Origin of the sequence: Variovorax sucrosi (genome assembly GCF_051216635.1) — a bacterium.
GTDB lineage: Bacteria > Pseudomonadota > Gammaproteobacteria > Burkholderiales > Burkholderiaceae_C > Variovorax.
This window is the reverse complement of record NZ_JBPJZU010000002.1, coordinates 1-56,890: the sequence shown is the minus strand read 5'-3', so window position 1 is coordinate 56,890 and position 56,890 is coordinate 1. Positions and strand designations below refer to the sequence as shown.

General features: G+C 66.0%; 51 protein-coding genes, 1 tRNA gene and 1 pseudogene (1 of these 53 cut by a window edge). 35 read left to right on the top strand and 18 right to left on the bottom strand.

From position 1 onward, the window contains the following. The 5 genes from ACSFBE_RS03325 to ACSFBE_RS03305 all read right to left on the bottom strand — a co-directional run. Positions 1-362: the 5' end (the start) of a sensor histidine kinase gene (locus ACSFBE_RS03325; protein ID WP_435488955.1), read on the bottom strand. 733 nt of this gene lie to the left of the window's left edge; 362 of the gene's 1,095 nt are visible here — the first part of the coding sequence; its start codon is at positions 360-362; its stop codon lies off the left edge, out of view. Further along, positions 355-1,515 carry a nitric oxide-sensing protein NosP gene (gene nosP / locus ACSFBE_RS03320; RefSeq protein WP_435488954.1) on the bottom strand — a complete coding sequence of 387 codons (1,161 nt, stop codon included), beginning with the start codon at positions 1,513-1,515 and terminating at the stop codon, positions 355-357. Before nosP ends, ACSFBE_RS03325 begins: the two co-directional genes overlap by 8 nt. 202 nt (positions 1,516-1,717) lie before the next feature. Beyond that, a tRNA-Ser gene (locus ACSFBE_RS03315) sits at positions 1,718-1,808 on the bottom strand. A gap of 15 nt (positions 1,809-1,823) precedes the next feature. Next, the gene (locus ACSFBE_RS03310; protein ID WP_435488953.1) at positions 1,824-2,756 is read right to left on the bottom strand and encodes an SPFH domain-containing protein; all 933 of its coding nucleotides are present in this window, start codon (positions 2,754-2,756) and stop codon (positions 1,824-1,826) included. A gap of 33 nt (positions 2,757-2,789) precedes the next feature. After that, positions 2,790-3,215: an NfeD family protein gene (locus tag ACSFBE_RS03305; RefSeq protein WP_435488952.1), complete on the bottom strand. Its 426-nt coding sequence runs from the start codon at positions 3,213-3,215 to the stop codon at positions 2,790-2,792. Between the two features lie 132 nt (positions 3,216-3,347). On the opposite strand from ACSFBE_RS03305, the gene ACSFBE_RS03300 reads away from it, so the two are divergent. Continuing rightward, positions 3,348-5,642: an Orn/Lys/Arg family decarboxylase gene (locus tag ACSFBE_RS03300; protein ID WP_435488951.1), complete on the top strand. Its 2,295-nt coding sequence runs from the start codon at positions 3,348-3,350 to the stop codon at positions 5,640-5,642. Positions 5,643-5,730: 88 nt separating this feature from the next. On the opposite strand, the gene ACSFBE_RS03295 is transcribed toward ACSFBE_RS03300, so the two are convergent. Beyond that, positions 5,731-6,285, bottom strand: coding sequence for a phosphonate degradation HD-domain oxygenase (locus ACSFBE_RS03295; RefSeq protein ID WP_435488950.1), 555 nt, complete (start codon positions 6,283-6,285; stop codon positions 5,731-5,733). 3 nt (positions 6,286-6,288) lie between these two features. Then, positions 6,289-7,020: a phosphonate utilization associated transcriptional regulator gene (locus ACSFBE_RS03290; protein ID WP_435488949.1), complete on the bottom strand. Its 732-nt coding sequence runs from the start codon at positions 7,018-7,020 to the stop codon at positions 6,289-6,291. Between the two features lie 156 nt (positions 7,021-7,176). On the opposite strand from ACSFBE_RS03290, the gene ACSFBE_RS03285 reads away from it, so the two are divergent. Genes ACSFBE_RS03285 through phnX form a run of 6 tightly spaced genes read left to right on the top strand, consistent with a single transcriptional unit; the run spans position 7,177 to position 13,682 of the window. Continuing rightward, on the top strand, positions 7,177-8,211 hold the full coding sequence (locus ACSFBE_RS03285; protein WP_435488948.1) for a putative 2-aminoethylphosphonate ABC transporter substrate-binding protein: 1,035 nt from the start codon (positions 7,177-7,179) through the stop codon (positions 8,209-8,211). A 13-nt stretch (positions 8,212-8,224) separates the two neighbouring features. Then, positions 8,225-9,316 (top strand): putative 2-aminoethylphosphonate ABC transporter ATP-binding protein, encoded by a 1,092-nt coding sequence (locus ACSFBE_RS03280; RefSeq protein WP_435488947.1) that lies wholly within the window; start codon positions 8,225-8,227, stop codon positions 9,314-9,316. Then, positions 9,316-11,031: a putative 2-aminoethylphosphonate ABC transporter permease subunit gene (locus ACSFBE_RS03275; protein ID WP_435488946.1), complete on the top strand. Its 1,716-nt coding sequence runs from the start codon at positions 9,316-9,318 to the stop codon at positions 11,029-11,031. The genes ACSFBE_RS03280 and ACSFBE_RS03275 overlap by 1 nt, the downstream gene beginning before the upstream one ends. Then, positions 11,028-11,720 (top strand): HAD family hydrolase, encoded by a 693-nt coding sequence (locus tag ACSFBE_RS03270; RefSeq protein ID WP_435488945.1) that lies wholly within the window; start codon positions 11,028-11,030, stop codon positions 11,718-11,720. Before ACSFBE_RS03275 ends, ACSFBE_RS03270 begins: the two co-directional genes overlap by 4 nt. Next, positions 11,717-12,847, top strand: a complete 1,131-nt coding sequence (locus ACSFBE_RS03265; RefSeq protein ID WP_435488944.1) for a TIGR03364 family FAD-dependent oxidoreductase — start codon at positions 11,717-11,719, stop codon at positions 12,845-12,847. Before ACSFBE_RS03270 ends, ACSFBE_RS03265 begins: the two co-directional genes overlap by 4 nt. Positions 12,848-12,866: 19 nt before the next feature. After that, positions 12,867-13,682: a phosphonoacetaldehyde hydrolase gene (gene phnX, locus ACSFBE_RS03260; RefSeq protein WP_435488943.1), complete on the top strand. Its 816-nt coding sequence runs from the start codon at positions 12,867-12,869 to the stop codon at positions 13,680-13,682. 6 nt (positions 13,683-13,688) lie between these two features. On the opposite strand, the gene ACSFBE_RS03255 is transcribed toward phnX, so the two are convergent. Next, positions 13,689-14,534 (bottom strand): DNA ligase, encoded by an 846-nt coding sequence (locus ACSFBE_RS03255; protein WP_435488942.1) that lies wholly within the window; start codon positions 14,532-14,534, stop codon positions 13,689-13,691. A gap of 42 nt (positions 14,535-14,576) precedes the next feature. After that, on the bottom strand, positions 14,577-15,368 hold the full coding sequence (gene fabI, locus ACSFBE_RS03250; RefSeq protein WP_435488941.1) for an enoyl-ACP reductase FabI: 792 nt from the start codon (positions 15,366-15,368) through the stop codon (positions 14,577-14,579). A gap of 37 nt (positions 15,369-15,405) precedes the next feature. Here fabI and ACSFBE_RS03245 point away from each other — a divergent pair, with 37 nt between their 5' ends. The 12 genes from ACSFBE_RS03245 to ACSFBE_RS03190 all read left to right on the top strand — a co-directional run bounded on the left by ACSFBE_RS03245 (position 15,406) and on the right by ACSFBE_RS03190 (position 31,501). Further along, positions 15,406-17,202: an extracellular solute-binding protein gene (locus ACSFBE_RS03245; RefSeq protein ID WP_435488940.1), complete on the top strand. Its 1,797-nt coding sequence runs from the start codon at positions 15,406-15,408 to the stop codon at positions 17,200-17,202. A gap of 13 nt (positions 17,203-17,215) precedes the next feature. After that, on the top strand, positions 17,216-18,250 hold the full coding sequence (locus ACSFBE_RS03240; RefSeq protein ID WP_435488939.1) for a microcin C ABC transporter permease YejB: 1,035 nt from the start codon (positions 17,216-17,218) through the stop codon (positions 18,248-18,250). Between the two features lie 4 nt (positions 18,251-18,254). Continuing rightward, positions 18,255-19,289, top strand: coding sequence for an ABC transporter permease (locus ACSFBE_RS03235; RefSeq protein ID WP_435488938.1), 1,035 nt, complete (start codon positions 18,255-18,257; stop codon positions 19,287-19,289). After that, positions 19,286-20,905 carry an ABC transporter ATP-binding protein gene (locus ACSFBE_RS03230; protein ID WP_435488937.1) on the top strand — a complete coding sequence of 540 codons (1,620 nt, stop codon included), beginning with the start codon at positions 19,286-19,288 and terminating at the stop codon, positions 20,903-20,905. The genes ACSFBE_RS03235 and ACSFBE_RS03230 overlap by 4 nt, the downstream gene beginning before the upstream one ends. 20 nt (positions 20,906-20,925) lie before the next feature. Next, positions 20,926-22,128, top strand: coding sequence for a YbfB/YjiJ family MFS transporter (locus tag ACSFBE_RS03225; protein WP_435488936.1), 1,203 nt, complete (start codon positions 20,926-20,928; stop codon positions 22,126-22,128). Positions 22,129-22,328: 200 nt separating this feature from the next. Continuing rightward, positions 22,329-22,973: a ribosome maturation factor RimP gene (gene rimP, locus ACSFBE_RS03220; protein WP_435489454.1), complete on the top strand. Its 645-nt coding sequence runs from the start codon at positions 22,329-22,331 to the stop codon at positions 22,971-22,973. An 18-nt stretch (positions 22,974-22,991) separates the two neighbouring features. Beyond that, complete coding sequence (gene nusA, locus ACSFBE_RS03215) at positions 22,992-24,476, top strand: transcription termination factor NusA (RefSeq protein WP_435488935.1); 1,485 nt, start codon at positions 22,992-22,994, stop codon at positions 24,474-24,476. A 24-nt stretch (positions 24,477-24,500) separates the two neighbouring features. Then, entirely contained in the window at positions 24,501-27,407 is a 2,907-nt protein-coding gene (gene infB, locus ACSFBE_RS03210) for a translation initiation factor IF-2 (protein ID WP_435488934.1), read from the top strand. A 21-nt stretch (positions 27,408-27,428) separates the two neighbouring features. Further along, positions 27,429-27,800: a 30S ribosome-binding factor RbfA gene (rbfA, locus tag ACSFBE_RS03205; protein ID WP_140838664.1), complete on the top strand. Its 372-nt coding sequence runs from the start codon at positions 27,429-27,431 to the stop codon at positions 27,798-27,800. A gap of 2 nt (positions 27,801-27,802) precedes the next feature. Continuing rightward, positions 27,803-28,771: a tRNA pseudouridine(55) synthase TruB gene (truB, locus tag ACSFBE_RS03200; protein WP_435488933.1), complete on the top strand. Its 969-nt coding sequence runs from the start codon at positions 27,803-27,805 to the stop codon at positions 28,769-28,771. After that, positions 28,768-30,594 carry a translational GTPase TypA gene (typA, locus tag ACSFBE_RS03195; RefSeq protein WP_435488932.1) on the top strand — a complete coding sequence of 609 codons (1,827 nt, stop codon included), beginning with the start codon at positions 28,768-28,770 and terminating at the stop codon, positions 30,592-30,594. Before truB ends, typA begins: the two co-directional genes overlap by 4 nt. Positions 30,595-30,622: 28 nt before the next feature. Further along, positions 30,623-31,501, top strand: a complete 879-nt coding sequence (locus tag ACSFBE_RS03190; protein WP_435488931.1) for a DMT family transporter — start codon at positions 30,623-30,625, stop codon at positions 31,499-31,501. Between the two features lie 65 nt (positions 31,502-31,566). Here the strand turns inward: ACSFBE_RS03190 and ACSFBE_RS03185 are convergent, their stop codons facing one another. The 3 genes from ACSFBE_RS03185 to smpB all read right to left on the bottom strand — a co-directional run bounded on the left by ACSFBE_RS03185 (position 31,567) and on the right by smpB (position 33,188). After that, positions 31,567-31,956: a COG4315 family predicted lipoprotein gene (locus ACSFBE_RS03185; RefSeq protein WP_435488930.1), complete on the bottom strand. Its 390-nt coding sequence runs from the start codon at positions 31,954-31,956 to the stop codon at positions 31,567-31,569. A gap of 167 nt (positions 31,957-32,123) precedes the next feature. Continuing rightward, the gene (locus tag ACSFBE_RS03180; RefSeq protein WP_435488929.1) at positions 32,124-32,693 is read right to left on the bottom strand and encodes an LbetaH domain-containing protein; all 570 of its coding nucleotides are present in this window, start codon (positions 32,691-32,693) and stop codon (positions 32,124-32,126) included. Between the two features lie 15 nt (positions 32,694-32,708). Continuing rightward, on the bottom strand, positions 32,709-33,188 hold the full coding sequence (gene smpB / locus ACSFBE_RS03175; protein ID WP_286645938.1) for an SsrA-binding protein SmpB: 480 nt from the start codon (positions 33,186-33,188) through the stop codon (positions 32,709-32,711). A gap of 63 nt (positions 33,189-33,251) precedes the next feature. Between smpB and ACSFBE_RS03170 the strand changes: the two genes are divergently transcribed. Beyond that, complete coding sequence (locus ACSFBE_RS03170) at positions 33,252-33,698, top strand: type II toxin-antitoxin system RatA family toxin (RefSeq protein WP_435488928.1); 447 nt, start codon at positions 33,252-33,254, stop codon at positions 33,696-33,698. Continuing rightward, complete coding sequence (locus ACSFBE_RS03165; protein ID WP_435488927.1) at positions 33,698-34,030, top strand: RnfH family protein; 333 nt, start codon at positions 33,698-33,700, stop codon at positions 34,028-34,030. Before ACSFBE_RS03170 ends, ACSFBE_RS03165 begins: the two co-directional genes overlap by 1 nt. Before the next feature lie 44 nt (positions 34,031-34,074). On the opposite strand, the gene ACSFBE_RS03160 is transcribed toward ACSFBE_RS03165, so the two are convergent. Then, complete coding sequence (locus ACSFBE_RS03160; RefSeq protein WP_435488926.1) at positions 34,075-34,602, bottom strand: DUF4124 domain-containing protein; 528 nt, start codon at positions 34,600-34,602, stop codon at positions 34,075-34,077. Between the two features lie 187 nt (positions 34,603-34,789). Between ACSFBE_RS03160 and guaB the strand changes: the two genes are divergently transcribed. After that, entirely contained in the window at positions 34,790-36,259 is a 1,470-nt protein-coding gene (gene guaB / locus ACSFBE_RS03155; RefSeq protein WP_435488925.1) for an IMP dehydrogenase, read from the top strand. Positions 36,260-36,266: 7 nt separating this feature from the next. Then, positions 36,267-37,877 (top strand): glutamine-hydrolyzing GMP synthase, encoded by a 1,611-nt coding sequence (guaA, locus tag ACSFBE_RS03150; RefSeq protein WP_435488924.1) that lies wholly within the window; start codon positions 36,267-36,269, stop codon positions 37,875-37,877. A 123-nt stretch (positions 37,878-38,000) separates the two neighbouring features. Here guaA and ACSFBE_RS03145 read toward each other — a convergent pair whose 3' ends face one another. After that, a complete protein-coding gene (locus ACSFBE_RS03145; RefSeq protein ID WP_435489453.1) occupies positions 38,001-39,461 on the bottom strand; it encodes an aminotransferase class V-fold PLP-dependent enzyme in 1,461 nt (486 codons plus the stop codon). Positions 39,462-39,500: 39 nt separating this feature from the next. Further along, positions 39,501-39,944, bottom strand: coding sequence for a Rid family detoxifying hydrolase (locus tag ACSFBE_RS03140; protein ID WP_435489452.1), 444 nt, complete (start codon positions 39,942-39,944; stop codon positions 39,501-39,503). 366 nt (positions 39,945-40,310) lie between these two features. Here ACSFBE_RS03140 and ACSFBE_RS03135 point away from each other — a divergent pair, with 366 nt between their 5' ends. The 6 genes from ACSFBE_RS03135 (at position 40,311) to ACSFBE_RS03110 (ending at position 48,443) form a co-directional block, all read left to right on the top strand. Further along, a complete protein-coding gene (locus tag ACSFBE_RS03135; RefSeq protein ID WP_435488923.1) occupies positions 40,311-41,756 on the top strand; it encodes a cache domain-containing protein in 1,446 nt (481 codons plus the stop codon). Further along, entirely contained in the window at positions 41,753-42,409 is a 657-nt protein-coding gene (locus tag ACSFBE_RS03130) for a response regulator (RefSeq protein ID WP_435488922.1), read from the top strand. The genes ACSFBE_RS03135 and ACSFBE_RS03130 overlap by 4 nt, the downstream gene beginning before the upstream one ends. Positions 42,410-43,132: 723 nt before the next feature. After that, positions 43,133-43,633 (top strand): sigma-70 family RNA polymerase sigma factor, encoded by a 501-nt coding sequence (locus ACSFBE_RS03125; RefSeq protein WP_435488921.1) that lies wholly within the window; start codon positions 43,133-43,135, stop codon positions 43,631-43,633. Continuing rightward, positions 43,630-44,619 carry a DUF4880 domain-containing protein gene (locus ACSFBE_RS03120; RefSeq protein ID WP_435488920.1) on the top strand — a complete coding sequence of 330 codons (990 nt, stop codon included), beginning with the start codon at positions 43,630-43,632 and terminating at the stop codon, positions 44,617-44,619. Before ACSFBE_RS03125 ends, ACSFBE_RS03120 begins: the two co-directional genes overlap by 4 nt. A gap of 165 nt (positions 44,620-44,784) precedes the next feature. Then, entirely contained in the window at positions 44,785-47,238 is a 2,454-nt protein-coding gene (locus tag ACSFBE_RS03115; RefSeq protein WP_435488919.1) for a TonB-dependent receptor, read from the top strand. Between the two features lie 8 nt (positions 47,239-47,246). Beyond that, a complete protein-coding gene (locus ACSFBE_RS03110) occupies positions 47,247-48,443 on the top strand; it encodes a PepSY-associated TM helix domain-containing protein (RefSeq protein ID WP_435488918.1) in 1,197 nt (398 codons plus the stop codon). Here ACSFBE_RS03110 and ACSFBE_RS03105 read toward each other — a convergent pair. Then, on the bottom strand, positions 48,433-49,527 hold the full coding sequence (locus ACSFBE_RS03105; protein WP_435488917.1) for a DUF72 domain-containing protein: 1,095 nt from the start codon (positions 49,525-49,527) through the stop codon (positions 48,433-48,435). The two genes, ACSFBE_RS03110 and ACSFBE_RS03105, sit on opposite strands and share 11 nt — an antisense overlap. 83 nt (positions 49,528-49,610) lie before the next feature. Between ACSFBE_RS03105 and ACSFBE_RS03100 the strand changes: the two genes are divergently transcribed. The 4 genes from ACSFBE_RS03100 to ACSFBE_RS03085 are packed head-to-tail and all read left to right on the top strand — an operon-like array spanning position 49,611 to position 52,537. Continuing rightward, positions 49,611-50,249, top strand: coding sequence for an FMN-binding negative transcriptional regulator (locus ACSFBE_RS03100; protein WP_435488916.1), 639 nt, complete (start codon positions 49,611-49,613; stop codon positions 50,247-50,249). Between the two features lies 1 nt (position 50,250). Next, positions 50,251-50,478: a hypothetical protein gene (locus ACSFBE_RS03095; RefSeq protein ID WP_435488915.1), complete on the top strand. Its 228-nt coding sequence runs from the start codon at positions 50,251-50,253 to the stop codon at positions 50,476-50,478. Further along, positions 50,475-51,578, top strand: a complete 1,104-nt coding sequence (gene tadA / locus ACSFBE_RS03090; RefSeq protein ID WP_435488914.1) for a tRNA adenosine(34) deaminase TadA — start codon at positions 50,475-50,477, stop codon at positions 51,576-51,578. Before ACSFBE_RS03095 ends, tadA begins: the two co-directional genes overlap by 4 nt. Beyond that, complete coding sequence (locus ACSFBE_RS03085; protein WP_435488913.1) at positions 51,575-52,537, top strand: LD-carboxypeptidase; 963 nt, start codon at positions 51,575-51,577, stop codon at positions 52,535-52,537. Before tadA ends, ACSFBE_RS03085 begins: the two co-directional genes overlap by 4 nt. Positions 52,538-52,592: 55 nt before the next feature. Here ACSFBE_RS03085 and ACSFBE_RS03080 read toward each other — a convergent pair whose 3' ends face one another. Further along, on the bottom strand, positions 52,593-52,922 hold the full coding sequence (locus ACSFBE_RS03080; RefSeq protein WP_435488912.1) for a hypothetical protein: 330 nt from the start codon (positions 52,920-52,922) through the stop codon (positions 52,593-52,595). 324 nt (positions 52,923-53,246) lie between these two features. Here ACSFBE_RS03080 and ACSFBE_RS03075 point away from each other — a divergent pair, with 324 nt between their 5' ends. Then, positions 53,247-54,194: an adenylate/guanylate cyclase domain-containing protein gene (locus tag ACSFBE_RS03075; RefSeq protein ID WP_435488911.1), complete on the top strand. Its 948-nt coding sequence runs from the start codon at positions 53,247-53,249 to the stop codon at positions 54,192-54,194. Positions 54,195-54,874: 680 nt separating this feature from the next. On the opposite strand, the gene ACSFBE_RS03070 is transcribed toward ACSFBE_RS03075, so the two are convergent. After that, complete coding sequence (locus ACSFBE_RS03070) at positions 54,875-55,054, bottom strand: hypothetical protein (protein ID WP_435488910.1); 180 nt, start codon at positions 55,052-55,054, stop codon at positions 54,875-54,877. Between the two features lie 196 nt (positions 55,055-55,250). Between ACSFBE_RS03070 and ACSFBE_RS03065 the strand changes: the two are divergent. After that, positions 55,251-56,890 (top strand): annotated as a pseudogene (locus ACSFBE_RS03065) (hypothetical protein); the annotation flags it as partial.

Genomic DNA, 56,890 nt, shown 5'->3' with positions numbered 1-56,890 from the left:
AGAATCAGCCCGGCGGACACGTTGACGCTGTTGAGAACGTTGCCCACGTTGTGCAGCACGTTGGTGGCGATCTCGGCCATGCCGGCGGAGCGGGCGGCCGCCACCAGGTCGGACTGCGTCTTGCGCAGCACCCGGTTGACCTGCTCGTTCTCGCGCAGCGCCGCCTCCAGCTCCGCCGTGCGGGTCTGTACCTGCTCCTCCAGCATGATCGTGGTCTGGAAGAGGTTGAAGTCGGAGCCCTGCGCGTTGGCGCTGCGCTCGGCACGGTCCATCAGGGCCCGGATGATCTTGTTGAGGCGGGCGATCTCGTCCTGCGAGGACAGATCCTGTACGCCGGGGTCCTGCAGCGTGATATCAGACATCGTGGGTCTCCGCGGCGTTCGTGCCGAATGCAATGCCGACCAGCGTCTGATTGACGTGCACGCCACGGAACTGCTCGCCGTAGGTGTGGAAGCCGATCGTGTTGTTCTCCTTGAGCACCTCGCCGACGCGGTCCTTCGCATCGCTTTGCACGATCTCCAGCTTGCGCAGGATGCAGTCGTATCCCAGGACGAGTTGCGGTGGGCCGATCTCTGCACGTATCCCGGCAAAGGCCTGCTCCAGGTTCTGCAGCAGGTCCACCCCCTTCGCAACCCGCAGAACCAGCCCATCTTCGATCGCGCAGAAGAAGGTCAGGCTGCCGTCCGGATTCGCTTTCTGGATCGAGCGTACATAGGGGGTCCCGCCGATCGTCAGCACCACCGGCCAGGCCGCGAAGCGCGATGGGTCCAGGTCGGACGCGTCGATGCCGAGCATCCTCGCGTACTCCTGGCTGGCCGGCAGGCCGTTGATTTCCTTGACGACACGGGAAGACGCATCGGCCTCGGTCACCACCAGCCTGCCTTCGGTGGCAACGACGTGTTGCGTCTTGAAGATCCGGAACGGCATGCGGGACACCACCAGCACCAGAACCGCGCAGTCGGCGCAGAACCGGCCGTCCCGGTAGACATGGGTCCGGTCGAACTTCATGCCGTCGCCGGCCGAGCCACCGAGCAGGGGGAGCCTGCCCAGCGCGGTCTGGAATGCGCGCGTCACCGGTTCTTCGCGGAGCGACAGTCCATCGATCAGCAGCAAGGCGAAGCTGTTGTCCGCATCGGTGGCCGGGCCTTCGGCCAGCAGCTTCTGCAAAAGCGTCTGGGCAAAGTTCTGGCCGGCTTCCACGTCGAACGTCTGCAGATGGTCGACGTGGCCCGCTGCGACCCGGAAGTGGCTGGCCGGAAAGCTCGCGCCCGTCAGGCTGTGGTCCCGGAATCCGGCAGGGCCGATTTCCCCAGCCGTGGTGCAGCCTACGACCTGGACGTCACCGAACAGGCGCTTCATCTCGTCGGCAAGCGCGTCCAGGTCGTATTCACTGGAGCAGAAGAAAATCACCAACGCCATGGCCGGCTGCGCCACCTTGGCATGGAATTCCCGTGCGGCCTCGCGCGGATCCGCGGCACAAGAGTGTGCTTTGCGTATGCAATCGGTATCCGCCATGTTGCGACTCCTTGCGTGAGAGCGCATTAGGCACCGGTCGGATCGTTGCAACGAACCGATTCCATGCGGGACATCCCTGCCACGGACCGTGATTTTTCGTGATTCCCGCGAGGGCTTAACTGAAAAGTTCTAGTGCGGAGCGCCGTAGGCGACCGCCAACTAAAAAGCCCCAGTAGCAAGGCAGCTACTGGGGCCATAAGTTTGGCGGAGCAGGCGGGATTCGAACCCGCGGAGGGCTATTAACCCTCACACGCTTTCCAGGCGTGCGACTTAAACCGCTCATCCACCGCTCCGGACAGCCAGCGATTCTAACCTGCAGATGGGCCTGTTTTCCCGGCCTGGACCATCCGCATCGCCGATGCGATCAGTGCCGCGGTTTCGCTCATGTTGCTGGGCACGATCAGCGTCGTGGTGGCGTCCGCCGCCACCTTGCCGTAGGCATCGACGGCGCGCTCGGCCACCTTCAGCTGCACCGCCTGCTCGCCCCCGGGCTGGCGGATGGCGGCGGCCACGCGCTCGATGGCGTCGGCAGTCGCCGTTGCCACCGCCGTGATGGCGGCCGCTTCACCCTGCGCGTTGTTGATCTGCGCCTGCTTCTCGCCCTCGGAACGGGCAATGAAGGCCTCGCGTTCACCGGTGGCGATGTTGATCTGCTCCTGCCGACGGCCTTCCGAGGCCGCGATAAGCGCGCGCTTGCCGCGCTCGGCGGTGATCTGCGCCTGCATGGCCAGCAGAATTTCCTTCGGCGGCGTCAGGTCCTTGATCTCGTAGCGCAGCACCTTCACGCCCCAGTTCAGTGCCGCTTCGTCGATGGCGGCCACCACCTGGGCGTTGATCACGTCGCGCTCCTCGAAGGTCTTGTCGAGTTCGAGCTTGCCGATCACGCTGCGCAGCGAGGTCTGTGCCAGCTGGGTGACCGCCACGATGTAGTTCGACGAGCCGTAGCTCGCGCGCATCGGGTCGGTCACCTGGAAGTAGAGGATGCCGTCGACCTGCAACTGCGTGTTGTCGCGGGTGATGCAGATCTGGCTGGGCACGTCGAGCGGGATTTCCTTCAGGCTGTGCTTGTAGGCCACCTTGTCGATGAAGGGGATGAGGAAGTTCGGGCCGGGTGTCATCGTGCTGTGGTACTTGCCCAGGCGTTCGCGCACCCAGGCGTTCTGCTGCGGCACGAACTTGACCGACTGGCTGATGAAGATGACGGCGATGACGAGGATGACGAGGGGGACGGTGTATTCCATGAGACGCTTCCTTGGTGCTGGCTAGTTTCCGGTTCAGATCTTGTCGACGACGAGGCGGCTGCCCACCACCTCGGCCACCCGGTGGTCGCCGGCGGTGGGCAGATTGCCCGGTCGCGGTACCACGGTCCATTGGGCGCCGCGGTAGCGCACCTGCGCGGTGCCGTCCTCGTTCCAGTGGTCGATGTGGATGCGTTCGCCGATGTCGAGGTTGACGTCCTGGTTGGCGGCGCTGGGTGCGGCCGGTGGTTGCCGGCGACGCACCAGGTACCAGGCTCCGACCGCCCCGACGCCGACCACCGCGGCGACCAGCAGCTGGGTCGTCAGCCCGAAGCCTGCGTGGGCCGAGAGCGCGGCGGCCGCGAAGCCGGTTCCGAGCAGCAACAGGTAGACCGTGCCGGTGAGCAGTTCCAGCACGATGGCGCCGCTCGCGATGAGCCACCACAGGGTGGAGTCGGCCATGTCATCTCCTCGTTGTTGAAGGCCGCTCATTCTCGGGCAAACGGCCGACCGCCTTGTCACTCGAATTCCGTACACTTCGCCCCTCTTTGCGCTTTTGCCTCTTCGTCTCTTCGCGTCTTCGGAGCTCCCCGCATGAAATTTCGCTTTCCCATCGTCATCATCGACGAGGACTTCCGCGCCGAGAACACCTCGGGGCTCGGCATTCGCGCGCTGGCGCAGGCCTTCGAGAGCGAGGGCTTCGAGGTGCTGGGCGTCACCAGCTACGGCGACCTGTCGCAATTCGCCCAGCAGCAGAGCCGGGCCAGCGCCTTCATCCTGTCGATCGACGACGAGGAATTCACGCCCGGCCCCGACCTCGACCCGGCCGTGCTGAACCTGCGCAGCTTCATCGAGCAGGTGCGCCGCAAGAACGCCGAAGTACCGATCTACATCTACGGCGAGACCAAGACGTCCCGCCACATCCCGAACGACATCCTGCGCGAACTGCACGGCTTCATCCACATGTTCGAGGACACGCCGGAGTTCGTGGCGCGCCACATCATCCGCGAAGCCAAGAGCTACCTCGAGGGCGTGCAGCCGCCGTTCTTCAAGGCGCTGATCGACTACGCGGAAGACGGTTCGTACTCGTGGCACTGCCCGGGGCATTCGGGCGGCGTGGCCTTCCTGAAGAGCCCGGTCGGCCAGATGTTCCACCAGTTCTTCGGCGAGAACATGCTGCGCGCCGACGTCTGCAACGCGGTCGAGGAACTCGGCCAGCTGCTCGATCACACCGGCCCGGTGGCGGCCAGCGAGCGCAATGCGGCGCGCATCTTCAACGCCGACCATTGCTTCTTCGTGACCAACGGCACCAGCACGAGCAACAAGATGGTGTGGCACCACACGGTGGCGCCCGACGACGTGGTGGTGGTCGACCGCAACTGCCACAAGTCGATCCTGCACGCGATCATCATGACCGGCGCGATCCCGGTCTTCATGAAGCCCACGCGCAACCACTTCGGCATCATCGGCCCGATCCCCAAGAGCGAGTTCGAGCAGAGTGCGATCAAGGCCAAGATCAAGGCGAACCCGCTGCTGGCCGGCGTCGACCACGACAAGATCAAGCCGCGTGTGATGACGCTCACGCAGTCGACCTACGACGGCGTGATCTACAACACCGAGACCATCAAGAACATGCTCGACGGCTACGTCGACACGCTGCACTTCGACGAGGCCTGGTTGCCGCACGCGGCCTTTCATCCGTTCTACGGCGCCTACCACGCCATGGGCAAGCGCCGGGTGCGGCCGAAGGAATCGCTGGTGTTCGCCACCCAGTCGACTCACAAGCTGCTGGCCGGCATCAGCCAGGCCAGCCACGTGCTGGTGCAGGACTCGCAGAACCGCGCGCTCGACCGCGACCTGTTCAACGAGGCCTACCTGATGCACTCGTCGACCAGCCCGCAGTACGCGATCATCGCGAGCTGCGACGTGGCCGCCGCGATGATGGAGCCGCCCGGCGGCACCGCGCTGGTGGAGGAAAGCATCCTGGAAGCGCTCGACTTCCGCCGCGCCATGCGCAAGGTCGAAGCCGAATTCGGCAAGGACGAGTGGTGGTTCAAGGTCTGGGGCCCCGAGAAGCTCGTCGAAGAAGGCATTGGCCGCGCCGACGACTGGATCATGAAGGGCGAGGGCAGCACCGACAGCAAGGCCAAGAGCGCCAAGCGCAACTGGCACGGCTTCGGCAAGCTGGCCGACGGCTTCAACATGCTCGACCCCATCAAGTCGACCATCGTCACGCCGGGGCTGGACCTGCAGGGCAAGTTCGCCGAGACCGGCATCCCCGCCAGCGTCGTGACCAAGTTCCTCGCCGAGCACGGCGTGATCGTGGAGAAGACCGGGCTCTACAGCTTCTTCATCATGTTCACCATCGGCATCACCAAGGGCCGCTGGAACACGCTGCTGACGGCGCTGCAGCAGTTCAAGGACGACTACGCCCGCAACCAGCCGATGTGGCGCATCCTGCCCGAGTTCTGCCAGAGCCACCCCGGCTACGAGCGCCTGGGCCTGCGCGACCTGTGCCACCGGGTGCATGAGCTGTATGCGCGCTACGACATCGCACGCCTCACCACCGAGATCTATCTGAGCGACCTGACGCCGGCCATGAAGCCGAGCGACGCCTTCGCCCACATCGCCCACCGCAAGACCGAGCGCGTGGAGATCGACCACCTCGAAGGCCGCATCACCACCAGCCTGATCACGCCGTACCCGCCCGGCATCCCTCTGCTGATTCCGGGTGAGGTCTTCAACAAGAAGATCGTCGACTACCTGAAGTTCGCGCGGGAGTTCAATGCCGAATGCCCGGGCTTCGAGACCGACATCCACGGCCTCGTGGCACGGGTCGACGAGAACGGCAAGAAGCGCTACTACGCCGACTGCGTGCGCGCGACCTGAGGACGCATTCGCCGAAGCGCAGCGCAGTGACGCCGGCCACCACTGCGGTGCCGGCGGCGCGCTGCCAGCCGGACCGGGCCGCTGAGGCTCACGCCGGGGCCAGCACGCAGCGTTGCGCACGCGCCAGGTAGTGCGCGAGCGGCGGCGTCGGGCAGGCCGGTACCTTGGCCAGGTCGTCCCACAGCCGCAACGCGACCGCATCGGTCGCGTGCTCCTGCGCGATGAAGGTCGCCGCCTGCTCGGCCGAGAAGATGCCGCCCTGGAGTTCGAGGCTGCGCCTGGAGTCGGCCGACAGTTGCTGCCAGTAGTCGGCGCGCGTCGCGCACAGGTAGCGCTTGGCGTCGACGTGCCACTTGATCGCCGCCAGCACGCGCTCGCCGAACACGCCGCGCAGGAAGGGCAGGGCGAAATACTGGTGCACGTCGTCCACCCCGCGCAGGGTGGGCGTTTCGCCCTGGTCGTTGAGCAGATGGCCCAGGTCGTGCAGCAGCGCGGCCGTGACCAACTCGTCGTCGGCACCCGACTGCTCGGCAAGCAGCGCCGTCTGCAGGGCGTGTTCGAGCTGGGTCACGGGCTCGCCGCTGTATTGCGCGGCGCCGTGGCGTGCAAAGAGCGCTTCGATGTCGGACAGGCTCAGCGCCATGGTTCAGGCTGTCACGGCAACTGCGGCCTTGACGGCCGCGGTGCGGGCAGCGGCCTGCTTCTGCTCGTAGTTGCGCAGCGTGCGCTCGCGGCTGTTCATCACATGCTGGTACATGGCTTGCCCGGCCGCATCCGGGTCGCCGGCCGCGATGGCCTTGACGATCTGCCGATGTTCGCGTGAATAGGCGGTCATCGATTCGGTTGTGAGGTTCTGCCGGCGGAACAGCGACAGTTCGTTGACCAGCCGCCGGTAGGTCGCGAGCAGCTTGCTGTTGCCCGCGAGCTCCAGCAGCCGGTCGTGGAACTTGAGGTTGAAGCGGTGGTAGTCGTGCGCGTTGTCGCTCTTGACGGCCTGTTCCATCGCATCCACCAGTTGCCGCAGCTCACGCACCTCGGTGGGCGTGATGCCCAGGGCCAGCTTGCGGCCGACGTAGAGGTCCATCACGGCGCGCACCTCGAAGATCTCCAGCGCTTCCTCGACCGGCACGTCGCGCACGAACACGCCGCGGTTTTTTTCGGTGCGCACCAGGCCGGCTTCTTCGAGCATGCGGAAGGCCTCGCGCACCGGCCCGCGCGACACGCCGATCTGCTCGGCCAGCGTGGCCTCGGTGAGCTTGGCACCGGAGGGGAGCGTGCCGTCCAGGATCATGTGCTCGATCTCGCGCTGCACCAGATTGGCCAGGGAGTTGGATTGGAGCTGGGCGATGGCAGGGTTGCTGGAGATCCTCGGGGCCATGTTTCCATCCTACTCGTCCATCGTAGGTTGTCTACAATTTACAAAAGACAATAGACAAATGAGTCGAGATGGCCCCGATTTTGCTTGGCGCCTGTGTCACGAACATGTCGTTTCGTGCCGGCACAGTCCCTTTCTTTTTCGACAAGGACCCTCTCGATGTCTCTCGCCAAGTCCCTCCTCGCCGGCCTGATCGGCATGGCATTCGCCGGCGCCGCATTGGCGCAGAAGACGCAGCTGATCGTCTACACCGCGCTGGAGACCGACCAGCTGAAGGCCTACCAGGAGGCCTTCAACAAGGTCGAGCCGAACATCGACATCAAGTGGGTGCGCGACTCCACCGGTGTGGTGACGGCCAAGCTGCTGGCCGAGAAGGCCAACCCGCAGGCCGACGTGATCATGGGCGTGGCCGCCACCAGCCTGGCCCTGTTCGAGCGCAACGGCATGCTCGAGCCCTACGCGCCGCTGAACCTCGACGCGATCATGCCGGCCTACCGCGACAAGAAGTCGCCGCCGGCCTGGTTCGGCATGGATGTGTTCGGCGCGGTGGTGTGCTTCAACACCGTCGAAGCCAAGAAGAAGAACATCCCGATCCCGACCACCTGGAAGGATCTGACCAAGCCCGAGTTCAAGGGCCAGGTCGTGATGCCCAACCCCGCGTCCTCGGGCACCGGCTACCTCGACGTGGTGTCGTGGCTGCAGATGTGGGGCGACGATGGCGGCAAGGGCGGCGGCTGGAAGTACATGGACGCGCTGCACGAGAACATCGGCCAGTACACGCACTCGGGCTCCAAGCCCTGCAACATGGCCGCGGCTGGCGAATACGTGGCCGGCGTGTCCTTCGAATACCGCGGCCACGCCAACAAGGCCAAGGGCGCGCCGATCGAACTGGTGTTCCCGAAGGAAGGCCTGGGCTGGGACCTGGAAGGCTTCGCCATCTACAAGGGCACCAAGAAACTCGACGCTGCCAAGAAGCTGGCCGACTGGGCCTCGTCGAAGGACGCCATGATTTTGTACGGCAAGAACTTCGCGATCACCGCGCAGCCGGGCGTCGCGCCCAAGCTGGCCAACATCCCGGCCGACTACGAGTCGCGGTTGATCAAGCTCGACTTCGACAAGGCCGCCGCCGGCCGCGAACGCACGCTGGCCGAATGGTCGAAGCGCTACGACGCCAAGAGCGAACCGAAGAAGTGAGCCGGGGCCGCGCGTGACCGAGGCCTACCTCGAACTGCAGGGCATCCACAAGCGCTTCGGCGCCTTCACCGCGCTCGACGACATCCACCTGTCGATCGGTCGCGGGGAATTCGTCTGCTTCCTGGGGCCCTCGGGCTGCGGCAAGACCACGCTGCTGCGCATCATCGCGGGCCTGGAGACGCAGACGGCCGGGCGCATCGTGCAGGCCGGCCGCGACATCTCGGTGCTGCCGCCGGGCGGGCGCGACTACGGGATCATGTTCCAGTCGTATGCGCTGTTCCCGAACCTCACGGTCGCGCAGAACGTGGCCTATGGGCTGGTCAACCGCAAGCAGTCGCGCGCGCAGATCGCGCCGCGCGTCGACGAGCTGCTGAAGCTGGTCGGCCTGCCGGGCAGCGGTAGCAAGTACCCGGCGCAACTGTCGGGCGGCCAGCAGCAGCGCATCGCGCTGGCGCGGGCGCTTGCGACCTCGCCCGGGCTGCTGCTGCTCGACGAACCGCTGTCGGCGCTCGACGCCATCGTGCGCGTGCATCTGCGCAACGAGATCCGCTCGCTGCAACGCGAGCTTGGCGTGACGACCGTCATGGTCACGCATGACCAGGAAGAGGCGCTGTCGGTGGCCGACCGCATCGTGGTGATGAACCATGGCGTCATCGAACAGGTCGGCACGCCCATGCAGGTCTACCGTGAGCCGGCGTCGCCCTTCGTGGCCGACTTCGTCGGCAAGGTGAACCGCCTTCGCGGTGTGGCCGAGGGCGATCATTGGTTCCGCTGCGGCGAGAAGCGCCTGCAGTGCCTGCCCGCTGCCGGGGCGGATTTCCGGCCCGGCCACGAGGTCGCGCTGTACCTGCGTCCGGAGGACCGTGTCGTCGGGCCCGGCGTGCGTGACGACGACCCGCTGCGCTGCACCGGCGTCGTGCGCCACATCGAGTTCCTGGGCGGCAATTGCCTGGCCGAGGTGGAGGTCGACGGCATGCCCGGCCAGCCGCTTCAACTGCAGTATTCGCTCAACCAGATGGACGAGTTTGCGGTGCATGAGGGTGCGAACGTACGCTTCGCGCTGCGTGCCGACCGGCTGCGCGTGTTTCCGCTGTCGGCGGCCTGATGGCGCCGCTGTCTGCCGTCGTCCAGCCGCCACTGCGGCAGCAGGTCCACTGGACCGACCGACTCGCGAATCTGGGGTTGCTCGGCACGGTCGCGCTGCTGTGCATCGGGCTGCTCGCGCCGCTGCTGCTGATCCTGTCGAAGGCACTCGACGCACCCGAAGGGGCTGCTTCCGGTGCCAGTGCCTTTGCGGCCTACCTGGCGTCACCGGCCCTGTTGCAGAGCCTGTGGCACAGCGTCTGGGTGTCGCTGCTGGTGACGGCCATCGTGCTGCCACTGGCCTTCACCTTCGCGTATGCGCTGACACGCAGCTGCATGCCCTTGAAGCCGCTGTTTCGCACCATCACGCTGCTGCCGCTGCTGGCGCCGTCGCTGCTGTCGGCGATCTCGTTGATCTACTGGTTCGGCAACCAGGGCATCGCCAAGGATTTGTGGCTCGCGCTGGGCTTCAGCGGCATCTACGGCGCGTCGGGCATCGTGCTGGCGGAATGCTTTGCCGCCTTTCCGCACGTGCTGATGATCCTCGTCACCGCGCTCACGCTGGCCGATGCGCGGCTGTACGAGGCGGCCGATGCGCTGGGCACCGGCACCGTGCGCAAGTTCTTCACCATCACGCTGCCAGGCGCCAAGTACGGGCTGATCTCGGCGGGAATGGTGTGCTTCACCCTCGTCATCACCGACTTTGGCATCCCCAAGGTGGTGGGCGGCAATTTCAACGTGCTGGCGACCGATGTGTTCAAGCTCGTGATCGGGCAGCAGGACTTCCAGCGCGGCGCGGTGGTCGCGTTGCTCCTGCTCATGCCGGCGGCCATCACCTTCGGCATCGACTACCTGGTGCAGCGCAAGCAGACCTCGACGCTCACTGCCCGGGCCGTGGCCCTGGTGCCCAAGCGTTCGCGCGGGTTCGACCGTGTCATGACGCTCTACTGCGTGGTGATCGCCGGCCTGATGCTCGCGATGTTCGGCATGGCGGTCTTCGCGTCCTTCGCCACCCTGTGGCCCTACAACCTGCAGCCGAGCCTGACGCACTACATCTCCGGGCTGGTCGATGCGGAGCTGGGCGACGCGATGATCAACAGCCTGAAGCTGGCGGGCTGTACCGCGGTGATCGGCACGACGGTGGTGTTCGTCGGTGCCTACCTGCTGGAGAAGACCCGCGGACTCGATTGGGCACGGTCGCTGGTGCGCCTGCTGGCGATGCTGCCGATGGCCGTGCCCGGCCTGGTGCTCGGCCTGGGCTACATCTTCTTCTTCAATGCCCCGGCGAACCCGTTGAATGTGCTGTACCAGTCGCTGCCCTTGCTGGTGCTGTGCACCATCGTCCACTTCTACACCACCGGACACCTGACGATGGTCACCGCCCTGAAGTCGATCGATGCCGAATTCGAGTCGGTTTCGGCCTCGCTCAAGGTGCCGTTCTACAAGACCTTCTGGCGCGTCACACTGCCGATCTGCCTGCCGACCCTGCTGGACGTGTCGCGCTACTTCTTCATCAACGCGATGACCACCATCTCGGCGGTCGTCTTCCTCTATTCGCCCGACACCAAGCTGGCATCCGTCGCCATCCTCAACCTCGACGAGGCGGGTGACACCGGCCCGGCCGCCGCCATGGCGGTGCTGATCGCCGCGACTTCGGCGGTGGTCACCTTGCTCTACATGGCGCTCGGCAAATGGGTGGATCGTCGCACCCAGTCCTGGCGGGCTCCCGGGCGATGAGCGCGCTGGTCCTGTTCGACCTGGACAATACCTTGCTCGACGGTGACAGCGAGGTGCTGTGGGCCGATTTTCTGATCGCGCAGGGCCTGCTCGATGCGAGCTTCGCAGCACGGAACGCCGAGATGGACCGCCGCTATCGCGCAGGCGAAGCCGCACCGGCGGACTTCTGCGAGTTCTTCGCGTCCACGCTCCAGGGCCGCACGCCAGCGCAATGGCACCCGGTGCGCGAGGCCTTCATGGCGCAGGTGGTCCGGCCGCGCATTCCACCGGCGGCGCGTGAACTCCTGCGACAGCATGTCTTGCACGGCGACCTGATGGTGCTCACCAGCGCCACCAGCCGCTTCCTGGTCGAGCGAACGGCGGCCGAGCTGGGCTTCGAGCACGTGATCGCCACCGAACTCGCACAAGAGACCGACGGACGTTTCAGCGGTCGCACGCGCGGCACGCTCAACATGCGCGAGGGCAAGGTCACGCGTCTGCGCGCGTGGCTGGCCGAGCGCGGCGTCACGTCCGACGGGCTGCTGCGGACCGCTTTCTTCTACAGCGATTCGATCAACGACCTGCCGCTGCTGCTGGCCGTGGGCCAGCCGGTCGCCGTCGATCCCGATCCCCAACTGACCGCCGAAGCACAGGCGCGGCACTGGCCGGTGCTGCGCCTCGCGCGGCCTTCCTTCCCTTCCGAACCATGACTGCAGCAGCCAACTCGCATTTCGATCTCATCGTGATCGGTGCCGGCATCGTCGGCCTGGCCCACGCCTACGTGGCGGCACGCCGCGGCCTGCGCGTGTGCGTGGTGGAGCGCGACGCGGCCTGCGTCGGCGCATCCATCCGCAATTTCGGCTTCGTGACCGTCACGGGGCAGGGCGCCGGCGACACCTGGCGCCGCGCCCGGCGTGCCCGCGAGATCTGGGGCGAAGTCGCACCGCAGGCCGGCATCGAGGCGGTACATCAGGGCCTGTACCTCACGGCCTTCCGTCCGCAGGCGCTCAAGGTGCTCGAGGCCTTCATGGCCACCGAGATGGGCGCGCAGTGCGAACTGCTCGATGTGGACGAGGCCGCAAGGCGCGCGCCCGTACTGCAGCTCCACGGCGCTCAGGGCGTGCTCTACAGCCCGCACGAGATGCGCGTCGAGTCGCGCACCGCCATCGGCCTGCTGGCGCGCTGGCTGGCCGAGGCGCACGGCGTGGTGTTCCGATTCGGCGAGGCCGTGCTCGAGGTCGCGACGCCGCGCGTGCGCACCTCGCGCGCCGTGCTGCACGGCGAACGCGTGGCCGTCTGCACGAATACCGACCTGAACGGCCTGTTCGCCGAACGCCTGGTGCCGCATCAGCTGCGCCTGTGCCAGTTGCACATGCTGCGGGTGCAGCCCGAGCCGGGCTTCCAGCTGCCGGGCTCGGTCATGGCCGACCTGAGCCTGGTGCGCTACCACGGCTACAGCCAACTGCCCGAGGCGGCGCCGCTGCTCGAACAGATGCGGCGGGAGGAGGGCGAATCGCTGGCCCACGGCATCCACCTCATCGTTGTGCAGAGCGCCGACGGCTCGCTGGTGGTGGGCGATTCGCACCACTACGGCGCCGTGCTCGAACCCTTCGCCGACCAGCGCGTCGACGACCTGATCCTGCGTCATCTGCGCGAGACGCTCAAGCTGCAGCAGGCCACGGTGACCCAGCGCTGGGTCGGCACCTACCCCTCGTCGGCCAGCACCGACTGCCTGATCGACCGCCCCGACGATGCCACTCGGATGGTGATCGTCACCAGCGGCACCGGCGCCAGCACCGCCTTCGGCATTGCCGAAGAAGTGTTCGCGGATTGGTAAACCCTCTTCTTTTCTTTTTATGACTTCCAACCCGACCACCCTCAGCGCCGTCGTCTTCGACTGGGCTGGCACCATCCTTGACTTCGGCTCCTGCGCGCCGATGGGCGCCTTCGTGCGCCTGTTCGAGAAGTTCGGCGTCAGCCTCACCATCGACGAGGCGCGTGGCCCCATGGGCATGGCCAAGTGGGACCACATCCATGCGCTCGGGCAACTGCCGCGCATCGCCGCGCAGTGGCAGCAGGTGCACGGCAAGCCCTTCACCGATGCCGATGTCGACCATCTCTACGAGGTCTTCACGCCGATGAATGCGGCGGTGGTGGCCGACTTCGCCGACTTCATTCCCGGCGCGGTGCAGATGGTCGACTCGCTGCGCGCGCGTGGCCTCAAGATCGGCTCCACCACCGGCTACAACCGGCCGATCATGGAGGTGCTGACACCCATCGCCGCGGCCGGCGGCTACGTGCCCGACAACCTGGTGTGCGCCGGCGACCTGGCGGCCGGCCGCCCGTCACCGCTCATGATGTACCGCACCTTCGCCGACATCGGCGTGTGGCCGCCGTCCCGCGTGGTGAAGGTCGACGACACCGGTGTCGGCATCGAGGAAGGCCTGAACGCCGGCACCTGGACGGTGGGCCTGGCCATCAGCGGCAACGCGGTCGGCCTGCCGCTGGCGCAATGGGAGGCGCTGGACGCGGCGCAGCAGGAGGCGCTGCGCCAGGCCGCGACCGTCAAGCTCAAGGCCGCCGGTGCGCACTACGTGATCGACAGCGTGGCGGACCTGATGCCCGTGATCGAGGACATCGAGGCGAAGCTGAAGCAGGGCCGGATGCCCTGAGCCCGCTCAGCTGCCGGCGTCGCTGCGCACCCGCATGAAGCGCGCGAATCGTGGCACGCCGCTCGGGTTGGTGCCGTTGTAGCGGTAGGTCACCCAGGTGCCGACCGGTGGCGGGTCGCGGCGCTGTGCATCCGTGAAGCCGCCGCCCAGCTTGAAGCGCCGCCCCTCCGGCGTCTCGACGACCAGGGCGCCAAGATGGCCCGCATGCCGGCCCTGGCCGGCCGTGTGGCCGACAACGCGTGCCTCGGCATCGTCGTAGGGCTTGAACTTCAGCAGGTCGGCGTTGCGCTCACCGCGGTACGGCGCGCCGCCGCGATGGAGCATCAGGCCCTCACCGCCGAGCTTCACCGTCTTGTTCAGCAGCGCTTGCAGCTCGGCATGCGTGGTCGCGCGCTGCTGTGCGACCGGCACCACCCACGGCGCCTGGGTGATGGGCAGCAGCTGGCGCAGCGCGGCCAGCCGCGCGTCGAAGTCGCCGGGCTGGGCGGGCAGGTCGAACACCATGAAGCGCATCTCGCGCCAGGCCGCTTCGTTCGGGGCTTCGCTGCGCACAGTCGATGTGGCCAGCTCGAAGCGACCCCGGCCGGCCCAGAGTTCGCCGTCCATCGGCGTGGCCGACAGCGGCGCGGTGAACCAGGCCGGCGCCACGACGCGGGTGCCGCCACGCGTCCAAAGCACGCGGCCGTCCCAGTAGCCGCGCACGCCGTCGTACTTCTCGCTGACCCAGTAGCCGGCGAGCGGCATGCCGGGCCGGTACACCTCGGCCAGCATCAGCGCCGGGGCGGCGGCCAGGGTGGTCAGCGGCAGGGCGCCCGCCAAGCCAGCCGCCATCAGAAAGCGACGTCGTTTCATTGCGACCCTCCCAGGTCACTCTCCCGTTCGGAGAACCGAAAATCAGACAGCAGGCTCGTCGATGCCGCCCACCACGTTGCTGAAGCCGCCGTCGACGTAGGTGATCTCGGCCGTCACGCCGCCGGCGAGGTCGCTCAGCAGGAAGGCGGCCACGTTGCCGACATCCTCGATCGTGATGTTGCGGCGGATGGGCGATACCTCGGCGACGGTGGCGAGGATCCTGCCGAAGCCCTTGATGCCGCTGGCCGCGAGCGTCTTGACCGGACCGGCGCTGATGCCGTTCACGCGCATCCCCTTGGGGCCGAGCGATTGCGCCAGGTAACGTACCGAGGCTTCTAGGCTGGCCTTGGCCAGGCCCATGGTGTTGTAGTTTGGCAGGGCGCGGATGGCGCCGAGGTAGGTCAGCGTGAGCAGGGCCGACTTGTCATTGAGGTAGGGCAGGGCGGCCTTGGCCATGGCCGGGAAGCTGTAGGCGCTGATGTCGTGCGCGATCTTGAAGCCCTCTCGCGACAGGCCGTCGAGGAAGTCACCTGCAATCGCCTCGCGTGGCGCGAAGCCGATGCTGTGCACGAAGCCATCGAACTTCGGCCAGGTCTGCGAGAGGTCCGCGAAGAGCTTCTCGATCTGCGCGTCGTCGCCCACGTCGCAGTCGAAGATCAGCTTGGAGCCGAAGTCGGCAGCGAATTCGGTGATACGGTCCTTGAAACGCTCGCCGACATAGCTGAAGGCCAGTTCCGCACCCTGTTGATGACAGGCCTTGGCGATGCCGTACGCGATCGATCGGTTGCTCAGCACGCCGGTGATCAGAATTTTTTTGCCCGAAAGAAAGCCCATGGAGTTGCCTCGTGAAAATCTTGGGCAGAATTCTCGCATGCGAGGTTGGCTGCTCCTGATGATGTTGCTCTCGGCGGCCCCCTCGTGGGCTGCCCATGCCTACGCGCAGTTCGGCGACGTCAAGTACCCGCCCGGCTTCACGAACTTCAGCTATGCGAATCCGCAGGCGCCCAAGGGCGGCGAGATCCGCATGGTGCCACCCACGCGGCCGACCAATTTCGACAAGTTCAACCCATTCACGCTCAAGGGCACGGCGCCCTACGGCATCGGCTCGCTCATGATCGAGAGCCTGCTCACGGGCAATTCCGAAGAGCCGACCACGGCCTACGGCTTGCTGGCCGAGGACGTCGCGGTGGCCGAGGACAAGCGCTCGGCGACCTTCCGGCTTGATCCGAAGGCGCGCTTCCACGACGGCGCGCCCGTGCAGGCGGCCGACGTGGTGCACTCCTTTCGCATGCTGATGAGCAAGGAGGCGGCGCCGCAGTTCAAGACCATCTATGCCGAGGTCAAGGACGTGATCGCCGTCGACGCCCGCACCGTGCGTTTCGACTTCGCCAGCCCCAACCCCGAGCTCCCGCTGGTCGTGGGCGGCATGGCCGTTTTCAGCCGCGCCTGGGGCAAGGGCAAGCTCTTCGACCAGATCACGACCGAGGTGCCGATCGGCTCCGGTCCCTACAAGATCGCGAACCCGCGCATGGGCCGCGACATCACGTACACCCGCGACCCCGGCTACTGGGGCGCCGACCTGCCGGTGCGCAAGGGTCTGTTCAACTTCGACCGCGTGACCTTCAAGATCTACCTCGACGACACCTCGAAGTTCGAGGGCCTGAAAGCGGGCGAGTACGACTTCATGCGCGAATTCACCTCGCGCAACTGGGCGCGCCAGTACACCGGCAAGCAGTTCACCTCGGGCGAGCTCGTCAAGCGCGCCTTCGAGAACAAGAACCCAGGCGACTTCCAAGGCTATGTCTTCAATGTGCGCAAGGACAAGTTCAAGGACATCCGGGTGCGCCAGGCCATCGGGCTTGCGATGGACTTCGAGTGGCTCAACAAGCAACTCTTCTACGGCCTCTACAAGCGGGTCGAGGGCTACTATCCCAACAGCGAGTTCCATGCCGAGGGCTTGCCCAAGCCGGAAGAACTGGCATTGCTCGAACCGCTGCGCAGCCAGGTGCGGCCCGAGGTCTTCGGGCCGGCCATGGTGTCGCCCAGCACCGTCCCGCCCGGCAGCCTGCGCGAGAACCTGCGCAAGGCACGCACGTTGCTTGCCGAAGCCGGATGGACCTACCGCGATGGCGCACTGCGCAATGCGAAGAACGAGCCCTTCACCATCGAGTTCCTCAACGACCAGCCCTCGCTGATCCGCGTGGCCACGCCTTTCCAGACCGCACTGCAGAAGCTGGGCATCCAGATGAGCTTTCGCACGGTCGACTTCTCGCTGTCGCAGCAGCGCATGGACAACTTCGATTTCGAGATGACCACGACGCGTTTGCCCGGCAGCACCGCACCGGGCGGCGAACTGCTCGAACTGTTCGGATCGAAGGCCGCGTCGACCAACGGCTCGGCGAACATCTGGGGCATCGCCGACCCGGCGGTGGATGCGTTGCTGCAGAAGGTGGTGGCATCCAAGACGCGACCCGAGCTCGTGAGTGCCATGCGTGCGCTCGACCGGGTGCTGTCGCATGGCTACTACTCGGTGCCGCAGTACTACGGCGACGCCTTCCTGATCGGCTACCGGCCTGCGCCTTTCGTGCTGCCGCCGAGCATTCCGCCGTACTACCAGGCCGATACCTGGGCCATGAGCACCTGGTGGGCTTCGCCCGCGAACAAGTGACCGGGCGCCGCGCATGACCAGCTACATCCTCAAACGCCTGCTGCTCATGGTGCCGACGCTTTTCGGCGTGCTGCTGCTGACTTTCGTCGTGATCCAGTTCGTGCCCGGTGGCCCGGTCGAGCAGATGGTGGCGCAGTTGCAGGGACGCGATTCGGGCGGCGAGCGTGCCGCCAGTTCGGGCGCCGGCTACCGTGGCCGCCAGGGCCTGGACGAGAAACGCATCAAGGAGATCAAGCAGCTCTACGGCTTCGACAAGCCCGCGCACGAGCGCTTCTGGCAGATGCTCAAGAGCTACGCGCGCTTCGACCTGGGCACCAGCTTCTACCAGCGCAAGGACGTGTGGCAACTCGTGAAGGAAAAGCTGCCGGTGTCGATCAGCCTCGGCCTCTGGACCTTTTTCATCAGCTACCTGATCGCCGTGCCGCTGGGCGTGGCGAAGGCGGTGCGGGCGGGTTCGCGCTTCGACTTCGTCACCACGCTGATCGTGCTGATCGGCTATGCCATCCCCGGCTTCGTGCTGGGTGTGGCGCTGCTGGTCATCTTCGGCGGGCAGCTGCAGTGGTTCCCGCTGCGCGGGCTCACGTCGCCCAACTGGGAGTCGATGGGGTGGGGCGCGCGCATCGTCGACTACCTCTGGCACATCACGCTGCCGATCACGGCGATGGTGCTCGGAAGCTTCGCGGTCACCGCCATGCTGACCAAGAATTCCTTCCTGGAAGAGATCCGCAAGCAGTACGTCCTGACCGCCCGCGCCAAGGGGCTGAGCGAACGGCAGGTATTGTGGAAGCATGTGTTTCGCAACGCGCTGATCCCGATCGTCACCGGCTTTCCGGCGGCTTTCATCGGCGCCTTCTTTACCGGCGCGCTGCTGATCGAAACCCTGTTCTCGCTCGACGGCCTCGGCCTGCTGAGCTACGAAAGCGTGATCCGGCGCGACTACCCGGTGGTGCTGGGCACGCTCTATCTCTTCACGCTGATCGGGCTGGTGACCAAGCTGATCTCCGATCTCTGCTATGTCTGGGTGGACCCGAGGGTGAAGTTTGACTAGCGCCGTGCCACCCCTTTCCGACAGCCCGGGCCGTCGCGCCTGGCGCCGCTTCAAGCGCAACCGCCTCGGCTTCTGGAGCCTGGTGGTCTTCAGCGTGCTGGTGGTGGCGAGCCTGTTCGCCGAGGTGCTGTCGACCGACAAGCCACTGGTCGTGCGCTACGAAGGCACGACGTACTTCCCGGTGCTGCGCGACTATTCCGAGAAGACCTTCGGTGGCGACTTCGAGACGCCGGCCGACTACCTCGACCCATTCATCCGCGAGCGCATCACGCAAGGCAGCAACTGGGCGCTCTACGCGCCCAACCCCTACGGCCCGAAGACGCTGAACTACTTCGCGACCTCGCCGAACCCGGCCGCGCCGTCGCGCGAGAACTTCTTCGGCAGCGACGACCGTGGGCGTGACCTGCTGGCGCAGCTGATCTACGGCTTCCGCGTGAGCGTGCTGTTCGCCCTGGCGCTGACCGTCATCGGCGTCGTGCTCGGCGTCATCACCGGCGCCATCCAGGGCTTCTTCGGTGGCAAGACCGACCTGGCCTTCCAGCGCTTCATCGAGATCTGGGGGTCGATGCCCGAGCTGTACTTGCTGATCATCTTCAGCGCCATCTTCGCGCCGAGCGTGGCGCTGCTGCTGGTGCTGCTGAGCCTGTTCGGCTGGATGGGGCTGTCGGACTATGTGCGTGCCGAATTTCTGCGCAACCGCCAGATGGACTACGTGCGGGCCGCGCGCGCGCTGGGCGTGTCGAACCTGCAGATCATGTGGCGCCACATCCTGCCCAACAGCATGACGCCGGTCGTCACCTTCCTGCCGTTCCGCATGAGCGCGGCGATTTTGGCGCTGACCTCGCTCGACTTCCTCGGCCTGGGCGTGCCGCCGGGCACGCCGTCGCTGGGTGAACTGCTGAGCCAGGGCAAGGCCAACATCGACGCCTGGTGGATCTCGCTGTCGACCTTCGGCGTGCTGGTGGTGACGCTGATGCTGCTGACCTTCATGGGCGACGCGCTGCGCGATGCGCTCGACCCCCGAAAGATGGACACGTGACGACACCGCTGCTCGACGTTCAGGGACTGCGCGTTGCCTTCGGCGACAAGGCGGTGGTGCACGGCATCGACTTCCACATCGGCGCCGGCGAGAAGCTCGCGCTGGTCGGCGAGTCGGGCTCGGGGAAGACCGTCACGGCGCTCAGCCTGTTGCGGCTGGTGCAGAACGCCGAGGTGCGCGGTGTTGCGCGCTTCACCGCACCGTCCGATGCGGCGGGCGGCGAGCGCGACCTGCTGGCGCTGTCGGAGCACGCCCTGCGCGGAGTCCGCGGCAAGGAGATCGCGATGATCTTCCAGGAGCCGATGACCGCGCTGAACGCGCTCTACAGCGTGGGCGACCAGATCGCCGAGGTGCTCGAGTTGCACGAGGGCCTGTCGAAGCGAGACGCGCAGGAAGCAGCGGTTCAGCTGCTGGCCGACACCGGCATCCCGGAGCCAGAGCGCCGGTCCCGCGCCTTCCCGCACCAACTGTCCGGCGGCCAGCGACAGCGCGCCATGATCGCCATGGCGCTGGCCTGCAAGCCACGCCTGCTGCTGGCCGACGAGCCGACCACGGCGCTTGACGTCACGGTGCGCGGCCAGATCCTCGACCTGCTGAGCGCGCTGCAGCACAAGCACGGGATGGCGGTGCTGCTGATCACGCACGACCTGAACCTGGTGCGCCGATTCGCCGACCGCGTGGCGGTGATGGAAAGCGGCCACATCGTGGAGCAGGGCGCGGTGGCCGAGGTGTTCGGGGCGCCGCAGCATACCTACACGCGCCGGCTGATTGACAGCCGGCCGACGCGCGATGTCGTGCCGCCGCCGGCCGCCGATGCGCCACCGGTGCTGGCCGCGCAGGGCTTGCGGGTGAGCTACCCCGTACCGCGCCCCGGCATCTCCGGCTGGTTTCGTTCGGGCGCCTTCGTGGCGGTGCAGGGCGCCGACTTCCAGATCGCCCCGGGCGAAACGCTGGGCGTGGTCGGCGAATCGGGCTCGGGCAAGTCGACGCTCGCGCTCGCGACCTTGGGCCTGTTGCGCCACGAGGGCGCGCTGGAGGTCGACGGCCAGCGTTGGGGTGCTGGCGGCATGCAGGACCGGGCACTGCGGCGGACCATGCAGGTGGTCTTCCAGGACCCGTTCTCCTCGCTCTCGCCGCGCATGACGGTGGAACAGATCGTGGGCGAGGGCCTGACGGTGCATTCGCCCGAGCTCGACCGTGCGGCACGCCGGGTGCGTGTGCTGACGGCGCTGGCCGATGTCGGTTTGGGCGAGGCGCAGTTCCCGGGCTTGCTCGACCGCTATCCGCACGAGTTCTCGGGCGGGCAGCGACAGCGGCTGGCGATCGCGCGCGCGCTGATCGTCGACCCGTCGCTGCTGGTGCTCGACGAACCGACCAGTGCGCTCGACGTCACCATCCAGAAACAGGTGCTCGGGCTGCTGCAGCGCCTGCAGCGCGAGCGCGGGCTGAGCTACCTGCTGATCACGCACGACATCGAGGTCATCGCCGCCATGGCGCACCAGGTCATCGTGATGAAGGATGGTGCCATCCTCGAACACGGGCCGGTCGAGCGGGTGCTCGACGCCCCCGAACATCCCTACACCCGCAAGTTGGTGGCGGCTGCCGTGGCCGATTAGAAGAAGAGACACCCGGAAAAATGTCGAGTATCGGAAAAGACCGGCGGGATGCCTGGCGCGCCGCGCTGGCGTGCATGGTCACGTTGGCCGTGGCGATGGGCCTGGGCCGCTTCGCCTTCACGCCCATGCTCCCCCTCATGCTGCACGAGGGCAAGCTCGACCTGCAGGCCGGCGGCGTGCTGGCCTCGCTCAACTACCTCGGCTACTTCATCGGTGCGGTGTCGTGCGCGTCGATCCGGTTGCGTCCGGCCTTCATGGTGCGAAGCGGCCTGCTCGCGACGGCGGCGCTGCTGCTGGGCATGGGGCTGCTGCATGGCTTCACGGTGTGGGGCGCGCTGCGCGGCGCGGCTGGCGTGGTCAGCGCCTGGGTCTTCGTCTTCGCCTCCGGCTGGGGCCTGCGCCGCCTGGCCGAAACCCATTCGCCCGCACTGGGCGGTGTGATCTACACCGGCCCCGGGATCGGAATCGCCGTCACGGGTCTGCTCGGCGGCGTCACGGGGCGCTGGGGCTCCGATGCCGCGTGGATCGGCTACGGCCTGCTGGCGCTGGTGCTCATCGCGCTGATCTGGCGGGTGTTCGACGACGGCGCGGCGGCGGCGACCGGCGCGGGCAGGGCGCCCGAAGCGCCGAGGCCCGAGGCGACGGCCCGCCACCGCAGCGATGCGCGCTGGCTGGTGGGGCTCTATGGCCTGGCCGGCTTCGGCTACATCATCACGGCGACCTTTTTGCCGGTAATCGCGCGGCAGGCACTGCCGGGCTCGCCCTGGCCCGATTTCTTCTGGCCACTGTTCGGCCTGGCGATCGTGCCTGGCGCGCTGATTGGCGCGCGGGCGCCGATCCACTGGGACAACCGGCTGTTGCTCGCCATTGCCTATGCGCTGCAGGCGGCGGGGGTGGTGCTCTCGGTGCTCTGGCCAACCATTTCGGGCTTTGCCGTGGGCAGCCTGCTGCTGGGCATGCCGTTCACCGCGATCACCCTGTTCGCCGTGCGCGAGGCGCGGCGGCTGCGCGGCAACGCGGCGGCGGGGCTGATCGGCTATGCCACCGCCTCGTACGGCGTAGGGCAGATCCTCGGGCCGCTGTTCGCCGCGCCGCTCGCCCAGCGCACCGGTTCCTTCGGGTTGCCGTTGCTGGTGGCCGCCGGCGTGCTGGCCGCGGGGGCGCTTGCCTTCGTCGGCGTTTGGCGCGGCGCCAGGACGAGATCGGCCGCCTCTGGCGGATGAGTGAATTGACTGCTTAAGCCGTCACGCATTTGAGAACCTTTTGGCATATAATTCGAGGCTCACGACCAAACGGGCGGGTACCAACCGCCCGTTTTTTATTGGGCGAAGCATTTCGGGGCATTTCCCCGGACGCAGCGGGCAGGGCGGGCTCGGTGCCGGGCATCGAGCCAAAGAGCAACACCAAGGGCGCATACAGACACGTGGCATTGCAGCAAGTAGTGGAACAAACCGTGGCCGGTCTCGGCTACGACCTGGTCGAGATCGAAAGATCGGCCGGGGGATTGCTGCGCGTCACGATTGATCTGCCCTGGACCGCCCCCGCCTCCGACGCGGTGCCCGGCGCCCCCGAGCCCTTCGTGACGGTCGAGGATTGCGAGAAGGTCACGCGCCAGCTGCAATTTGCGCTGGAAGTCGACGGTGCCGACTACAAGCGGCTGGAGGTGTCGTCCCCCGGGATCGACCGCCCGCTGCGACACGAACAGGATTTCGAGCGTTTCGTCGGCGAGGTGATCGACGTGACGTTGAAGGCGCCGATGGGCGCGGCGGCGGGTGGCCAGGTGGCGGCCAACCGCAAGAAGTTTCGAGGCACGCTGGAGCGGGCCGACGATGGTGGCTGGCAGATCGTCTGGAGCGAAGCGCCGGCACCCAAGCCAGGACAAAAAGTGAGCAAGAAGCGCGCGCCTGCACCGTTGCATGCGCTCGGCTTTGCATTGGACGAGCTGCGCGAAGCGCGGCTCGCGCCGATCGTGGATTTCAAGGGCCGCAGGCCCAAGACCCCGGCGGGGTCGGCGGACCAGGCCCCCGAGGGCCTTTCGGACATTGGCGGCACGGAAGTGTCGGACTGACAAGAGGAGCGTAGTGGCATGAATCGCGAAATGTTGATGTTGGTGGATGCGATCTCGCGCGAGAAGAACGTCGAACGCGACGTGGTCTTCGGCGCGGTCGAATCCGCACTGGCGCAAGCCACCAAGAAGCTCCACCAGGGCGACGTGGACATCCGCGTGGCCGTCGACCGCGACAGCGGCGACTACGAGACCTTCCGCCGCTGGCACGTCGTTCCCGATGAAGCCGGCCTGCAGCTGCCCGACCAGGAAATCCTCCTGTTCGAAGCCAAGGAAGAGATGCCCGACATCGAGGTCGACGAGTACATCGAGGAAACGGTGGACTCGGTCCCGATCGGCCGCATCGGCGCCATGGCGGCCAAGCAGGTGATCCTGCAGAAGATCCGCGACGCCGAGCGCGAAATGCTGCTCAACGACTTCATGTCGCGCGGCGACAAGATCTTCGTGGGCACCGTCAAGCGCCTGGACAAGGGCGACATCATCGTGGAAGCCGGCCGTGTCGAAGGGCGCCTGCGCCGCAGCGAAATGATCGCCAAGGAAAACCTGCGCAACGGCGACCGCGTGCGGGCCATGATCATGGAGGTCGACCTGACACTGCGGGGCGCGCCGATCATCCTGTCGCGCTCGGCCCCTGAATTCATGATCGAGCTCTTCCGCCAGGAAGTGCCAGAAATCGAACAAGGCCTGCTCGAGATCAAGAGCTGCGCCCGTGACCCGGGTTCGCGCGCCAAGATCGCCGTGCTCTCGCACGACAAGCGGGTCGATCCGATCGGCACCTGCGTCGGCGTGCGCGGCACCCGCGTGAACGCCGTGACGAACGAGCTCGCCGGCGAGCGCGTCGACATCGTGCTGTGGTCCGAAGACCCGGCGCAGTTCGTGATCGGTGCACTGGCTCCGGCCAACGTGTCGTCCATCGTGGTGGACGAAGAAAAGCACGCCATGGACGTGGTGGTCGACGAGGAAAACCTCGCCATCGCCATCGGCCGCGGCGGCCAGAATGTGCGCCTGGCGTCCGACCTGACCGGTTGGAAGATCAACATCATGGACGCGAACGAGTCGGCCCAGAAGCAGGCGCTCGAAACCGATTCGAGCCGCAAGCTCTTCATGGAGAAGCTGGATGTGGACGAGGAAATCGCCGACATCCTGATCAACGAAGGTTTCACCAGCCTGGAAGAAGTGGCCTATGTGCCGATCTCCGAGCTGCTTGAAATCGAGAGCTTCGACGAAGACACGATCAACGAGCTGCGCACCCGTGCCAAGGATGCATTGCTCACGATGGAAATTGCCAAGGAAGAGAACGTCGAGAGCGTCTCGCAGAATCTGCGTGACCTCGAGGGCCTCGACCCCGAACTGATTCCAAAGCTGGCCGATGCGGGTGTCCACACCCGTGACGACCTGGCCGACCTCGCGGTCGATGAACTCACCGAGATCACCGGCCAGAGCGCCGATGACGCCAAAACCCTCATCTTGAAAGCCCGTGAACATTGGTTCGCGGGCCAAGAGTGACGGTCATGGGAGCACGAAGCACATATGTCCAGCACCACAGTCGCCGAGTTCGCGAACGAACTCAAGAAGACCCCCGAAACCCTGCTTGATCAGCTCAAGAGCGCTGGCGTGGCGAAAGCCGCGCCCAGCGATGCGCTGACCGAAGCCGACAAGCAGCGCTTGCTCGGCTTCCTCAAGGCCAGCCATGGCACGGCCGAGCCCGAGCGAAAGAAGATCACCCTGGTGAAGAAGTCCACCAGCGAGATCAAGCAAGCCGATGCCACCGGCCGTGCCCGCACGATCCAGGTGGAAGTGCGCAAGAAGCGCACCTTCATCCAGCGTGACGAAGGCCCGGTCAGCGCGCCCGAGACGGCACCGGTCGCCGCACCGGCGACCGAAGCTGCAGTCCCGAAGATCGACGAAGCCGAACTCGGCCGGCGCGAGGAAGAAGCGCGCCGCCAGGCCGAGCTGATCCGCCGCCAGGAAGAAGAGCTGGCCGAGAAGCGTCGCCAGCGCGAGGAAACGGAAGCCCGCGAACGCGAGAAGGCCGAGCGCGCAGAGCAGGCCGAGGCCGCCGAACGCGAAGCCAAGGCCGCTGCGGCTGCCAAGGAAAAGGCCGCTGTGCCGACGGGCAAGGCGCCGGTCGACGCCACGCCAGCGCCGGCCGAAGTTGCCGCGGCGACGGGCAAGGCCGCGGCCGAAGCCGCCGCCATCCAGGCCAAGGAAGATGCCAAGGCCAAAGCGGCTGCCGAATCGAAGGCGCGTGCCGACGAAGAAGCCGCGCGCGCCAAGGATCTGGACGAACGCCGTCGCAAGGCCCTGGCGGAAGCCGAGGCCATCCGCGCCATGATGAACGCACCGGCCCGTGTGCTGGTGCCGCACAAGGCGCCGGAGAAGGAAGTGCCGAAGCCGGCCGTCAAGGGCACGCTGCACAAGCCGGTTGCGCCCGCAGCGCGTCCGGGTGCGCCTGCCGCCCCGGGTGCGGCTGCGCCGGGCGCCAGCAAGGACGTGAAGTCGGCCAAGCTCTCGTCGAGCTGGGCGGGCGATCCGGCCAAGAAGAAGGAAATCAAGACCCGTGGCGACGCCAGTGGCGGTGTGGGTCGCGGCAACTGGCGCGGAGGTCCGCGTGGCCGTCGCGGCAGCAACGACCGTGGCGGCCACGACGAGCACGTGCAGGCTGCGCCAGTCGAGGCGCGCGTGCTTGACGTGCATGTGCCCGAAACCATCACGGTGGCCGAGCTCGCCCACAAGATGGCCGTCAAGGCGCAGGAAGTCATCAAGCAATTGATGAAGGCCGGCATCATGGCGACCATGAACCAGTCGCTCGACCAGGACACCGCCATGGTGATCGTGGAGGACATGGGTCACAACGCGATGGTGGCGGCACTGGACGATCCGGAAGCCTTCACCGACGAGGACGTCGGCGCGCATTCGGGCGAATCGCTGCCGCGCGCACCGGTCGTGACCGTGATGGGCCACGTCGACCACGGCAAGACCTCGCTGCTGGACTACATCCGCCGCGCCAAGGTCGCTGCGGGCGAAGCCGGCGGCATCACGCAGCACATCGGCGCTTATCACGTCGAAACGCCGCGCGGCATGGTGTCCTTCCTCGACACCCCGGGCCACGAGGCGTTCACCGCCATGCGTGCCCGCGGTGCGCAGGCCACCGACATCGTCATCCTTGTGGTGGCGGCCGATGACGGCGTCATGCCGCAGACCAAGGAAGCCATCAAGCACGCGAAAGCGGCGGGTGTGCCGATCGTGGTCGCGATCAACAAGATCGACAAGCCCGATGCCAGCCCGGACCGCGTCAAGCAGGAACTGGTGGCCGAAGAGGTCGTGCCCGAAGAGTACGGCGGCGACGTGCCGTTCGTGCCGGTGTCTGCCAAGACCGGCGAAGGTATCGACGCGCTGCTCGAACAGGTGCTGCTGCAGGCCGAAGTGCTGGAACTCAAGGCGCCGGTCGATGCCGCCGCCAAGGGTCTGGTCATCGAAGCGCAGCTCGACAAGGGCCGCGGCCCCGTCGCGACCGTGCTGATTCAGTCCGGCACGCTCAAGACCGGCGACGTGGTGCTGGCCGGTTCCACCTATGGCCGCGTGCGCGCCATGCTCGACGAGGACGGCAAGCCGATCAAGACGGCCGGCCCGTCGATCCCGGTGGAAATCCAGGGTCTGACCGAAGTGCCGCAGGCGGGTGATGAGTTCATGGTGATGGCCGACGAGCGCCGTGCGCGCGAAATTGCCACCTACCGTGCCGGCAAGTTCCGCAACACCAAGCTCGCGAAGCTCCAGGCGTCGAACCTGCAGAACATGTTCACCGACCTGTCGGCGGGCGAAGTGCAGACGCTGCGCCTGATCATCAAGGCCGACGTGCAGGGTTCGCAGGAAGCACTGGCTCAGTCGCTGCTCAAGCTGGCGACCGAAGAGGTCAAGGTCCAGATCGTGTACGCCGGTGTCGGCGGCATCAGCGAAAACGACATCAACCTCGCCATTGCATCGAAGGCGGTTGTCATCGGCTTCAACGTGCGTGCCGATTCGGGTGCGCGCAAGCTGGCCGAAGGCAATGGCGTGACGCTGAACTACTACAGCATCATCTACGACGCCGTGGATGAGGTGAAGGTGGCGATGTCCGGCATGCTGGCACCCGAGCGTCGTGAAGAGATCATCGGCCAGGCCGAGATCCGAACGGTGTTCGTGGCCTCGAAGATCGGCACGGTCGCAGGTTCGTACATCACCGCAGGTTCGGTCAACCGCAGCGCGCATTTCCGCCTGCTGCGCGACAACGTGGTGGTCTACACGGGCGAGGTCGACTCGATCAAGCGCATGAAGGACGATGTCCGCGAAGTGCGCGAAGGTTTCGAGTGCGGTATCAAGCTCAAGAACTACAACGACATCAAAGAGGGCGATCAGCTCGAGTTCTTTGAAATCAAGGAAATCGCGCGGACGCTGTAAGGCGCCCCAGCGAAACGGACGATGCCCAAGCGCAAAGCAGCAGCCCCCAACCGCGCCTTCAAGGTGGCCGATCAGATCCAGCGCGATCTGACGGAACTGATCGCGCGCGAGTTGAAGGACCCGCGCGTGGGCATGGTCACGATCCAGGCGGTCGAGGTCACGCCCGACTACGCGCACGCGAAGATCTACTTCAGCCTGCTCGTGGGCGACCCGGTCGTCACGACCGAAGCGCTGAACCAGGCTGCGGGGTTCCTGCGCAACGGCTTGTTCAAGCGCCTCCAGATCCATACCGTGCCGACGCTGCATTTCCTGTTCGACCGCACCACCGAGCGTGCGGCCGACATGAATGCGCTCATTGCGCAGGCTGTCGCTTCCCGCTCGAAAGACGAATGACGGTGAATGCGCCACGCACACGGGTGCAGCGGCGCCCCGTGCATGGGGTGTTGTTGCTCGACAAACCACTCGGCCTTTCCAGCAACCAGGCGTTGCAGAAAGCCAAGTGGTTGCTGCGCGCCGAAAAAGCGGGCCACACCGGCACGCTCGATCCGCTTGCGACCGGCGTGCTGCCGCTGTGCTTCGGCGCGGCGACCAAGTTCAGTCAACTGCATCTCGATGCCGACAAAACCTACGTCGCGACGGTTCAGCTCGGCGTGAAGACGTCGACCGGCGACGCCGAGGGCGAAGTGATTTCCGAACGCCCGGTGCAGGTCACGCCCGACGATCTGGCGCGCGTGACGGTGCAGTTCACCGGGCCGATCCGCCAGGTACCGCCGATGCATAGCGCCCTGAAGAAGGACGGCAAGGCACTCTACGAATACGCCCGCGAGGGGATCGAGGTCGAGCGCGCACCGCGCGACGTGTCGATCCACGCGCTGGCGCTGACCGCGCTGTCGCCGGACACCCTCCGTCTCGTCGCCACCGTCAGCAAGGGCACCTACATCCGGACGCTCGGTGAGGACATCGGCGAGGCGCTCGGCTGCGGCGCGCACCTCACGTCGCTGCGGCGCACCGCCACCGGCAACTTCATCGAGACGCAGTGCGTCACGATCGAGGCGCTGGAAGCAATGTCCGAGAACGAACGCCTGGCCCGCCTGCTGCCGGCCGAAGCGCTGGTCGACGGCCACAGCCGCGTCACGCTGGGCACGGAAGATGCGGCGCGTTTCCTGTCGGGCCTGCGCCGCCGCGGCGACTGGGCCGACGCAACCGAAGTGGCTGTCTTCGGCGATGAGCCGGCGGCCTTCCTCGGCACGGCCCATGTCACGGCCAACGAATTGATCCCGGGGCGCTTGCTGAACCCCATCGAAATCCAGCAAATCCTTTTGAACGCACCAGCGAACGCAACTCTCTGCGAGACCACACCATGAGTACCCCCAAGCAAATCCGCAACATCGCCATCATTGCCCACGTGGACCATGGCAAGACCACGATGGTCGACCAGCTGCTGCGCCAGTCCGGCACCTTCGCCGAGCACGAGAAGGTCGTCGACACCGTGATGGACAACAACGCGATCGAAAAAGAACGCGGCATCACCATCCTGGCCAAGAACTGCGCCGTGACCTGGGAAGGCACGCACATCAACATCGTCGACACCCCCGGTCACGCGGACTTCGGCGGTGAAGTGGAACGTGCACTGTCGATGGTGGACGGCGTGGTGCTGCTGATCGATGCACAGGAAGGCCCGATGCCGCAGACGCGCTTCGTGACCAAGAAGGCGCTGGCCCTGGGCCTCAAGCCCATCCTGGTGGTGAACAAGGTCGACAAGCCGGGCGCACGCCCCGATTTCGTGGTCAATGCCGCTTTCGACCTGTTCGACAAGCTCGGCGCGACCGACGAACAACTCGATTTCCCAGTGGTGTATGCCTCGGGCATCAACGGCTGGTCGTCGCTGGAAGAAGGCGCGGCCGGCGAACAGTGGGGCCCCGACATGTCGGCCCTGTTCAACACCATCCTGAAGCACGTGCCGGCCCAGAAGGGCGACCCGGACGCGCCGCTGCAACTGCAGATCTCGGCACTCGACTTCTCGACCTTCGTCGGCCGCATCGGCGTGGGCCGCATCAGCCAGGGCACCATCAAGCCGATGATGGACGTGGTGGTCATGGAAGGCCCCGACGGCAAGGCCATCAAGGGCCGCGTCAACCAGGTGCTGACCTTCCAGGGCCTGGAACGCGTGCAGGCGACCGAAGCCGGCCCGGGTGAAATCGTGCTGATCAACGGCATTGCCGACCTGAACATCGGCGTCACCGTGACCGACCCGGCCAAGCCGTCGCCGCTGCCGATGCTCAAGGTCGACGAGCCGACGCTGACGATGAATTTCTGCGTGAACACGAGCCCGCTGGCTGGCCGCGAAGGCAAGTTCGTCACCAGCCGCCAGATCTGGGACCGTCTGCAGAAGGAACTGCAGCACAACGTGGCGCTGCGCGTGGCCGAGACCGACGAAGAAGGCATCTTCGAAGTCATGGGTCGCGGCGAACTGCACCTGACCATCCTGCTGGAAAACATGCGCCGCGAAGGCTTCGAGATGGCCGTGAGCAAGCCGCGCGTGGTGATGAAGGACGTGAACGGCGAGAAGCACGAACCCATCGAGCTGGTGACCGCCGACATCGAAGAGCAGCACCAGGGCGGCGTGATGCAGGCCCTGGGCGAGCGCAAGGGCGAGCTGGTCAACATGGAACCGGACGGCCGTGGCCGCGTCCGCCTCGAGTACCGCATTCCGGCACGTGGCCTGATCGGCTTCACCAACGAATTCCTGAATCTGACACGCGGCTCCGGCCTCATCAGCAACATCTTCGACAGCTACGAAGCGCACAAGGGCGACATCGGCGGCCGCAAGAACGGCGTGCTGATCTCCATGGACGACGGTGAAATCTTCACCTACGCCCTCGGCAAGCTCGACGACCGCGGCCGCATGTTCGTCAAGGCGAACGATCCGGTGTACGAAGGCATGATCGTCGGCATCCACAGCCGCGACAACGACCTGGTGGTGAATGCCACCCGTACCAAGCAGCTGACGAACTTCCGCGTGTCCGGCAAGGAAGACGCGATCAAGATCACGCCGCCGATCGAACTCACGCTGGAATACGGCGTGGAATTCATCGAGGACGACGAACTGGTCGAGATCACGCCGAAGAGCGTTCGCCTGCGCAAGCGCTTCCTGAAGGAAAGCGAACGCAAGCGCGCTGGTCGCTGATCGGACGCTGATCGTTCGGGGGCCGCCTTTGACCCTGACCCACGGCCGCGCGGTCTGGATGATGGTCGGCGTGACCCTGATGTGGGCTACGGCCGGCGTCGTCACGCGCCATCTCGAAGGTGCGCGCAGCTTCGAAGTGACCTTCTGGCGCAGCGCGTTCACCGCGCTCGCGCTGTTGGCCATCCTGCCGGCCTGGCAGGGGCGCAGCGTCTTCTCGAAGATCCGCCATGGCGGGCGGGCGCTGTGGATCTCCGGCGTGTGCTGGAGCGTGATGTTCACCGCCTTCATGGTGGCACTCACGCTCACCAGCACCGCGAATGTGCTGGTCACACTGGCCGCCGGGCCGTTGCTGACCGCGCTGGCTGCGCGCCTCTTCATCGGCCATCGCCTGCCGCTGCGCACCTGGCTCGCCATCGCGGCGGCCGGCGTGGGGATCGGCTGGATGTACGGCACGCAAATCGGCAACGGCGAATGGCTGGGCACGCTGGTGGCGCTGTGCGTGCCCATTGCCGGTGCCGCCAACTGGACATCGGTGCAGCATGCGAACGCGCAAGGCCAGCGCATCGACCTCGTGCCTGCCGTGCTGATCGGTGCCGTGCTGTCCTCGCTGCTGACTTTGCCGCTGGCCTGGCCGCTGGAGGCCACCGGCCGGGACCTGACGCTGCTGGGCTTCCTCGGCGTGTTCCAACTCGCGATTCCGTGCGTGATGTCGGTGCTGTGCGCCCGCGTGCTCAGCGCGCCCGAGGTGTCGCTGCTGGCCCTGCTGGAAGTCATCTTCGGCATCACGCTGGCCTGGGTCGGCGCAGGCGAGGTGCCGGGAGCCACCGTGCTGACGGGCGGCGCGGTCGTGGTCGGTGCGCTGCTCGTTAACGAGTTGTTGGCGGTGCGGGCGCGGCGCGCGGGCTGAATGTCCGTCGATCACGCATGAAAAAGCCGGCGCGAGCCGGCTTTTTCATTGGCGCTGCGACGCGTTCAGGGGCGCGCGAGCTTCCAGACACCGCCGACGCCGTCGCCGGTGCGGTCGCCGGCCTTCGCGTCCTTGGCCCAGTAGTAGAGCGGTGCGCCCTTGTAGGCCCACTGCTTCTTGCCGTCGTCGCGCACGACGACGCTGTAGTCGCCCACCGGCTTGGCGGCGTCGGGGGCGACCAGCGCAGGCCAGTTGGTGATGCAGGGGCCGTTACAGGCCGACTTGCCGCTGCCGACCGCATCGCGGCTGAAGGTGTAGAGCGTCATCCCGTTCGGTCCGACCAGCACGCCATCGGCGGTGCGCGTCGGGGTGTCGGGGGCGGAGGCCGTTTTGTTCATCATGCCGCAGCCCGAGAGCAGGGCGATGGCGAGGATGGAGGTGCTGAGCAGTCTCATGGAGGTATCTCCTTTGGTTGAAAAATGAGTGTCGAACCGTTGTCGACTCCGATGGCGAGGCGCCGCCTGCTTCGGGTCACACAGCGGACGGTATACCAGGGTGGCAAGATGCAGCAAGACCACCCGGCCGGGCGCTTGGCCGCGGAGCGGGCCCGGAGCGATGAAGCTCAAGCGCGCAGCACCCGTGTCTTGATCCGCTGTGCCGGATTTCCGGCGTAGACGCCCCACGGCTCGAGCGACTTGAAGGTCACGGCGCGGGCGCCGAGCACCGCCCCTTCGCCCACCACCACGCCCGGCCCGACGAAGGCTTCGGCCGCAATCCAGGCCTGGGCGCCGATCGTGATCGGACGGGTGGTTAGCTGGAACACGGGGGAGGTGATGTCGTGGGTGCCGGCGCAGAGGTGGGCGCCTTGCGACACGAGCGCATCCGGCCCCAGGTGGATCGGTGCCATGTTGTAGCAGTTCACATGCTGCGCCAGCACCGCGCGGTCTTCCAGGTGCAGGTGGGGCGGATACCAGACCCGGGCGCTGCCGCGGACGTCGGCGCCGACGCCGAGCTTGGCACCGAACAGCTTCAGCAGGAAGCGCCGCCACGGCCGCAGGGGCGTCGGCGTCCAGGAAGCGAAGAGCAGCCAGGTCAGGCTCCAGGTGCCCCGCAGCAGGCGGTTCGACAGCGAGAAGCTGGGGCCGCCCTCGCGGGGATTGGTGCGGCTGGCGTCGAGTGGTTGGATGGCCATGGCGTGTCGTTCCTGTCAGCGGTTGCGGCTTTTCATCGCGCGTTCGACTTCGCGTTTGCCTTCGCGGTCCTTGATGGTGTCGCGCTTGTCGTGTTCGGCCTTGCCCTTGGCAAGCGCGATCTCGCACTTCACCTTGCCGGCCTTCCAGTGCAGGTTGAGCGGAACCAGCGTGTAGCCCTTCTGCTCGATCTTGCCGGTGAGCCGACGAATCTGCTCCTTGTGCAGCAGCAGCTTCTTGGTGCGGATCGAATCGGGGGTGGTGTGGGTCGAGGCGCTGCGCAGCGGATTGATCTGCAGGCCCACGACGAACATCTCGCCGTCGCGGATCACGACGTAGCCATCGGTGAGTTGAACCTTGCCTTCGCGCAGCGACTTGACCTCCCAGCCTTCGAGCACGAGGCCGGCTTCGAAACGCTCTTCGAAGAAGTAGTTGTAGGAGGCCTTCTTGTTGTCGGCGATGCGGGCAGAGGAGTCTTGTTGTTTCTTGGTGGCCATGGCGGTCTCAGATGGGGGCGCATGGCATCAATACAATCGAAACGCACACACCGTGTCGATTCTATGAAAACCGTCCACAAGTCCGTTCTCATCTGGTACAGCGCTGATGAGATGTACGCCCTTGTCACCGATGTGGCCAAGTATCCCGAATTTCTTCCCTGGTGCGACCGCGCACGCGTGATCGAGGAAGACGAGGTGGGCATGACCGCCGAAGTCGGCCTCGCGTTCGGCGGCCTGCGTCAGCAGTTCACCACCCGCAACACGCATGTGCCGGGGCGCGAGGTGCAGCTCAAGCTCATCGACGGGCCGTTCTCGAACCTCGATGGCGTCTGGAAGTTCAACCCCGTCGGCGAGGCGGGTGAGCGGGCCTGCCGCGTCGAGCTCGACCTGAGCTACGGCTTCAGCAATTTCGCGCTCCAGGCCCTGGTCGGCCCGGTGTTCGACAAGATTGCCTCCAGCCTGGTCGAGGCCTTCGTGAAACGCGCCGAGCAGGTGTACGGAGCCGCCTGATGGTCGCCGTGACGCTGGTCTGCGCCCCCACGCCCCGAGCAGTGTTCGAGCAAACGCTGTCGCTGCCCGACGGTGCCACGCTCGAGGAGGCCGTGCGCGCGAGCCGCATCGGCGAGGGCTGGCCAGCCCTCGCGTGGCGCGACCTGGCGCCGGGCATCTGGGGACGGAGCGCCGGTTGGGATCAGGTGTTGGCGGAAGGGGATCGGGTCGAACTCTGCCGTCCGCTGCTGGTCGACCCGAAAGTCGCCCGTCGAGAGCGTTTCCAGCGGCAGGGCAGCCGCGGTGCCGGCCTGTTCGCTCGCCGCCGGGAGGGCGGCAAGGCCGGTTACTGACGACGGTACGGTGATGGCGCGGCGTCAGCGCGTGCCGCCGCTCTTCACCTGCAATCGCTGTCGATGATGCCTTGCAGGCGCTGCTGCTCGGCGGCGCGCGACTTGTCGTCCATCACCTCGCGCTCACCCTGTGCGTTCAGCCGGGCCACCCGGATGCCGCTGTCGAAAGTGGCCTTGCCCTGGCGGGCACGGGTGCAGTTGTCGGCCTTGGCCTTCGCGACCTTCTGCGCCTCGGCCGCCTGCTTGGCTTTTTCGGCTTCCTCGGCTTTGCGGGTTTTCTCTTCCAGTTCCTTGTCCACGCCGCTCGGCTTGGCGGCGCTCGCTGCACTGGCGGGGCTTCGGGCGGGCTCGGCGGTCGTCACCGACGCATCGGCGGGGGCTGGCACAACGGCGGGGACGCGGGCGCTCGGCGAACCCGGGCGACGCAGGATGCTCTTCTCGGGCACATCGGTCGGCGGCGGCTGGTCGCTGAAGACTTTCTTGCCGTCCCGGTCCAGCCACTGCCATTGCGCATTCGCAGCCAGCGGCAACGCACACACCCAGCAAAGCATCAGCAAACGCGCGAATTTCATCAGGGCAGTTTAGCGCTCCCTTACGTTTTGCAATATGTCTGCCCCTGATCGGGGCGGCAAGCAGTTGGAAAACGGGCACAGTCCTGCCCCCGGTCGGCTCGCCACCCCCACGGCGAAGGGGCAAGGGCGCCTGTCGGCGCAAGGCCCGACCGGGCGTCGTTACAATCCGTCTTTTGGAGCCTTCCCCATGCGCCTTCTCGGCAAAGCGCTCACCTTCGACGATGTGTTGCTGGTGCCAGCGTTCTCCCAGGTCCTGCCCAAGGACACCTCCCTCGCCACCCGACTTTCCCGCAATATCACGCTGAACCTGCCGCTGGTCTCCGCGGCGATGGACACCGTGACCGAAGCCCGCCTCGCCATCGCGATCGCGCAGGAAGGCGGCATGGGCATCGTCCACAAGAACCTCACGGCGCAGCAGCAGGCGGCCGAGGTTTCCAAGGTCAAGCGGTACGAATCCGGTGTGCTGCGCGACCCGGTGGTCATCACCCCGACGCACACGGTGCGCGAAGTGATGGCGATGTCGGAGCAACTGGGCATCTCCGGCTTTCCGGTGGTCGATGCCGGCAAGGTGGTCGGCATCGTGACCGGCCGCGACCTGCGTTTCGAGACTCGCTACAACGCGCCCGTCAGCGAAATCATGACGCCGCGCGACAAGCTCATCACGGTGCCCGACGGCACCACGCTGGCAGACGCCAAGGCACTGCTCAACAAGTACAAGCTCGAGCGACTGCTGGTGATCGACAACGCCTTCGAGCTCAAGGGCCTGATCACGGTGAAGGACATCACCAAGCAGACCACCTTCCCGAATGCTGCGCGCGACCCGAACGGCCGCTTGCGCGTCGGCGCTGCCGTGGGCGTGGGCGAGGGCACCGAAGAGCGTGTCGAAGCGCTCGTGCGCGCCGGCGTCGATGCCATCGTGGTCGACACGGCGCACGGCCACAGCAAGGGCGTGATCGACCGCGTGCGCTGGGTCAAGCAGAACTACCCGCAGGTCGATGTGATCGGCGGCAACATCGCAACCGGCGACGCGGCCCGTGCGCTGGCCGATGTCGGCGCCGACGCGGTCAAGGTCGGCATCGGCCCCGGCTCGATCTGCACCACCCGCATCGTGGCCGGTGTCGGCGTGCCGCAGATCATGGCGGTCGACAGCGTTGCCACCGCGCTGCAGGGCACCGGCGTGCCGCTCATTTCTGACGGCGGCGTGCGCTACTCGGGCGACATCGCCAAGGCCATCGCCGCGGGGGCGAGCACCGTGATGATGGGCAGCATGTTCGCCGGCACCGAAGAGGCGCCCGGCGAGATCGTGCTGTACCAGGGCCGCAGCTACAAGAGCTACCGCGGCATGGGCTCCATCGGCGCGATGCAGCAGGGCAGTGCCGACCGCTACTTCCAGGAATCGAGCACCGGCAACCCGAATACCGACAAATTGGTGCCCGAAGGCATCGAAGGCCGGGTGCCGTACAAGGGCTCGATCGTCTCGATCATCTACCAGATGGCCGGCGGCGTGCGAGCCAGCATGGGCTACTGCGGCTGCGCCACGATTGCCGATATGCAGAACAAGGCCGAGTTCGTCGAAATCACCACTGCCGGCATCCGCGAGAGCCACGTGCACGACGTGCAGATCACGAAGGAAGCGCCCAACTACCGGGCGGAGTGATCGACGCATGCAACACGACAAGATACTGATCCTCGACTTCGGTTCGCAAGTCACTCAGCTCATCGCCCGCCGCGTGCGCGAGGCGAACGTCTACAGCGAAGTGCATCCGTGCGACGTCAGCGACGAATGGGTGCGCGAGTACGCGAAGGACGGCACGCTCAAGGGCGTGATCCTGTCCGGCAGCCATGCGAGCCTGTGGGAAGACGAAAGCCTGCGCGCGCCGCAGGCCGTGTTCGAACTGGGCGTGCCGGTGCTGGGCATCTGCTTTGGCATGTACGCGATCGCCCATGCGCTCGGCGGTACGGTGGAAGGCGGCCACAAGCGCGAATTCGGCTACGCCGAGATTCGTGCCCGCGGCCACACGAAGCTGTTCGACGGGATCCAGGACTACGCCACGCCCGAAGGCCACGGCATGCTGCATGTCTGGATGAGCCATGGCGACAACGTGACCGAAATGCCGCCGGGCTTCAAGCTCATGGCCAGCACCGAGAGTTGCCCGATTGCCGGCATGGCAGACGAAGAACGTGGCTTCTATGCCGTGCAGTTCCATCCCGAAGTCACGCACACCTTGCAGGGACAGGCGATCCTGAACCGTTTCGTGCTGGACATCTGCAAGGCCAAGCCCGACTGGGTCATGCGCGACCACATCGCCGAAGCGGTCGCGAAGATCCGCGAGCAGGTGGGGGACGAGGAAGTCATCCTGGGCCTCTCCGGCGGCGTCGATTCTTCGGTAGCAGCTGCGCTGATCCACCGCGCGATCGGCGACCAGCTGACCTGTGTGTTCGTCGACCACGGCCTGCTGCGCCTGAACGAGGGCGACCTCGTGATGGACATGTTCGTCGGCAAGCTGCACGCCAAGGTGATCCGCGTCGATGCGAGCGACCTTTTCCTGGGCAAGCTCGCGGGCGTGAGCGAGCCCGAGGCCAAGCGCAAGATCATCGGCGGCGAGTTCGTCACCGTGTTCAAGCAGGAGGCCGCCAAGCTCACCAGCGCGGGCGCCAAGGGCGCCAAGTGGCTGGCCCAGGGCACGATCTACCCCGACGTGATCGAGTCCGGCGGCGCCAAGAGCAAGAAGGCCGTCACCATCAAGAGCCACCACAACGTCGGCGGCCTGCCCGAACAGTTGGGCCTGAAGCTGCTCGAGCCGCTGCGCGACCTGTTCAAGGACGAGGTGCGCGAATTGGGCGTGGCGCTCGGCCTGCCGCCCGAGATGGTGTACCGCCATCCGTTCCCCGGCCCGGGCCTGGGCGTGCGCATCCTCGGCGAAGTGAAGAAGGAATACGCCGACCTGCTGCGCCGCGCCGACGCGATCTTCATCGAGGAGCTGCGCAACTTCAAGGATGAGAGCGGCAAGAGCTGGTACGACCTCACCAGCCAGGCCTTCACCGTGTTCCTGCCGGTCAAGAGCGTGGGCGTGATGGGCGACGGCCGCACCTACGACTACGTGGTTGCGCTGCGCGCCGTGCAGACCAGCGACTTCATGACCGCCGACTGGGCCGAGCTGCCCTACGCGCTGCTCAAGAAGGTGTCGGGCCGCATCATCAATGAAGTGCGCGGCATCAATCGCGTGACCTACGACGTGTCGAGCAAACCGCCGGCGACGATCGAGTGGGAGTGAAATCGAGTCCTTCGGGGACTATCGCCAGCTATCGAAAAAGTGACGTAACGTGCATGGCGGGCGGTAAAAAATGAAAACGGCGCCGCGGTGGCGGCGCCGTCGATCATCGCGCGAACGCGGCGGTCAGGCCATCTTGCGCGACAGATCCCACATCGCGTCCACCAGCGCGTCGATGTCGTTCGCGTCGTGCCACACGTGGGTGGACACGCGCATCGCATAGTGCTGGGCTGTGGCCCCGATCACCTCGAAGCCGGAGTTGCGGATGATCAGCCCCTGCGGGTACTCGGCCTGCAGGCGCGAGACGAAGGTGGCCGACTTCGCCGAGTCCATCACGTCGGCCTTGTTCTGGAAGGGGTTCCACGAGGTCAGCGCGCAGCACAGCTTGGGGTCGTCCTTGGGCGAGTACAGCGAGTCGATGCCCCAGCGCTCCACGATCTTTTCCTTCAGGTAAGCCGACAGCGTGAGGTCGTAGGTCTCGATCTTCTTGCGGCCGATGGTGTCCCACAGCTGGCAGGCGTTGACCAGGGCCTGGAACATGGGCGTGTGCACGCTGCCGCAGGCGGTCACGCTGGCCGCGACGTCGAAGGTCTCCGTGCCGGTGGTGGTGCGCTCGCGCGTCGAGTAGCTGCTGGTGTGCACCGGGTACCACTTGGGCAGCGGCAGCGGGTTCGATGCGCGGATCTTGTTGCGCATGATCAGGATGCCGGTGGAGCCCGGGCCGCATTGCCATTTGTGGCCGGCGCCTGACATGAAGTCCATGCCCAGCTCGCCGTAGTTGTAGTCCATCATGCCCGGCAGGTGGGCGCCGTCCACGATGCTGATGAGCTCGTGCTGCTTCACGACGGCCATGATTTCGGCGATCGGCAGCAGCGTGCCGGTCTTGTAGGTCGGCGAGGACCACATCACGGCGCGCACGCGCTTGCCGGCGGCCTTCAGCGAGCGGATGCGCTCGTCGAACAGGTTCTGGTAGGTGGCGGTCGTCTGGTTGTTGCCCACCGGCATGGGGATCATCGAGATCTCGATGCCGTAGCGGTCCTTGGCAATGTTCAGCGGCGTGAGGCCGCCGCCGTGCTCGTGGTTGGTCGTCACCACCACGTCGCCGGCTTGCCAGGGAATGCCCAGGATCGCATGGCACATGCCCGAGGAGGTGTTGGCCGAGAACGCGAGTTCGTCGGCGTCCACGCCGAAGCCCGGGGCTGCCAGCTTACGCAGGTCCAGCAGGTTGCTGTAGCCGTTGCCCGATTCGGCGGCCTTCTTGCGGTTTTCGGTGTCGAACAGGTCCAGCGTCTGCTTGGCCATCGAGCCGGCCGTGCCGATGTTCATGAACGTCTTGGACGGGTTCAGCGTGAACATCTTCTGCACGTTGGTCCAGAAGGCCTCGTCGGCGACCAGCTGCGCGCGCAGCGCCTCCGCCTGCGTGGCCGAGTTGCTGCTGCCGCAGGCCATCAGTATCGGGCCCAGTGCTGCGGCGCCCGCGCCATAGCCCATCATGCGCAGGAAATCGCGGCGCTTGTTCGTCCAGCGCGACGTGTCCATGGGCATGGCGCTGGGCGCCTCCAGCGCCACCGGGGCGCTACGTGTCATCTGCTCGTTCATGGGGCGTTTCCTTGGGGGGTTGGGGGCTCAACGACGACCGACGATCACGCCGATCTCGATCTTCACGTCGCGTGGCAGGCGTGCCACCTCGACCGTGGCGCGGGCCGGCGCGTTGCCAGGCTTGAAGTACTCGCCGTACACCTTGTTCATGGCGGCGAATTCGTTCAGGTCCTTCATGTAGACCGACGACGACAGCACGTCGGCATAGTCCAGGCCCTGCGACTTGAGCATCACGCCGATGTAGCGCAGCACGGTGTGCGTCTGCTCCTCGATGCTGGTGCCCACGACCGCATTTCCGGCCTCGTTCAGCGGGATCACGCCCGAGAAATACAGCGTGTTGCCGTGCGAGATCATTTGCGAGTACGGACCGATGGCCGGCGGCACGCCCGTGGTGGACAACACTGCGCGCGGGGCCGGCACGGCGCAGGCCGTGAGGGCCAGGGCGGCAGCGCAGATTGCCGCGACGGTCATCAGTCGTTGGCAGGTGGAGGTGTGACGCATGGTGCTTTCCTTTCTGAGAGTCGAACAGACGGTGTCGGACGCGTCCACGCTGGGAAACATGATGTCGAGAGGTGGGATTTGCCCGATTTCGCGACCAATTCTAGGAACGGGTTTTCACGAAACCGACATCTCTTTCCCCTACGTAGTGCTACGCAAACCGCTCTACGCGGCCAGGGAATGACGTGTCGCACATGTTTCAGTTTGAAACAATCAGGGTCTGGCCCCTTTATTGCTGAGCGCATTCGATCACTATCCGACCTTCTGAAACTCTGTAGGACGATTGCCTTCCGATGATCGGCTCCGAGAAACCCGCCTGCTTCGTTTTGGAGCGCTGAGGTGCAGCTTCGCCTTAAGCTGGTGCTGCTCTCCACCGTGCCCATCGTCGTGGCGCTCGCGCTAATGGGCGCGACCATGAAGCAGCAGACGCTGAAGCGTGCGCATGAAGAACAGGCCTTGGTGCAGGCCGCGTTCGTGCACAGCAAGGAAGCGGAGCTGCAGCACTACGTCGAACTGGCTCGCAACACCGTCATGCGCATCGCCGAGGCGCCAGGCCCGGTCGGCGCGCGCAAGGCAGAGGCGCTCGCCACGCTGATGCGCATGCAGTACGGCAGCAACGGCTACTTCTTCGCCTACGACCAGCACGGCAAGCTGTTGATGGACCCCAAGAGCCTGCCGATGCAGGGCGTGGATTTCTGCGATCCCGACGACCCGGTGGGTGCCGATTCGGCCCACCGCATCCTGTCCACCGCGCGCCAGGGCGGCGGCGTCGTGCGCTACAGCTGGAACAAGCCCACCTCGCAATCCGTGGTGCCCAAGCTCGGCTATGTGCTGACGATCCCGGGCTGGGACTGGGTCATCGGCACCGGCATCTACCTGGACGACGTACAGGGCGCGCTACAGGCCATCGAGGCCGGCGCCCGCGCCAATATCGAGGCCACGCGCAAGCGGCTCTACGGCATTGCCGCGCTGTGCGTGGTGCTGATCGGCCTGGGCGGCCTGGCGCTGAACCTGAAGGACCATCGCGTGTCCAGCGACAAGCTGCGGCGCCTGGCGCGACGCGTCGTGCACTCGCAGGAGGAAGAGCGCGTGCGCGTGGCGCGGGAGCTGCACGACGGCGTGGTGCAGGTGCTGGCCTCGTCCAAGTTCCTGCTCGAGACCGCGCAGATCCAGCTCGCGGCATCCGGCGCCGGTGTGGCCTCGGCGCCGCGCCAGGTGCTGGCGCAAGGCATTGCCAGGCTGGGCGGCGCGCTCGTGGAGATCCGCCGTGTGTCGCACGGACTGCGACCGGCCCTGCTGGATGATTTGGGCCTGGCCCCGGCGCTGGCGCTGCTGGTCGATCAGATGAACGAACAAGGTGGCGGCGACATTCGTCTGGTGTGCGAGAACGCTCCAGCGGCACTGCCGCTGGAGCACGGCACAGCGCTGTTCCGCATCGCACAGGAGGCGCTGCACAACGTGCGCATCCACGCGACTGCCACGCAGGTCGACCTGGTGCTGCGCGGCACGCGCGGCCGTGTGGAGCTGATCGTGCTGGACAATGGCAGCGGCTTCGATACGCAGCGCGTGTTCGCCGATGGCAGGCGCGGCATCGGGCTGCGCAACATGCGCGAGCGTGCAGCCGGCTTGGGCGGCACGCTGGCCATCGCGTCCAGCCGCGAGGGCACGCGCATCCACGCCAGCCTGCCCTTGCCGGCCACCACCACGGAGCCGGTGGCGACAAGGCCGCGCCACCGCCATCCCGTCATCCCATTGAACCTGCGCCCTACCGATCCAATGCCATGACCACTGTCTGCCCCATCGTCCGTGTCGTGCTGGTCGACGACCACCCGCTGTTGCGCGACGGCGTGCGCATGCGCCTGCACGCCACGCCCCACATCCAGGTGGTCGGCGAAGCCGGCGGCGTGCTGGAGGCCACCGAGCTCACCGAGCAGCTGCAGCCCGACCTGGTGCTGACTGACATCCGCATGCCCCACGCCAGCGGCATTCAGCTTGCCTGCGCGTCCCGCGAGCGCTTTCCCGACGTGCGCGTGCTCGTCCTGTCGATGCACCACGACGCCGAATACGTACGCCGCGCGATTGCGTTCGGCGTCTGCGGCTACGTGCTGAAGGACGGTCCGGGCGACCAGCTGGTGGAAGCCATCGACACGGTCTACGGCGGCGGCCGCTACTTCAGCCCGGGCCTGGTGCTGCCCGACGAGCCCGCGCCGCCACCGGTCACGCGCGCCTGGGGCCATCTCACGCCCAAGGAATCGGCCGTGCTGTCGCTGCTGGCCGATGGCTGCTCCAACAAGGAAATCGCCAGCGCACTGGGCGCCTCGGTGCGCACGGTGGAGACGCACCGCCTGCACCTGCGCCGCAAGCTGCGCATCGGCGGGCAGGCCGCGCTCGTGAAGTACGCGGTGGACTACGCCGACCTGGGCGCGCAGGCCATCTGATTCATGCGGTCTCGGCACGCGGCGGCTGCGGCAGCCGCGCATAGGCGGCCGCCCCCGCCAGCAGCGCCACCGCTATCGCCAGCAGCGCGGCCGCGAACGGCTCCATGCCCCAGGGCCGGCGCGCGCGACGCCACCCAGCCCGTCACCCACTGCATCAGCGCCACGCCCAGGAGTAGAGCTTGGACAGCAGATGGAACAACAACGCCCCACCGGGGCGATTCACACAGAGCTTCATCGCAAGTCGTGCGTGACGGTAAAACCGACGGTATAGAGCTCATTTAATCCGGCAGAACCCTTTGGCCACGCGGGTTAGCAAGGCCTATTGATGTTTGAGTGGGAGTGATGGGGGGTCAGATCTAGATCGGCGCCGATGGTCCGGGCATCTGCTGGTCTTCACAGAACAGCATCCAGCGATGCCTGAAGACGCAAGCCGAAAAGGGTTCGGAATGCTGTTGCAAATGTCGGCGACGGTTGACGATTGATGGTCGGAGTCAGCGCCCCGGAAACGGGGGCCGATATCCCGCGCCAGCAAACGCTGTCGTGCTTTGGCGGTAGAGGTGAGGGCGAATTGAACGCTACCGACCCAAAGTAGCTAGCAGCACGCGGGTTGTCTGGCATCTGAAATCACTGAGCTCCAGTACCCCGCTCCGAAATGGCAATGAATCTCATTTACAATCCTCGGCGTTCGCGGCCATTCTCTTCGTTGCACTCAGATCAACCTCGATGTCGTCTGTTTCCGTCTTTCCAGAGCTGGAATCGATCTTCCGCAACCACCATTCGTGGCTGCTAGGGCGTTTGTCGCGACGAGTGTCCAATCGCGGCGATGCCGAAGATATCGCGTCGGAAACGTTCGTCCAGCTCAGCGAGGACGGTGGGCGAACGCAGATCCATGATGCGCGAGCATTCCTGACGACTATCGCCAAGCGCGTGCTATTTCAGCTGTGGCGACGACAGGATTTAGAGGCCGCTTACCTCGACACACTGCGACACATGCCCCCGGCTATGGCGCTGTCGCCTGAAGAACATGCACAGTTGATGGACGCAATCCAGCAGATCGACCGCGTCCTGTTTGCGCTGCCCATCCCAGTGCGCACGGCCTTCCTCCTCTCACGTCTGGACGGCCTGAGCTATCCGGAGATCGCGCATCAGCTCGGAGTGTCCTTGGCTACGGTCGAGCGCCACATGAGGCGAGCGATGTTGCAGTGCCTGAACTACGCCCCATGACCGCATCGCCCGCGCGCGACCCAGCGTTGCACACAGCCGTGGACTGGCGGGTGCGCCAGGAAACCAACCGCTTCGGAGAGAGAGAGCGGCAGGCCTTGGAGAGCTGGTTGGCCTCCGACCCTGCCCACCGGGCGGCCTGGACTCGGGTCAATTGCGAAGTGCTGGAGGCGCCATTGAATACAGTGCGGGCCTTTCAGGGGCGCGGCGCGGTGTCCCATGCAGAGGCGGCCGTGCTGGCGCTTCAAAAGGTTCAACGCCGACGCGTCATTCGAGGTGCGCTTGCAGTCGCAGGCGTTGGAGCTACAGCGGGCTTCCTGACGGATCGCATCACCCCGATTGGCGAACTGATGGCCGACCTGCACACCAGCACAGCCCAGCGACAGAGTTTCACTCTCGCCGACGGCACCGATGTGCTTCTGGATGCTCGCTCGGCCGCAGATGTGCTTCGCCGCTCAGACGGCATGCAGTTGAGGCTGCGGTCCGGTGCGCTGATCGTGAAACCCGCTGCGTCGAGGCTGTCCGTCCTGAGTGTCGACACCCCGCACTGCCACGTGCTAAGTGAAGGTGCCCGGGTGCACTGCCGCGTACATGCGTCCGCCACCGAAGTGGTTGCGCTCGACGGCTTGGTACAGGTGCAACTCGTGAACGGACGCTCGGTCCGCCTTCGTGCCGATGAAGGGATTTCGGCCTTGAGCGAAGCGCTGGAGCAGCTTCCAGGCCGCGCAGCGGATCGAGCAGCCTGGCGCGACGGGATGCTGGCCGTTCGCGACTGGTCGCTGGGCGAGGTGATCGAGGCGCTGCGCGCCTATCACGCCGGCTTCATTCGAGTTTCCGAGTCGGCTGCGGCACTGCGGGTGTTCGGCATCTTCCGGCTCGACTTGGAGGATGCGCTCGCCGCGCTCGCCTACACACTGCCGGTGCAGATGCGCCGGCTCGGCCCCTGGTTGGTGTCGATCGACGTCGACCCGAACCGTCCGCCGAGATGAACGACAACCGTCGCGGTCGGAGACGCGACGTCAAAAAGATGAGGGGTTTTCCGGTTTCGCTCCACAAGGTCTTCAAGACAGAGCGAAAGGCCCCTTTTCATGATCAATTCTCTTCCGCGACCGCCACGTTCCCGCCATCCACTAGGGGGACTGGCTTGTGCCGCCATGCTGGCTTGCGCCGCGGCGTCCGTGCCCGGCTGGGCCGCCGAGCCGCCAACAGCCGCTGCTGTTCGGCTCGACATTCCTGAAGGCCCTCTCGCCGACACCCTGACCCGCATCGGCCAGGACAGCGGGCGAACCATCACTGGCCCCCCCGCGTTGCTCGGCGGTCGCCGGGCACGCGCCATCCATGGCGCCTTCGCACCCGCGCAGGCGGTGCGCCGCGCCCTGGAGGGATCGGGCCTCGTGGTCGACGAGGCGCCGGGAGGTGCCTTGCGGATCCGCGCGCGGACCGAAGCCGACAGCGAGCCGGCGGCACGATCAAGTGCACCCGTGCCGTCCAGCGCAGACGCCTCAGACTCACCCGAAAGCAGCGCAGCGCTGCGGGAAATCGTCGTGACGGATCAGCGCGTGGGCGGCTCCCTGATGCAGCCGACCCGCCAGGTCACGGTGATAGAGGGTGAGGAACTGGATGATCTGCGCGCCACCTCTCCCAACCTCGGTGCCATGCTGGCCAAGAGCGTGCCCGGCATGTCCGACTCGAGCCGCAACCTGACCGATTTCGGTCAGACCTTGCGTGGACGCAATGTGCTGGTGCTGGTGGACGGCATTCCGCTCAACACGAACCGGGATGCCTCGCGCAACCTGGTGAACGTCGAGCCCAGTCGCATCGAACGGATCGAGGTGCTGCGTGGCAGCAACGCCATCTATGGCAGCGGTGCCACGGGGGGCATCGTGTCTGTCACCACGCGTCCGGTGAGCGGAGAGCCGGTCGTACAGACCACGATCGGTGTCGATGCTTCGTTGTCGCATCTGAGCCGCGACGGCCTGGGCGGACAGATTCAGCAGTACATGTCGGGCCGCGGCGAGGTCATTGACTACGAGGTGGACCTCTCTGCGCGGCGCGTCGGCAGCTCGTACGATGGGCATGGTGACCGTATTGCCCCCGATGCTAGCCAGGGCGACCTGTTCGACTCCAACACCTTCAGCATCGGTGGCAAGCTGGGACTTCGCATCGACGCCGACCAGCGGCTCCAATTTTCGGCCAGCTACCTTCGTGCACACCAGCAATCGAGCTACGCCAGCGATCCGAGCGTGAACCGGGCGCCACTTGGCAGCGTCGCCGCGCGTGCCATCAAGGGCCTGGTGCTCGACGAGCAGAACCAAGTCGAGAACACGATGCTGAGCGCCAGCTACGAGCACAAGAATCTCTATGGCAGCTCTGTATCGGCCATGCTCTACGGGCGTGACAACTTCACCCGTTTCGCGCCTTCCGATTCGCGCAGTAACCCCAACCGCGGCGGCAATGTGGATCAGGTGATGCAGAACAACAAGGTGGTGGGCGGGCGCCTGACCGTTGACACCCCGCTGGGGGGCGGCGGCGATTCGCGCGTCGTATGGGGTACGGACTTCATACGCGAGCGCAGCAACATGCCGATCGACGTGTTCAACCCGACGCTGTATGACGCCAGCGGGGGCTTGGTTTTCCGCAGAATCGGCCAGCAGATCTACATGCCCTGGACCCAAACGCAGAGCGCTGGCGCCTTCGCACAGCTGCAGCACCGCTTGAGCGATCGCTGGTCGGCAGAGGCTGGCCTGCGCTATGAGAAGGCGCAAGCCAGCTTCGACGATTTCCAGCCCTTGTCGCAGTCAAGGCTAGCGCGCCCGGCCATCGTTCGCGGCGGCGAAGTCAGCTACGACGCCTTGCTTTACAACGCCGGCGTTTCCTTCAAGCCAGTCAAGGGCCATGAGTTTTACGGTTCATTCAGCCAGGGCTTTGACCTGCCGGATGTCGGCCTGCAGTTGCGCAATGCGGGCGCGCGCTTCGACATCAACGCGTCCGATCTGGAGCCGGTCAAGACGGACAACTATGAGCTGGGTTGGCGCGGTAGTTTCGGCAACACGGCGACGTCGCTCGCGATCTTTCATTCGCGCTCCGACCTGGGTGCGGTGCAGTCCTTTAACAACGGGCTGCGCCTGCTGCGCACCCGTGAGCGTATCAACGGGCTGGAGGCCACCGTCGACCACTACGGCAGGGAGTGGTCTTCCGGGGGCACGTTCACTTGGATGCAAGGCCGCGAGACCCCACAAGATGCAGTGCATGACCAGATCATGACCGGCTACCGGATCCCCCCGTTGAAAATCACGGGCTACGTGCAGTACAAGCCTAGCGAGCGCTGGAGCATGCGGACCCAGCTCACATGGTTCGGCGCGCGCGACTACCGACTGGCCGACGGCAGGACGCAGTTTGCCCGCGCCGACGTGAGGAGCTACTACACCGTCGACGTGGTGGGCCGCTACAACCTCGACCAGAAGCGCTACATCACCGTCGGCGTCCAGAACTTGTTCAACCGCTACTACCTGCCGCTGTACAGCCAACTCATCCGCAGCGGCAGCAACAACAGCCGCCTGCCCGCGGCTGGTGCCGTGTTGACGGCCACCTACACCCACCGCTGGTAGGCGGGCACATGGGCCGCAAATTCTGGGTGGCGCTGCATCGCTACCTCGGGCTGGGCATGCTGGTGCTGTTGCTGGTGAATGCGCTCAGCGGCAGCGTGCTGGCCTTCCAGCATGAGCTCGATGCCTGGCTCAACCCCGGCTTGTTACGTGTGTCGCACAGGATGTCCGCGCTGTCGCCGGACAAACTGGTGCTTCGCGTCGAGGGGGGCGACCCGCGTCTGCGCGTAAGCCAGCTGCCGCTGGATACTCGGCCGGGCGAAGCGGCCGAGCTACGCGTCGCGGCGCGCGTGGACCCCGCGACGGGTCGTACCCATGTGCTGGACTTCGATCGCCTCTTTGTCGATCCCGCCACTGGAGAAGTGCTGGGGCATCGCCAATGGGGCGCACTGCGAATTGATCGCGTGCACCTGCTGACATTCCTGGATGTGCTTCACCGCAAGTTCCACCTACCAGGCGCCTGGGGCATGTGGCTTACCGGCGGCCTGGCGCTGGCATGGCTGGCCGCGACCCTTCTCGGAAGCTGGCTGACCTTGCCGCGGCTGGCGGTGTGGCGACATGGGTTCTGGTCCAAATGGCGAGCTGCCTGGACCGTCAAGCGCGGTGCCTCGATCTCTCGCCTGGTGTTCGACCTGCACCGCAGTGTGGGCCTCTGGAGTCTGCCGGCCGCAGTGCTGCTTGCGGTGTCGGGTGTGTACTTCAGTCTGGGCGACACCGTATTCAAGCCGGTGGTGAGCTGGTTTTCGCAAGTCAGCGTGCATCCCCTGCAATCGCTCCCACGTCTTTCTTCTTCGCCACGGTTCGCTGCTTTCGGCACCGAGGAAGCGGTACGGCATGCTCGGCACCACCTGATCACTCCGGCGCAAGACTTCCTGCCTTGGTATGCGAGTCATGTTCCATCGCAGGGTGTTTATCGCATCGCATTCAAGGAAGTCGGGATGCGCGAAACTGCTTGGCGCCTGCGCTACGAGCTGGTATTCATCGATGACCAGACCGGCGCGCTGCGGGCGAGCTCGGGCTACGACAGCGGCACACCCGGCGACAAGCTTCTCATCTGGCAGTACCCCCTGCATACGGGGCGCATCCTTGGTTGGCCGGGCCGGGTCGCAGTTTGTGTTGCCGGGTTGGCTGTAGCTTTCATTGCGCTCACCGGGATTTGGATCTGGTGGCAACGTTCGCGCGCGCGGAGGGGAAAATCTACACGGTAGATAACGTGCGGGCGACGGATGCTATTCGATGCTCCAGTGACTCGGCCAGTGCACGAACGCTCAGCGGGGCGGAGCCTTCCGCCTTGTTGCTGATCGTCACGTAGACGTTCTGCCCGGCGCCGGCGGTTCCGGCGATCACGCGGGCGAGCGCCGTCCGCGTCTCGGGGTCGGGATCGATCATCCGGTCGAAGGGCGCGTACAAGGCCTCCGCGTCTTCGTAGCCATAGGCGCCATGGCGGCGGTTGACGTTCCAGCGGCACACCAGCGGTCCCGGCCACAGTGCACGCAGCATCGGCAGTTGCTCCGCGATGGGCGGCAGCTTCGGATGCAGGCCGAGGCAGTAGGTCGCGCCGGCCTCGCGCAGCAGGTGGGCGAGGGCCGGTGTGAGCAGTTCCGGGTCACGCACTTCCACGGCGATGACGCCGTCCGGCGCGTCGGGTCGCAGGCCCGGCAGGGCGTCCAGCATGGCGCCGATGCGTGCGAACAGTGCCCCCGGCTGCGCCAGCCAGGGCAGGGGCAGCGGGCTGAGCTGGAAGACGAGCGCACCCAGCTTGTCGCCCAGCCCCTCGAGCGCCGGCCGCACGAATTCTTGCACCGCGAGTTCAGGGTTCAGGAAGGCCGGATTCGCTTGCCGACCCCGACCTTCTTCGCCGCGCACCATCGCATCGGTGACCAGCGCGGGCGCCTTCACGACGAAGCGGAAATCCGGCGGCACCATGGCAGCGAGCCGTGCATAGTGGCTGGCGCTCAGGGGCCGATAGAACGCACGGTCGACGCAGACCGTGCGCAGCAGCGGATGCTGCGCATAGGCCGCCAGGCCCTCCTTGGCCAGCCGGGCCTCTGCATAGGCGCCGTCCCAGACGATGCCGTCCCAGCCCGGGTACGACCAGGTCGACGTGCCCAGGCGCACGTGGCGCGGCAGGCCCTCGGCCAGCACTTGCAGCGCCGGCTCGGCAGCGCGCGGTGCGATGGCCCCGCTGCGGGCCCGACGCGCCGGCGGCGCCGACGCCGAGCCGATCGCGGGTGGGGTCGTCGGGCCCGCTGCGCCGGGGAGCGTCAGGTGGGGGAAGAGCGGATCCTGCATGTCGAATCGATGAATGCCCGCATTCTCGCCGCGGCCCGGCGGCCGCTCGCGGACAATCCATGCACCGACGACAGGACCACGCCATGTACATGCCTCCACAGTTCGATGCCAAGGACCGCGCGAACGCTCTGCAACTTCTTCGCGAGCACCCCTTCGCGAGCCTGATCTCGAACGATGACGCGGGCCTGCCTTTCGTCACCCACCTGCCGATCGTGGCCGAGGAATCGGAGGAGGGCGGCCTGGTCCTGCTCGGCCACTGCGCCCGGCCCAACCCGCACTGGCGCTATCTGCAGGCCCGGCCGATGGCCGTCGTCACCGTGCTCGGCCCGCATGCCTACATGTCGCCCTCGGTCTACCCGGACCTTGCGCGGGTGCCCACCTGGAGCTACCTGGCGGTGCATTGCACGGTCGAGGCGAGTCTGGTGGAGACGCCCGACGCCAAGGACCGCTTGCTCAAGCGCTTGATCGGCGACCACGAGCCCGCCTATGCCCAGCAGTGGCGGGACCTGGGCGAGGTGTTCCAGCAGAAGATGCTGGCCGGACTGGTCGGCTTTCGGCTGCGGGTCACGGCGCTGCAATGCAAGCTCAAGCTCAACCAGCACCGGCCGGAATCGCACTTGGCGATGCATGCGCAGTACCGCGACGGTTCGCCGGACGAGCGGGCGCTCGCGGCCTGGATGGAGCGCCTCGGCATGGTGCCGGGGGCGGCGGAGGCGCACTGAGATGCGCGTGCTTGGCCTGATCGGCTTGGTGGTGGCGCTGTTGATCGTCGGCCTGCTGGCGAAGAGGCAGATCGGCAGCCTTACCGCACCGACCAGCGCCGTGCCCGCCGTGCCCACCGGTACCGCGCCGTCGACGCCGGCACAGGCGCGACAGCTGCAGGAGGACATCCGCAAGTCGCTCGATGCCGCCATGCGGCAGCCCCGATCGACGCCGGACGACACCCCATGAGCGAGTCCTTGCCGCAGGGCCCGGCCACGGATGCGTACTGGATGGGCCTGGCATTGGCGGAAGCACGCGCCGCGGCCGCGGCCGGAGAAGTGCCGGTGGGCGCCGTGCTGGTCAAGGACGGGCGGTTGGTGGCCACCGGCCGCAATGCCCCGGTGGCCTCGCACGACCCCAGCGCACACGCTGAGCTGTCCGCCCTGCGCGCCGGTGCGGCGGTGCTCGGCAATTACCGCCTGGACGGCTGCGAGTTGTTCGTTACGCTCGAGCCCTGTGCGATGTGCGCCGGTGCCATCCTCCATGCGCGCCTGGCACGCGTGGTGTACGGCGCCGCGGACCCGAAGACCGGCGCGGCCGGTTCGGTGGTCGACCTGTTCGCGGAGCCGCAGCTCAACCACCGCACGGTGGTCGAGCGGGGCGTCCTGGCCGACCAGTGCAGCGAAGTCCTGCAGTCTTTCTTCCAGGCCCGGCGCACCGCCGCGCGCGAATCCGCCCAACCGCTGCGCGACGATGCGCTGCGTACGGCCGAGAGCCGTTTCCTGCACATGGGTGTGGCCGAGCCCTTTGCCCCGCGCTACATCGACGACCTGCCTTCCCAGCACGGATGGCGCCTGCACTACCTCGAGGAAGGCCCGCGTGGGCCGGGGCCGACCGTGCTTTGCCTGCACGGGCCGGGGCAATGGAGCCTCGGCTTCCGGCACTTGCTGGGCCTGAGCAAGGTGCGTTGGCTGGCACCGGATTTGATCGGCTTCGGCCGCAGCGACAAGCCCAAGCGCGACGCGGTGCACCGTTGGGAATGGCACCGCGACGTGCTGCTTGAGTGGCTCGAAGCGCAAACCGGCCCGACGCTGTTGGCACCGGCGGCGGGTGCCGAGTCGCTGGCCGCGCTGCTCATGGCAGCGGCGCCAGCGCGCTTCGTCGGCACCCGCGCCGTGCCCGATGCTGGCGACGGATCGATGGAGGCCGCCTGGCGTGCGCCTTTCCCCGACCGCGGGCACGAAGCTGCGCTGCGCGCTTTCGGCACGGCGCCACCCCGCTCGTCCGGCCCCGATGCCCGGCAGGCCGCCGAATGGCTCGCAGGGGCAATGGGATACTTCCCGCCGTGAGCAAACATATCTACATCTACTCCCCCTCGAGCGCGGTGCGCGACAAGGCCGCTTTCCGACGCGGCGTGAAACGGCTCCGGGCCTTGGGCCACCAGGTCGAGATCGACGAAGCAGCGCTGACCAGCCACCAGCGCTTCGCGGGGGACGACGCCACCCGCCTGGCCGCGATCTCCCGGGCCGCGGCGAGTGGCGCACACATCGCCTTGATCTCGCGCGGCGGCTACGGCCTGACGCGCATCCTCGACGCCATCCCTTACAAGGCGGTGGCCAAAGCCGTCGACCGCGGCACCGCTTTCGTCGGCCTGAGCGACTTCACCGCCTTTCAGAACGCCTTGCTGGCCAAGACCGGTGCGGTGAGCTGGTCGGGCCCCGCCTTGGGTGAAGACTTCGGCGCCGAAGACGGCCCGGACGACATCATGGAAGCCTGCTTCGACGACTTGGCGAGCGGGCAGGGCGAGGGCACCGGATGGCGCATTCCGGCGCGTGACGGCGAGGCGCCCGCACTGCGGCCGGTGCACGGCGCCATGCTCTGGGGCGGCAACCTCTCGGTGCTGGTCAGCCTGCTGGGCACGCCGTACTTTCCGTCGGTGGAGAAAGGCATCCTCTTTCTCGAGGATGTGAACGAGCACCCGTACCGACTTGAACGCATGCTCGACCAGTTGCGGCATGCCGGCGTGCTGGCGCGCCAGCGCGCGGTGGTGCTCGGCCAGTTCACCTCGTTCAAGAAGGTGCCGCACGACAAGGGCTTCGGGCTTCGCACGGTGGTCGACCGGCTGCGCAGCCAACTCAAGGTCCCGGTGCTGACCGGCCTGCCGTTCGGACACGTGCCGACGAAGGTCTTGCTGCCAATCGGCGCCAAAGTGGAGCTGGCCCTCGACGGCCGCGACGTCTTCATGGTGTGGGGCCATCGGCACGGCGATGACCATGATCACGCCCACGCGCACCACCACGCGCGCTAGGCAAAGCGACCGGAACGACGGGAAGGGCCGGGCGATGCGCCTGGCATGGTGGGACTCAGGCGGTGAAGCGGTGATGGACGCGCGGGCCCATCGTTTGCGGCAAGCCGCCCTTGAACAGGCTGTTGATGCGGCGCATCTGGCGGCGTGCGGACGGCTCGCCATCGATCTCGGCAAGCGTGGTCAGCACATCCTGGCGCAGATACCAGAGCGCTTCCATGTCATCAGCGAAACGCACGCGCTGTGCGACGCGGTCCACGCGCTCGCCCGGATGGTCCTCCAACAGGGAGAGCATCGTCGTGCGAATCTGGACCAACTGACGGTCGGGCGACCGGCGGAGGCTGAGTCCTGGAAACGACAAGAGACGAAGAAGACTGCTGGAAAACATGGAGCAAAGGCAGATGCCTGGAGCCATCGATGCGCTCAACGTTATCGACAGGGCATGTCCGCCACAAGCAGAGAAACAATTAAACATCTTTTAAAACAACATACTTCACGCTTTTTCTCAAGCGGCTTCTCAAAATGAGTACCTCCGTTTTATCCTCATGTTGAGATCTGTTGTTGGTTGGCCGCGGACTCGTCGGACCTCGTTGACCTTTGTCAAGCCGCATGACGAGTGTGGCGGGGCCCAGTGAAAGTTGAACTCGGGTCACGATTTGCAACGATTGCTTTGCCATAATCAGTCAGCGATTGCTACGAAAAACTGCACAACATGGGCGCCAATTCAACAGTCGTTTTTGCGGACTTGACAGGGAGCACCCGGGTCTTCGAGGCGATGGGCAACGCCCGCGCGACCGACACCGTCACGCGGCTGACCCAATGGATCGCCGGCGTTTGCGAAGCACACGGTGGCCGCGTGGTGAAGATGTTGGGCGATGGCGTGCTGGCTATTTTTCCGGCCGGCAGCGCCGCGACCGCCGCAGTGCTCGAACTGCAGCGCAACCACCAGAAGCGGCTTCAGGCCTGGCCAGCCGGACTGCGCATGGACCTGCAGATCGGTGTGGCAAGCGGCGATGTGCTTGAGGTCGATGGCGATTGCTACGGCGATGCGGTCAACCTGGCGTCGCGACTGAGCGATCTGGCGGGTCCGGGCCAGATCTGGGTGACCGAATCGGTCATCGAGCAGCTCAAGGAGGGCGAGGTGCGACACCGCAACCTCGGGCCGATCACCATCCGCGGCAAGAACGAAACACCGATCATCCACCGCATCGACTGGCAGGAGGAAATGTCGGATTTCCTCACGATGCCGGCCACCCTTGCGCAGGCCAGCCGAGTGGCCGATTCGACCTTCGGCCAGATCGAGCTGGCGTGGCTCGATGTGCGTTCGCTCTTCAGCGCGTCGGACCTTCCGATTCACCTCGGCCGGGTGGACGAAGCCCAGTTCGTGGTGAACGACCCCCGCGTGTCACGCCTGCACGCACGCATCGAGGCACGCAACGGCAGTTGCGTGCTGGTCGATGTCAGTACCTATGGCACCTGGGTGCGCTTTCACGGCAGTGCCGGCGTCAGCGGGGAGATCGCACTGCGCCGAGATGAATGCGTGCTGCACGGCAGCGGTGAAATCGGTCTGGGTGCGCCACTGAGCGACTTCAGCGCGCCGACCATTTCTTTCAACACCACCGGCGGCGATCTCTTGCTGTCGCGTCGAAACGTCGGCTGAAGCCGATCGATCTCGAGGGTGGGGGGCGGCTGGCAGGGTAGACCGCCGCTGGACCACCGGTTTCCAGCCGCCGGCTATCCGGGCGCGCAGGGTGTCGAAGTACACCGGCCAGTCGAGCCCCCCCGCGCTGTCACGCAGCCGCGCGCATGCACCCAGCATTTCTTTCGAGAGCCTGCCGCCCAACAAACGGGTAGGACGTCCCTTCGACGCGCCGCCTAGCCTTCGCCGTACTTGCGCTGCGCGCCCAGCAGCAAGGTGCGGGGCGTGGCTTCAGGCAGGTGGCGCGCCGCGACGCTGGACGATGACGTGCCGAAACTCCTGATTAAGCAATTAGTTAAATCAGCGAGTAATACAAATCTCCTCTCGATAGTACTAAATAGCCAGCCAAAAAATATTTGCTTTATTTTGTTGCTGAAATATCTGGTTTCATTCAGAATCAGCCTGCCTGTAGGACAAGATCCCATGTGCATGTAGTACAAATCTTTCGCATTCAGCGTGCGTGTAGCTAATTTGGACTCACATCACAGCAATGCCTATTTCACATTCAGTGAAATAAAAAGGGCGCCTTCGGCCGCATAGACGCTGTCCCCGGAAGGTGCTTGCCTCAGGGCCGCCTGACTGCGCTTCACTCGAGGTTTCTCTCCAGCCCAGGCATGACGCCGGGTGTTTTGTAAACGGCTTTAGATCAGCTCGTGGCTGCGCCCTGCGCGCAATTTATTTAAAACCTTATTCGGGAGAATTGTTTTGTCAAAAGTATTAATTGGCGCGGGCGTGGGCACTCTTGTTGCATTTGCGATGAGCATGCCGTCTTCTGCATCTGCACAAACATCAATGCTGGCCGGCCAAGGCGGTTCGTTCACGCTGGTTTCCGCCACCGTGGTGAGCTATGGCGCAAATGGCGTATTCAACAGCAAGACACTCGGCGCAGGAACTTATGTTTGCGGCGATCAATTGTTCGGCGACCCGGTGAGGGGCGTCCCGAAGGCCTGTTATGTGTCGGCATCGCCAAGCGCTGCACCGGCGAGCAGCTCAACTTCCACTTCAACAGTGCTCACGATGCTGACCGGCCAAAGCGGTTCGTTCAAGCTGACTTCAACCGCCGCCATTGCCTACGGGTGGGGCGTCCTCATGACCCAGAAGTCACTTGCCAGCGGCACGTATGTCTGCGGTGATCAGCTCTTCGGTGATCCCGCACCGGGCAAGCCGAAGGCCTGTTACTCGGTCGCGGCCCCGGTTTCCCCGGTCACACCACCGTCAACGCCCGCCACGTCGCAGCTCTCGGCGATCACCGGTCAAAGCGGCTCCTTCACTTTGGTCTCCGCTGCAAGCATCGTGTACGGCGCAGGCACCCAGACGGTGACCAAACTGCTGGCAGCAGGCACCTACACCTGCGGCGATCAGTTGTTCGGTGACCCCGCACCGGGCATGAACAAATCCTGCTACACGGCCATCGCGTCCACCCCCAGCGCGCCGGCTCCCACCCCAGCTCCAGCTCCAGCGCCAGCGCCAGCCCCCGCACCGGCCCCCGCTCCGGCCAAGCCCGACGTGCTGGGCATTTCCGGCGATGTGATGGTCAACGGCGCCATGTCGAATGCGGAATACCAGGCCATGGCGCAGAAGATGGGCACGGACGCTGCCATTGCGTACCGCTACGGCCCGTCCTCGGCGGAATACGGCACCGCCACCCAAGGCGGCCTGCCGACCTATGGCAAGCGGCCCAGCCAGCCGATGAACATGGTGTCGATCCAGAACCCCAACGGCCAAGGCAACCGCGGCTGCGGCTGGACGAACTGGTGCGGCAACTGGCAGGTCGGTGGGTTGCTCGAGTACGAGCCGGGCGACTACAGCTCGAGCATCCTGAACTTCGGCTACATCGCCGACGCCACGCCCGACGCCAGTTTCTACAAGAAGTCCTATGCGCCGGGCCTGGGCTCGGTGCAAGCCATCGCCGTGGCGCACAACAGCATGTCGGTGGAACCCGAGCCGAGCTGGACGCGCTACGAAGGCGTGACGAACGACGGCGGCGCGCTCGACGCGAGCATCACCACCTACCTCAAGAGCTTCCCGCTCGACAAGCCGGTGGCGCTGGGCAAGTGCTACGGCCGCGGCGGCTGGTGCACCAACACCCTGGCGGTCTACGCGGATGGCCGCATCGTGAGCGTCGGCAGCAACACCGCCAGCACGATCGCCAGCACGCAGCTGCCTTCGGGCAAGGTCCCGACGGCAATCACCATCACCAACAGCGGTGAATTCGCACTCGTGACCGTGTGGGACACGGCAGCGATGCGCGGGCAGGTGGCCGTGCTGGCATTGGGGGACGGTTGCCAATGGTGCTCCATCACCAATGAATCCCAATGGAGCAGCAACTGGGGCAACTGGAAGCGCTCCTATCCGGGCCTGCCAGGTCTGGGCAACTACAACCTCATCAAGCTCATCGGCTTCGTCGACTTGCCTGAAACGATGCGAGCGCCGACGGAGATCTCGACGTCGACCGGGCTGGCCAACGACGACTACCAACGCGTTCGCCGGTATTTCGACACTGACCTCGACAACGCAACCGTTCGCGCGCGTTACTTCAGCGGCGACCTGTCGAACGCCTACGCCCGAACCGGCGTGGCCGTGGTGATCTCGAAGTCGGAAAAGCGCGCTGCGTTCGTCGACCTGCGACCGCTGTTCGCCTATTACAAGCAACAGTA

Bases quoted from the DNA above. Each gene is read 5' to 3' on its own strand.
- nosP (WP_435488954.1), bottom strand. From the start codon at position 1,515: ATGGCGGATACCGATTGCATACGCAAAGCACACTCTTGTGCCGCGGAT.
- ACSFBE_RS03310 (WP_435488953.1), bottom strand. From the start codon at position 2,756: ATGGAATACACCGTCCCCCTCGTCATCCTCGTCATCGCCGTCATCTTC.
- ACSFBE_RS03305 (WP_435488952.1), bottom strand. From the start codon at position 3,215: ATGGCCGACTCCACCCTGTGGTGGCTCATCGCGAGCGGCGCCATCGTG.
- ACSFBE_RS03300 (WP_435488951.1), top strand. From the start codon at position 3,348: ATGAAATTTCGCTTTCCCATCGTCATCATCGACGAGGACTTCCGCGCC.
- ACSFBE_RS03295 (WP_435488950.1), bottom strand. From the start codon at position 6,285: ATGGCGCTGAGCCTGTCCGACATCGAAGCGCTCTTTGCACGCCACGGC.
- ACSFBE_RS03290 (WP_435488949.1), bottom strand. From the start codon at position 7,020: ATGGCCCCGAGGATCTCCAGCAACCCTGCCATCGCCCAGCTCCAATCC.
- ACSFBE_RS03285 (WP_435488948.1), top strand. From the start codon at position 7,177: ATGTCTCTCGCCAAGTCCCTCCTCGCCGGCCTGATCGGCATGGCATTC.
- ACSFBE_RS03275 (WP_435488946.1), top strand. From the start codon at position 9,316: ATGGCGCCGCTGTCTGCCGTCGTCCAGCCGCCACTGCGGCAGCAGGTC.
- ACSFBE_RS03270 (WP_435488945.1), top strand. From the start codon at position 11,028: ATGAGCGCGCTGGTCCTGTTCGACCTGGACAATACCTTGCTCGACGGT.
- ACSFBE_RS03265 (WP_435488944.1), top strand. From the start codon at position 11,717: ATGACTGCAGCAGCCAACTCGCATTTCGATCTCATCGTGATCGGTGCC.
- phnX (WP_435488943.1), top strand. From the start codon at position 12,867: ATGACTTCCAACCCGACCACCCTCAGCGCCGTCGTCTTCGACTGGGCT.
- ACSFBE_RS03255 (WP_435488942.1), bottom strand. From the start codon at position 14,534: ATGAAACGACGTCGCTTTCTGATGGCGGCTGGCTTGGCGGGCGCCCTG.
- fabI (WP_435488941.1), bottom strand. From the start codon at position 15,368: ATGGGCTTTCTTTCGGGCAAAAAAATTCTGATCACCGGCGTGCTGAGC.
- ACSFBE_RS03245 (WP_435488940.1), top strand. From the start codon at position 15,406: ATGCGAGGTTGGCTGCTCCTGATGATGTTGCTCTCGGCGGCCCCCTCG.
- ACSFBE_RS03240 (WP_435488939.1), top strand. From the start codon at position 17,216: ATGACCAGCTACATCCTCAAACGCCTGCTGCTCATGGTGCCGACGCTT.
- ACSFBE_RS03225 (WP_435488936.1), top strand. From the start codon at position 20,926: ATGTCGAGTATCGGAAAAGACCGGCGGGATGCCTGGCGCGCCGCGCTG.
- nusA (WP_435488935.1), top strand. From the start codon at position 22,992: ATGAATCGCGAAATGTTGATGTTGGTGGATGCGATCTCGCGCGAGAAG.
- infB (WP_435488934.1), top strand. From the start codon at position 24,501: ATGTCCAGCACCACAGTCGCCGAGTTCGCGAACGAACTCAAGAAGACC.
- rbfA (WP_140838664.1), top strand. From the start codon at position 27,429: ATGCCCAAGCGCAAAGCAGCAGCCCCCAACCGCGCCTTCAAGGTGGCC.
- typA (WP_435488932.1), top strand. From the start codon at position 28,768: ATGAGTACCCCCAAGCAAATCCGCAACATCGCCATCATTGCCCACGTG.
- ACSFBE_RS03185 (WP_435488930.1), bottom strand. From the start codon at position 31,956: ATGAGACTGCTCAGCACCTCCATCCTCGCCATCGCCCTGCTCTCGGGC.
- ACSFBE_RS03180 (WP_435488929.1), bottom strand. From the start codon at position 32,693: ATGGCCATCCAACCACTCGACGCCAGCCGCACCAATCCCCGCGAGGGC.
- smpB (WP_286645938.1), bottom strand. From the start codon at position 33,188: ATGGCCACCAAGAAACAACAAGACTCCTCTGCCCGCATCGCCGACAAC.
- ACSFBE_RS03170 (WP_435488928.1), top strand. From the start codon at position 33,252: ATGAAAACCGTCCACAAGTCCGTTCTCATCTGGTACAGCGCTGATGAG.
- ACSFBE_RS03165 (WP_435488927.1), top strand. From the start codon at position 33,698: ATGGTCGCCGTGACGCTGGTCTGCGCCCCCACGCCCCGAGCAGTGTTC.
- ACSFBE_RS03160 (WP_435488926.1), bottom strand. From the start codon at position 34,602: ATGAAATTCGCGCGTTTGCTGATGCTTTGCTGGGTGTGTGCGTTGCCG.
- guaB (WP_435488925.1), top strand. From the start codon at position 34,790: ATGCGCCTTCTCGGCAAAGCGCTCACCTTCGACGATGTGTTGCTGGTG.
- guaA (WP_435488924.1), top strand. From the start codon at position 36,267: ATGCAACACGACAAGATACTGATCCTCGACTTCGGTTCGCAAGTCACT.
- ACSFBE_RS03145 (WP_435489453.1), bottom strand. From the start codon at position 39,461: ATGACACGTAGCGCCCCGGTGGCGCTGGAGGCGCCCAGCGCCATGCCC.
- ACSFBE_RS03140 (WP_435489452.1), bottom strand. From the start codon at position 39,944: ATGACCGTCGCGGCAATCTGCGCTGCCGCCCTGGCCCTCACGGCCTGC.
- ACSFBE_RS03130 (WP_435488922.1), top strand. From the start codon at position 41,753: ATGACCACTGTCTGCCCCATCGTCCGTGTCGTGCTGGTCGACGACCAC.
- ACSFBE_RS03125 (WP_435488921.1), top strand. From the start codon at position 43,133: ATGTCGTCTGTTTCCGTCTTTCCAGAGCTGGAATCGATCTTCCGCAAC.
- ACSFBE_RS03120 (WP_435488920.1), top strand. From the start codon at position 43,630: ATGACCGCATCGCCCGCGCGCGACCCAGCGTTGCACACAGCCGTGGAC.
- ACSFBE_RS03115 (WP_435488919.1), top strand. From the start codon at position 44,785: ATGCTGGCTTGCGCCGCGGCGTCCGTGCCCGGCTGGGCCGCCGAGCCG.
- ACSFBE_RS03110 (WP_435488918.1), top strand. From the start codon at position 47,247: ATGGGCCGCAAATTCTGGGTGGCGCTGCATCGCTACCTCGGGCTGGGC.
- ACSFBE_RS03105 (WP_435488917.1), bottom strand. From the start codon at position 49,527: ATGCAGGATCCGCTCTTCCCCCACCTGACGCTCCCCGGCGCAGCGGGC.
- ACSFBE_RS03100 (WP_435488916.1), top strand. From the start codon at position 49,611: ATGTACATGCCTCCACAGTTCGATGCCAAGGACCGCGCGAACGCTCTG.
- ACSFBE_RS03095 (WP_435488915.1), top strand. From the start codon at position 50,251: ATGCGCGTGCTTGGCCTGATCGGCTTGGTGGTGGCGCTGTTGATCGTC.
- tadA (WP_435488914.1), top strand. From the start codon at position 50,475: ATGAGCGAGTCCTTGCCGCAGGGCCCGGCCACGGATGCGTACTGGATG.
- ACSFBE_RS03080 (WP_435488912.1), bottom strand. From the start codon at position 52,922: ATGTTTTCCAGCAGTCTTCTTCGTCTCTTGTCGTTTCCAGGACTCAGC.
- ACSFBE_RS03075 (WP_435488911.1), top strand. From the start codon at position 53,247: ATGGGCGCCAATTCAACAGTCGTTTTTGCGGACTTGACAGGGAGCACC.